The organism is Streptomyces sp. NPDC017246 (assembly GCF_044331325.1).
Classification (GTDB): domain Bacteria; phylum Actinomycetota; class Actinomycetes; order Streptomycetales; family Streptomycetaceae; genus Streptomyces.
On the sequence record NZ_JBIRMW010000008.1, the window covers coordinates 1 to 55,780 of the forward strand.

The window sequence follows — 55,780 nt, forward strand, 5'->3', positions numbered from 1 at the left end:
ACCGCCGCGGCGAACGGCACGATCTTCGCCTCCGCCAGCGCACGAACCGACTCCCGGAGCATGTCGTGCTCCTCGGAGGGCCGATACAGGTCGAAATCAGCAGAACCCGACACGCTCATTCACTCCCACGCTTGCTAACTACCGTTAAGTAACCCAAATGGTAGGGCGTGCCCGGGCCCCGGACCAGGGCACGACTATGCTCGGGCAGGCATTCCGCCCGACGTTCACTGGAGACCCGCATGGCCCTCAAGATCACCGTGATCGGCACCGGCTACCTCGGCGCCACCCACGCCGCGGCCATGGCGGAGCTGGGCTTCGAGGTCCTCGGCCTCGATGTCGTCCCCGAGAAGATCGAGCTGCTGTCCTCCGGCCGGGTCCCCATGTACGAGCCGGGCCTCGAGGAACTCCTGTCGAAGCACGTGGCCGGCATCGAGGGTTCGAGCGGGCGGCTGCGCTTCACCACCTCCTGGGAGGAGGTGGGCGCCTTCGGCGACGTGCACTTCGTCTGTGTGAACACCCCGCAGAAGCACGGCGAGTACGCCTGCGACATGAGCTACGTGGACGCCGCCTTCGCCTCCCTCGCCCGGGTCGTACGCGAAGGAGCCCTGGTCGTCGGCAAGTCGACCGTGCCCGTCGGCTCGGCCGAGCGGCTCGCGGACGTGCTCCCGCGGGGCGTGGAGCTGGCCTGGAACCCGGAGTTCCTCCGCGAGGGCTTCGCCGTGCGGGACACCCTGCACCCGGACCGGATCGTCGTCGGTGTGCAGGGCGAGCGGGGCGAGAAGCTGCTGCGCGAGGTGTACGCCGGGCCGATCGGCGACGGTTCGCCGTTCGTGGTGACCGACTTCCCGACCGCCGAGCTGGTGAAGACCTCCGCGAACTCCTTCCTCGCCACCAAGATCTCCTTCATCAACGCGATGGCCGAGCTGTGCGAGGCCGCCGGCGGCGACGTCGCCAAGCTGGCCGAGGCCCTCGGCCACGACGACCGCATCGGCCCCAAGTTCCTGCGCGCCGGCATCGGCTTCGGCGGCGGCTGCCTCCCCAAGGACATCCGGGCCTTCATGGCCCGCGCCGGCGAGCTGGGCGCCGACCAGGCGCTGACCTTCCTCCGCGAGATCGACTCGATCAACATGCGGCGGCGCGGCCAGATGGTCGAGATGGCGCGGGAGGTCCTCGGCGGGAACTCCTTCCTGGGCCGCCGGGTGGCCGTGCTCGGCGCCACCTTCAAGCCGGACTCGGACGACGTCCGCGACTCCCCCGCGCTGAACGTGGCGGGCCAGATACACCTCCAGGGCGGTCAGGTCACCGTCTACGACCCCAAGGGCATGGACAACGCGCGGCGCGTCTTCCCGACCCTCGGGTACGCGGACTCGGCGCGCGAGGCCGTGCGCGGGGCGGACGTGGTGCTGCACCTGACCGAGTGGCGCGAGTTCCGCGAGCTCGACCCGGCGGATCTCGCCGAGGTCGTCGCCTCGCCGGTGATCCTGGACGGCCGCAACGCGCTGGACTCGGAGCGCTGGCGGGCGGCCGGCTGGACGTACCGGGCGATGGGCCGTCCGCGCGCCTGAGAACGCCGGGGCAAGGGAGGAGGGGGCGCCGAAGCGGCGCCCCCTCCTCCCTTTCGTACGGTCAGGCCGCCGCGGGCCTGATGCGGTTGGTCCTCGACAGGAACTCCGTCTCCCGCAGCGCCCGGGTGACGTTGGCGTGCGCGAGTCCGACCAGGTCCTGGGCGGGCCAGCCCCGGCGGAGGAGCTCCGCGAAGAGGGGGACGTAGCCGACGGCCGGGGCGGTCGTGCGGGAGACGCCCACGCAGTGCGCTCCCGCCTCCGTACGCACCCGGTCCAGGACGTCGGCGACGGCGGCCGGGTCGTCGGTGACCGTGACCATGCAGACCGCGCCGTTCTCGCCGAGGAGGTCCAGGACGTCGTCGGGCAGGGTCTCCGGGGCCGCCGTGGTGAGCAGGGCGGGGGCGCGGGTCACCGCGAGGGTGCGGCGGACCGTGTCCTGGTCGGCGCCGGAGAGGTCCACGGCCAGGCCGATGCGGTTCATCTCCCGTACCGCGTCGCGGGCGAAGCGGTCGAAGCGGGTGAGGTTCACGGCCCGGACGCCCAGGGCGTGGTAGGCCCGCAGGGTCGCGGCGGACCCGCCGAGCGCCGTCCAGCCGACCGGGCCGAGCAGGGCGGCGACACGGCCGCAGTTGCGGGCGTGGGCCATCTCGGAGGTCGTGCAGGCGAGCCGCAGGTCCTCGGGGCAGGCGGCGACGAGCGCGCGGACGGCGTCGATGCGCCGCAGGGTCCCGACGACGCCCTCCTCGCTGTCGACGCGCAGGGACCAGAACTGGGCTCCGGCCTCGGCCGCCCGGACGGGCGGGAGGTCCTCAGGGTCGAGGGAGGCCGGCAGTTCGGTGTGTCCCTCGACGACGGGCTGGGCGGCCAGGATGGCGCGGGCGCGGGACGTCTCGTCGAGCGGCGGCGGTGGCTCGGGGGGATCGGGCTCCCCGGCGGCGGCAGGGACGGGGGAGAGAGTCTGATGATCGTCTAGCAGATCCGCCATGGTCCTACTCCAACTCGGTGATGCAGTACCGCCCCGCCGAGTTCGGCGGGGCAGTACCGTCCACCGTGCCACCGGCCCCCTGCGGGGGCGCGGCGGGCTGGGCCGACCGGGTGAGGCACGGGAGGTCCTCCGCAGGTCTCGGAAAGACCCGCGGAAGGCCTCGTACGGGCCGTCAGGCGCCCTGTGCGTCCCCGGAGTCCAGCACGTCGATCGTCGCGTTCGACGGTGCCGTACGGCTCTTCAGATCGCCCGCGACGGCTTCCGCGTCGCGGAGTACGCGGACCGCGTTGGACCAGGTCAGCTTGGCGAGGTCCGGGTGCGACCAGCCGCGGTGCAGAAGCTCCGCGACCAGGTTCGGGTAGCCGGCGACGTCGTCGAGACCGGCCGGGGTGAAGGCCGTCCCGTCGTAGTCGCCGCCGATGCCGATGTGGTCGACGCCGGCGGCCTCGCGCATGTGGTCGAGGTGGTCGGCGACCGTCGCGGCGGTGGCGACCGGGCGCGGGTTCGCCTCCTCGAAGGCACGGTGCAGCTTCATCGCGTCGGCGGTGGTGTCGAGGTGGTCGAAGCCGTGCGCCCGGAGGTTCTCGTCGGCCCGCGCGGTCCACTCGACGGCCGCGGGGAGGATGAACTTGGGCACGAACGTGGCCATCGCGACGCCGCCGTTGGCGGGCAGCCGCTCCAGGACGTCGGTCGGGATGTTCCTCGGGTGGTCGCAGACCGCCAGGGCCGAGGAGTGCGAGAAGATCACCGGCGCCGCGGAGGCGTCGAGCGCGTCCCGCATGGTGGTGGCGGCGACGTGCGAGAGGTCGACGAGCATGCCCGATCGGTTCATTTCGCGGACGACCTGCCGGCCGAAGGCGGAGAGCCCGCCGACACCGGGCTCGTCGGTCGCCGAGTCCGCCCAGTCGTTGTTGTCGTTGTGGGTGAGCGTCATGTAGCGCACGCCGAGGGTGTGCAGGGCGCGCAGGGTGGCGAGGGAGTTGTTGATCGAGTGGCCGCCCTCGGCGCCCTTCAGTGAGGCGATACGGCCCTCCTCGCGGGCCGCCTCCATGTCGTCCGCCGTCAGGGCCGGGGCGAGGTCGCCCGCGTACCGCTCCAGGAGCTGGTCGACGATGTCGATCTGCTCCAGGGTCGCGCTGACCGCGTCGTCCCCGGCGAGCCGACAGGGCACGTACACCGACCAGAACTGGGCGCCGACGCCACCGGCCCGCAGCCGCTTGAGGTCGGTGTGGAGCGCGCCCGTCTGGTCCGCGCCGATGTCCATGCGGTCCAGGTCGTAGCGGACGTGCTCGCGCAGCGCCCACGGCAGGTCGTTGTGGCCGTCCACGACCGGGTGGGCGGCGAGCAGGTCCCGGGCCTCCGCGAGGCGTTCGGCGGCGGTCACTTGTTGAAGCCGAACGACTCCGCGCCCTCGACCTTGGCCCGCAGCCGCTTGCCCTTCTCGGTGGCCTGGTCGTTGAGCTCCTGCAGGAACTCGGTCATCCGGGTGCGCAGCTCCGGGTCGTGCGCGGCGAGGATCCGGGCCGCGAGCAGGCCCGCGTTGCGGGCACCGGCGACGGAGACCGTGGCGACGGGGATGCCGGCCGGCATCTGCACGATGGAGAGCAGCGAGTCCATGCCGTCGAGGTACTTCAGCGGGACCGGCACGCCGATCACGGGGAGCGTGGTGACGGAGGCGAGCATGCCCGGGAGGTGGGCGGCGCCGCCCGCGCCCGCGATGATCGCCTTGATGCCGCGGTCGGCGGCCTCCTCGCCGTACGCGATCATCTCGCGGGGCATCCGGTGCGCGGAGAGGACGTTGACCTCGTACGGGATCTCGAACTCGTCGAGGGCCTGCGCGGCGGCCTCCATGACGGACCAGTCGGAGTCGGATCCCATGGCGATGCCGACGACGGGGGCGGTGCTGATGCTGCTCACTCGGTGATCGTTCCTCGCAGATAGCCGGCGGCGTGACGCGCGCGCTCCAGCACGTCGTCCAGGTCGTCGCCGTAGGTGTTGACGTGCCCCACCTTGCGGCCGGGCTTCACGTCCTTGCCGTACATGTGGATCTTGAGCTGCGGGTCCCTGGCCATGCAGTGCAGGTACGCGGAGTACATGTCCGGGTAGTCGCCGCCCAGGACATTGCACATCACGGTCCACGTCGCACGCGGGCGCGGATCGCCGAGCGGGAGGTCGAGAACCGCGCGGACGTGGTTGGCGAACTGCGAGGTGATCGCGCCGTCCTGGGTCCAGTGGCCGGAGTTGTGCGGGCGCATCGCCAGTTCGTTGACGAGGATGCGGCCGTCCCTGGTCTGGAACAGCTCGACGGCGAGGTGGCCGACGACGCCCAGTTCCTTGGCGATGCGGAGGGCGAGCTCCTGGGCCTGGCCCGCGAGCTCGCCGTCGAGGTCCGGCGCCGGGGCGATCACCGTGTCGCAGACGCCGTCGACCTGACGGGACTCGACGACCGGGTAGGCGACGGCCTGGCCGTGCGGGGAGCGGACGATGTTCGCGGCGAGCTCGCGCACGAAGTCGACCTTCTCCTCCGCGAGGACCGGGACGCCCGCCAGGAAGGGATCGCGGGCGTCCTCGGGCGTACGGACGAACCAGACGCCCTTGCCGTCGTAGCCGCCGCGCACGGTCTTGAGGATGATCGGGAAGCCCCCGGCCTCGGCGGCGAAGGCCGCCGCGTCCTCGGGGTCCGCCACGATGCGGTGCCGGGGGCTCGGTGCGCCGATCTCGTCGAGCTTCGCGCGCATCACCCCCTTGTCCTGGGCGTGCACCAACGCGTCGGGCCCGGGGCGGACGGGGATGCCGTCCGCCTCCAGGGCCCGCAGGTGCTCCGTGGGGACGTGCTCGTGATCGAAGGTGATCACGTCACATCCGCGCGCGAAGTCACGCAGCGTAGCCAGGTCGCGATAGTCGCCGATGACGACCTCGCTCACCACCTGCGCCGCAGAGTCCTGCGGGGTGTCACTGAGCAGCTTGAACTTGATGCCGAGGGGGATGCCCGCCTCGTGGGTCATTCGGGCGAGCTGACCGCCACCGACCATGCCGACTACCGGGAACGTCACCCTCTTAGGGTATCCGCACCATCCGCGAGCACGCGTCCGGCTGTGGTTTGGCACAAGAAAGGCGCTGGTGGAGAGCTGGTGTGCCAGGGGTTTCCGAGGTACACGGGCGGGTGACAGGAGCGCTGGTTAGCATGGTTGGGTTGACGTCGCCCGGACGTCACCGGGACCGACGGGACAGAGCCATCACCATGAGTGAACCCGGTGCGCTGCGCACGCGACTCGACCGGCTCGTCCGCGAGGTCGCCAAGTTCGGGGTGGTCGGCGGTCTCGGCGTCCTCGTGAACCTCGGCGTCTTCAACCTGGTGCGGGGCACCACGGACATTCCGATGGTGCGGGCCAGCCTGATCGCCACGGTCGTCGCGATCGTCTTCAACTACGTGGGGTTCCGCTACTTCACGTACCGCGACCGGGACAAGTCCGGGCGCACCAAGGAGATGTCGCTGTTCCTGCTGTTCAGCGTCGTCGGCATGGTCATCGAGAACGGCGTGCTCTACGCGGCGACGTACGGCTTCGGCTGGGACGGCCCGCTGGCGAGCAACTTCTTCAAGTTCTTCGGCATCGGGATCGGGACCCTGTTCCGCTTCTGGTCCTACCGCACCTGGGTGTTCCGGGCACTGCCGGCGAAGGAGGCGGTGCAGACCGCCGAATCCTTCCTCGAGCAGGCGCCCCGGCAGGCGACCCGCCGCCAGCCCGACCGCGTCTGACCCGCCTCTACCGCACGGGGCGGGCCGCCTGCTTGTCCGCGACGCTTCTGACCTCACGGCTCAGGAAGAGCGCGAAGACGGGCGGATGCTGCTGGAGCAGCTCCAGACGGCCGCCGTCCGCCTCCGCCAGGTCGCGGGCGACGGCGAGACCGATCCCCGTGGAGCTGCGGCCGCTGACGGCCCGCTCGAAGATCCGCGCGCCGAGGTCGGCCGGGACGCCCGGGCCCTCGTCCGTGACCTCGATCACCGACTGGTTGCCGGTGACCCGGGTCCGCAGGGCGACCGTGCCGCCGCCGTGCATGAGCGAGTTCTCGATCAGGGCCGCCAGGACCTGGGCGACCGCGCCCGGGGTGCCGACCGCCCGCATCCCCTGCTTGCCCGAGTGGACGATGGCCCGCCCGGCGCTGCGATAGGCCGGACGCCACTCCTCGATCTGCTGCTTGATGACCTCGTCCAGGTCGAAGGCGACGGCGGAGCCCGTCCGCGGGTCCCTGGAGTTCGTCAGGAGCCGCTCGACGACGTCGGTGAGCCGCTCGACCTGGGTGAGCGCGATCGTCGCCTCCTCCTTGACCGTGTCCAGGTCGTCGGCGAGGGCCACCTCCTCCAGGCGCATGGAGAGGGCGGTGAGGGGCGTACGGAGCTGGTGCGAGGCGTCGGCGGCGAGCCTGCGCTCGGCGGTGAGCATCCGGGCGATGCGCTCGGCGGAGGCGTCCAGGACGTCCGCGACCCGGTCCAGCTCGGGCACCCCGTACCGCTTGTGCCGGGGGCGCGGGTCGCCGGAGCCGAGGCGCTCGGCGGTCTCCGCGAGGTCGGTGAGCGGGGAGGTGAGCCTGTTGGCCTGCCGTACGGCGAGGAGGACGGCGGCGACGACGGCGAGCAGGGCCACCGCGCCGATGATCATGAGGGTGCGGCCGACCTCCGCCGTGACGGCGGAGCGGGACTCCTCGACGACCACGGTCTCGCCGCGCTCGCCCTCGGCGAGGCCGCGGGTGACGTCCCCCTCGGGACGGGTGCCGATCTCGATCGTGTCCCGGCCGGGGATGTGGATCTGGGCGTACCGCTTGGCGCCGCTCTGCTCGGAGAGGATGTCCGGATTGACCGGCTCTCCGCCGATGAGCCGGCTGTCGACGATGGAGACGATCCGCAGCGCCTCCAGGTCCACGCTCTCCTGGGCGCTGCTGGAGATCGTGCGGGTCTCGACGATGACGAGCGAGACGCCGAAGACGGCGATGACGACGAGGACCACGGCGAGCGTGGAGTTGATGAGGCGGCGGCGCACGGTTGCCCTCCGGGCGGGAACGGGAACGCTCCCGAGCGTACGGGCCGCGGCCGCCGGACCTGCCCTTCACGGGCGGTGCGGTGCGGTGCGGGCGCGGGGCCCGGGTGGACCCGCGCCCGGACGCGCGCGGGTCAGCTCTTCTCGAAGCGGAAGCCGACGCCTCTCACCGTGGCGATGTAGCGGGGGTTCGCCGCGTCGTCGCCGAGCTTCTTGCGGAGCCAGGAGATGTGCATGTCGAGGGTCTTGGTGGAGGACCACCAGGTGGTGTCCCAGACCTCGCGCATCAGCTGGTCGCGGGTGACGACCCGGCCGGCGTCCCGGACCAGGACCCGGAGCAGGTCGAACTCCTTCGCCGTGAGCTGGAGCTCCTCGTCGCCCATCCAGGCGCGGTGCGACTCGACGTCGATCCGCACGCCGTGGGTCGAGGGGGCGGCGACGGGCTCGGTGGAGCCGCGCCGGAGCAGGGCCCGGACGCGGGCGAGGAGTTCGGCGAGCCGGAAGGGCTTGGTGACGTAGTCGTCGGCGCCGGCGTCGAGCCCGACGACGGTGTCGACCTCGTCGGCGCGTGCGGTGAGCACCAGGATCGGGACCGTGTGGCCCTCGGCGCGCAGCCGTCGGGCGACCTCGAGACCGTCCATGCCGGGCAGTCCCAGGTCGAGCACGACGAGGTCCACCCCGCCCTGGAGTCCGGCGTCGAGGGCGCTCGGGCCGTCCTCGCGGACCTCGACCTCGTACCCCTCTCTCCGCAGGGCGCGGGCCAGCGGTTCCGAGATGGAGGCATCGTCCTCGGCGAGCAGTACACGGGTCATGGGGTGATGGTAGTCCGCACGGGTGGGAGGCCGGGGCATGATCCCGGGGGAGCAAGGGAACCCTGGGGATCTTGTGGGTATCTTGCACATGACCTTCGAAAGGCCCTTCACGGTTGCATCCTCACCTGTGATCCATCTCTCAAGTCCTTCCATATCCGGCAGTGTCGTGTCGTATGGTGGCTCGACGTCTGTAGCGGTAATCGGGGACCTTTGGCCAGCTTCACTCGCCAAGGTCCTCTTTCTGCGTGAGGTCGGCACAGCCGGACCTCGAGGACAGTGAATGACCTGTGGGCCGGGTCCCGGGGCGCGTAGACGCGTCTGCCGGGGCGTGGATCCCGGTGGAGTCCACTCCGACTCCGCCGGTGCCGGCCTCCCCCACCGGGCGCATCACGCTCACAAGGCGCGCGTCCCGACAGAGCAAGGATCGACATGGCGTCCAGCCTGACGAAGGACTCGGCCGAACCCCTCGGCTACGAGAAGACCTTCCTCGGCCACCCCCGTGGTCTGGCCACTCTCTTCATGACCGAGATGTGGGAGCGTTTCTCCTACTACGGCATGAGGGCCCTTCTCGTTCTGTACCTGGTCTCCGGTGGCGTCGACGCCGCCACGGGCAGCCAGGGCGGCGGCCTCGCGATGACCGCGGCGACCGCGACGGCGATCTACTCCGTCTACGTCTCGATGGTCTACCTGATGGCCATGCCCGGCGGCTGGTTCGGCGACCGCGTCTGGGGCGCCCGCAAGACCGTCGCGATAGCCGCCTCCGTGATCATGCTCGGTCACGTGTCGCTGGCCATCCCCGGCCAGGCGATGTTCTTCGTCGGCCTCGCGCTCGTCGCGGTCGGCTCCGGCCTCCTGAAGGCCAACATCTCGACGATGGTCGGCCACCTCTACAAGGGCGCGGACGACCCGCGCCGTGACGGTGGCTTCACGCTCTTCTACGTCGGCATCAACCTCGGCGCGTTCTTCGCCCCGCTGGTCATCGGCACCGTCGGCGAGAAGGTCAACTGGCACCTGGGCTTCGCCCTCGCCGCCGTCGGCATGGGCCTCGGCCTGGCCGTCTTCCTGCTCTTCGGCAAGACCCTGAACCCGAAGAGCAGCGAGGTCCCGAACCCGCTGTCCGCCGCGGAGCGCAAGGCCGTCATCACCAAGGCCGCCGTCATCGCCGTCGTGGTCGCCGTGTTCTACGGCGCCGTCGTCGCCCTGGGCATGTACACCCTGAACTGGGCGATGGTCCCGATCACCCTCGCGGGCCTGATCATCCCGGTCGCCGTCCTGGCCCGCATCAAGCGCGACAAGGACCTCGACTCCGGCGAGCGCTCCCGGGTGACCGGCTACATCTGGTTCTTCGTCGCGGCCGCGATCTTCTGGATGATCTACGACCAGGGCGGCTCGACGCTGTCGCTGTTCGCCGACGACAAGACCGCCGGCACGATCTTCGGTCTCGGCTTCCCCGCCACCTGGTACCAGTCGCTCAACCCGCTGTTCGTGATGGCGCTCGCCCCGGTCTTCGCCTGGATGTGGCTGTGGCTGGCCCGCAAGAACCAGGAGCCGAACACCATCGTGAAGTTCGCGATGGGTCTGGTCCTCGTCGGCGCGTCCTTCTTCGTCTTCATCGTCCCGATGAACATGGCGGGCGACGGCACCAAGGTCTCCCCGATGTGGCTGGTCACGATCTACATGATCCAGACCATCGGTGAGCTGTGCCTCTCCCCCGTCGGCCTCTCCGTCACCACGAAGATGGCGCCGAAGAAGTACGCCTCCCAGATGATGGGTGTCTGGTTCCTCGCCGTCACCGCCGGTGACTGCACCACCGGTCTGCTCTCCATCGCGGGCGTGGACCTGAACGGAACAGGGATCATCGCGACGCAGGCGGCGCTCGCCGTCGCCGCGGGATTCGCGATCTTCATGTACCGCAAGAAGGTCCAGGGCCTCATGGGCAGCGTCCACTGACGTCGCCCCACCCGCCTCGTACGAAGGCCGCCGCACCGATCGGTGCGGCGGCCTTCGCCGTGTCCGGCCTCCCGTCAGCGCCTGAGGCGCGCCCACGGGGTGAAGGTGAACACCGCGCCGCCGAGCAGGATCACCGTGCCCGCGACCAGGGCGAGGGCGCGCAGGGCGCCGTCGTTCTCGGCGCCGGTCTCGGCGAGGTTCCCGCCGTCGGAGCCGCCGGAGCCGGAGGAGGCGCCGGAGCCCGTGGCGGCCGCGCCGCCGTCGGAACCGCCCGAGGCGCCGCCGGCCTGCTTGCTCGTGTCGAGTTCGAGGGAGGCCTTGACGGCTCCCTTGACCTGGCACGGGATCTGCATCTGCGAGCTGCCGAGGGTGACCGTGATGGTGAGGGTGCCGGGGCCGAGCGTGGACTTACCGGTCGCTCCGGGCTTGTACGTGCCCTTCATGTCCGGCAGGTTCACCGGGTCGCCCAGCTTCAGATCGGTGGGGTTGGGCGGGCCGGCGACGTTCACCGTGCCGCTGTCCGCACCGCCGATCTTCACCGCCATGGAGGCCTTGAGGGCCCCCTTGGGGAGGGCGGCGGGGCTGTTCATGACGCCCTTCGCCGTCTTGACGGTGAGGTCGTAGGAGGCGCCGTTCTTCCTGGCGTCGATGGTCACCTTGGAGTTGATGGCGTTCGGGCCGGGTGCCTGACAGCTGAAGGCGACCGTCACCTCCTTGCCGGGGAAGGACGTCTGTCCGCCGTCGCCGCCGCCGGAGCTGGAGGATCCGCCGGAGCCGGAGCCGGAGCCCGAGGTGGAGGATCCGCCGGAGCCGCCGGAGGAGGAGCTCGCGGAGCCGCCGGTGGTGGTCGAGCCCCCACCGGTGGTGGTCGTACCGCCCGTGGTGGTGGAGCCGCCCGTGGTGGTCGTACCGCCGGACGTCGTGGAACCGCCCGAGGTCGTGGAACCGCCCGAGGTCGTGGTCGTACCGCCGGAGGTGCCGCCGTCGGCCTTGACCTTGATCGTCGCGCCGGCCGGCACCGTCTCCTTCGGCGTGCACTTGGTGTCCGTCGACAGCGGCTTGGACACGTTGATCGTGTACTTGCCGGGCGTGAGGGTGATCTCGCCCGCCTTGTCCAGCTTCAGCTTCCCCTTCATCTCGGGCAGCACCATCGGGCTGTTCTTGGGGATCGGCGGGTTCTGCCGGGGTCCCTCCATGGCGACGGTGCCGGTCGCCGCGCCGCCCACGGTGAGGACGCCGGTCGGCTTGACCGTGTCCTTGCCGAGGTCGAGCACGTCGGGATTCTTCGACGCGGCCTGGACCGTCTTCCAGACGATCTCGACCTCGTCGCCGACCTTCGCCTCCGCCGGTGCGGTGATGAGCACCTTCGTGGTGCCCTGCACGGGCGGAAGTCCGGAGATGGACGGCGGGATGCACTCCGTCTTGTACGAGACCTCGGCGGCCTGGGCGGGGCCGGCGGAAATCATGATCCCCGCGCCGCCGAGCATCAGCGCGACGCCGGCCGCGCTCATCCTCCGTTGCGTACTCACGCATGTCCCTTCGTCGTCGGGCTGCTCTCTGGGGCTGACGGTGCGGAGTCAGGACTGAACCACGGCAGGACCGCGGTCGGTTCGTCGTCCCCCGGATCCCGCCGGGCGGGGTCGGGGGTACGTGTGCGGAGGCGGACCGGGGGCCGGGGGCGGGCTCGCGGTCGTGGCGGAGCGGCGCCCGTCGCCGGGCGGACGCGGTCCACCACGGCCATCCCGATCCGGAAGAGCGCCGCCGGTACGACGACGGCGAGCAGCAGCCAGAAGAGCGTCACGCCCCAGGGCCTGCCGACCCCCCACGGCTGCTCGACCAGGACCTTGCCCGCGTACCGCACGGAGACCTGGTAGTCGCCGTGCGCGCCCGCCGTGAGTTCGACGGGGAGCCGGACGAGGGCCTTCTTGCCGGGGTCGACCGTGCCGCGCCACTGGCGTTCCTCGTACTGCGGGGCGAACACGCCGTGGCTGGAGCCGACCTGGAAGACGGGGTCCTTCACGGGGGCGGAGCCGAGGTTGCCGACGGTGAAGACGATCTCGCGGGAGGGCGGCGCCCCGAACCAGGTGAGGAGGCCGCCGGAACCGTCGAGGCGTACGGCGGCGAGGACGGCGAGCCGTCCGTCCCCGGAGGCCTCGGGGAGCGGCGCGGTGGGGTGCCCGGCGACCGTGAACTCCCGGTCGACGGCGTCCTGCCGGCCGGTGACCCCGGCGACGTGCACGACGCAGGGGCAGGGCTTGGGCGGTTCGGCGACCGGGAGTTTCGCGCTGAACGCGCCCCGGGCGTCGACGGTCGCGGCCCGGCCCTCGGTGTTGGCGCAGGAGTTGGTGCCGCCGATGACGCCCTTGCCGGGGGCGGCCTGGCCGCAGATCAGCAGCATGAGCAGCGCGCCGGGTTTCCAGCCGCTGCCGCTGACGTTGATCTCGCCGCCCTTGCCGCCCTCCGTCACCGAGAGCTCGACGACGGGGCCCGGGGCCGCCGCCGCGGGGGCGGCGGGCAGGAGGGCGAGGGCGAGCACGGTGACGAGCGCCGCCGCTGTACGGATCCACCTCATGTGTTCGCTCCCGCCGACGCTCGCTGGGTACGGGCCCTTCCGCGCCGCCGTACCGCGCAGGTCCCGCCGGCCGCCGCCGCGAGGAGCAGCCCGGCCGCCCCGGTGAGGGCCGGGCCCGAGGCGAAGGAGGCCTCGGCGCGGGCCGTGGCGGGGGCCGCGCCCGGGGCGGTGGCGGTCAGCCGGACGGTGACGGAGTCGAGGGCGGGCGGGTCGGGCCAGGGTTCGGTACGGGTGGCGCGCTCGCCGGGCCCGAGGGTGAGCGGCAGGGGGCGGCCCGGCCGGTCGAGGAGGGTGCCGAGGACGCCTTCGGCGCGCACCGCGAGGTGCGGGGCGAGGACCGTGGTGCCGCGGTTGACCAGGGTGTAGCGGAGGGCGCCGGTCGCGGTGTCGACGCGGACGTCCTCGACGGTGAGCGCGGCGATCCTCGGGCCGCTGACCCGCAGCCGCAGGTCGACACGGACCTCCCGGTCCGCCGCCGTGGCCCGTACCGTCCCGCGGTGTTCGCCGGGCGGGGTGTCCGCGGTGACGGTCACGGCGAAGGGCACGTCGGCCCGGGTCCTGGCGGGCACGGTCACGCTCCGGGCGGCGAAGGCCACCGGGGCGCCCTGCCCGCTGAGCCGTACGGTGAGCGGCCGCGCGCCCGGGTTCGTGAGCGACAGGGTGTCCTGGAGGACGCTGCCGGCGGGGCCCTCCAGATAGGCGTACGGCCGTCCGGCGGCGGGCGCCGCCGTCCAGCCCTGGGCACCGGGGGGCGCCGCCGCGACCGCGCCGAGGAGGGCGGTCGCGGCGGCCACGAGCCCGGAGCGTGCCGCCGCCCGCATCAGCGTGCCGTGCGCCGGGTGAGCCAGAGGACTCCGGCGGCGCCGGTCAGCAGGACGGTGCCGCCGAGGGTGCCGAGGGCCATGGCGGAGTCGAGCGGGCCGGTCCTGGGCAGTTCGGCGCCCGGTTCCTCCTCCTCGCCGCCGGCCGGCGGCGGGGTGTCGGAGCCGCCGGAGAGGCCGGTCACCTCCAGTGCGAGGGCGGGCGCGGGGTTGTTCTTCGGGGTGCAGACGGCGGCGTCCATCCCGAGGGCGTGCACGGTGAGCGTCCCCGCCGTGAAGGTGACCTTGCCGTTCTTCTTCGGGGTGTACGTGCCCGTCAGCGTGCCGATCTTGATGGGGGTGTCGGGCGGGATGGCGACCGTGTTCGGCGCTCCCTTGACCTTGACGGTGCCGGAGTCGGCGCCGCCGAGGACGAGGTCGGCGCGCGGGGTCATGACGCCCTTGGGCAGTTCGACCGGGCTGTCGGAGACGCCTTTCTCGAACGACATGGTGATCGTGTACGCGCTGCCGTTCTTGACGGCCTTGATGTCGACGGGCGAGACGGCGCCCTTGGGTCCGATCTTCGTCTCGCAGGCGTAGTCGACGTCGACGACGGCCGCCTGGGCGGCCGGTGCGCCGGCGAGCACGGCCGCGCCCGCCACCGCGACCGCCGCCGTGAGCGCGGCGGTCGTTCTCCTCCGGTTCGGCTCCTTGGACACCCCGAGCACCCCTCACCGCAACGTAACTGACGGTCTTTCAGATTGGGCGTCAAGGTACGCCTGAGGCCTTACGGAGGGAAGAAGGAGGAAGGAAGAGAGACCGTGAAAGTCCCGGGGCGGTTTCCGGACGGGCCGGGGAGCCGGTCCCGGGTGGGCCCGCGAGCCGATGGCCGGCGGGCAGGGCGAGCCGAATCCCGGACGGGTGCGGCGGGCCGATTCCTAGACGGGCGCGGCGGGCCGATTCCTAGACGGGCGCGGCGAGTTCGGCCCAGACGGTCTTGCCGGGGGCGCCGGGGGTGCGCTCGATGCCCCAGTCGAGGCAGAGCCGCTGCACGATGAACATGCCGTGGCCGCCGGGGCGCCCGGAGCGGTGCGGGGTGCGGGGCGCGGGTGTGCCCGCGCCCCGGTCGGTGACCTCCAGGCGCAGGATCTTGGGCAGCCGCAGGACACGGAGGCGTTCGGGGCCCTCGGCGTGCAGACAGGCGTTGGTGACGAGTTCGGAGACGACGAGGAGGACGTCCTCGGCGGCGGCCCTGCGGTCGGCGGTGGCGGCCGGCAGCCAGCCCCACTCCTGGAGCGCGGTCCGCGTGAAGTCACGGGCGAGAGGAACGGTGCCGCTGGTCTCGCCGAGGGCGAGCATACGGACGTCGGAAGCTTGGTCCATCAGCGCTTCACCTCACCGATCGACGGGACAGGGGCAGGTCGTACGAGCCGTGCGCGGCGGGGACCCGTACCGGGCGGCCCCGCCGGGCGGGCTCAGTCGGGGAGGGCTGTGGCGAGTGTCTCGTGCACGGTGAAGACGGCGTCCGCTCCCGTGATGTGGAACACCCGGGCCACCGGGGGCCGCATCCCCACGAGATGGACGCCACCACCGGCGGCGTCCGCCCGGAGCCGGGCGCCGAGGAGCACGTTGAGCCCGGTCGAGTCGCAGAACTCCAGGCCCGAGCAGTCGACGACGAGCCGCGAGCGGCCCGCGTCGAGCGCGTCGTCGAGGGGGGACCGCAGTATTTCGGCGGTGTGGTGATCGAGTTCACCCACCGGCGCGAGGAGTTCGCTCGCGCCCATGGTCCGGACCTCGACCCGCAACCGCGCGGGCGGTGCGCTGCCGATGTGCTCGCGGTCCATGGCCGTGCCTCTTCTCGCTCTCGCGGATGCCGACTGACGTGCTTCGAACCCTACAAGCGGGGCACCCCTTCGCGCACGCGAGGCCTACCACATAACCGGACAAAGCGGATTGTCGACAGTTGCGACCTTCCCCGTCGAGCAGGTAGGGCTAGAGGAGAACACCCGACACGACCGGCTTCGGAGGCGCCGCAAACCGCAGCAGAAGACCCATGAAGGAGACCCATGTCACCCCGGCTCGACGCCCCGCGTACCCCCGACGCGCCGTCGGCAGCAGTCCCCCTCGACCTGCCCGACCACCGATCCGACGACCGCTTCCCCGAGCGCGCCGTCCCGCTCTCGGCACAGCTCCCCGAGCAGCTCACCGACCGGCCCCTCGACCACATCGGACCGGTCGACGCGCGCGCCCTGTCGAAGCAGCTCTTCGCCCGGCTCGCCGAGCTGGAAGAGGGCACCCACGACCACGCGTACGTCCGCAACACCCTGGTCGAACTCAACCTGGCCCTGGTCAAGTTCGCCGCCGGCCGCTTCGGTACCCGCAGCGAGCCGATGGAGGACATCGTCCAGGTCGGCACCATCGGCCTCATCAAGGCGATCGACCGCTTCGAGCTGGCCCGCGGCGTCGAGTTCCCCACCTTCGCGATGCCCACGATCATCGGCGAGATCAAGCGCTTCTTCCGCGACACCTCGTGGTCCGTGCACGTGCCCCGCAGACTCCAGGAGCTGCGGCTCGACCTCGCCAAGGCCGGTGACGCGCTCGCCCAGCGCCTTGACCGCGCCCCGACCGTCGCCGAGCTCGCCGAGGAACTCGGCATCGCGCCCGAGGAGGTCGTCGAGGGCATGGCCGCGAGCAACGCGTACACCGCGAGCTCGCTCGACGCGCAGCCCGACGAGGAGGAGGGCGGCGGCGCCGAGGCCACGCTCGCCGACCGGCTGGGCTACGAGGACCACGGGCTCACCGGGATCGAGTACATCGCCTCCCTCAAGCCGATGATCGCCTCGCTGCCCGCCCGCGAGCGGCACATCCTCTCCCTCCGCTTCGTCTCGGGCATGACCCAGTCGGAGATCGGCACGGAGCTCGGCATCTCGCAGATGCACGTCTCCCGGCTGCTCGCCCGCACCCTCGCACGGCTGCGCCGGGGCCTCACTCTGGAGGAATGACCTCCAGCGCCTCCGCCCGCGCGCCAAGATGGCTGCGGAAAGGGCCCGTTCACGGTCTTCCGACCCGTGACGGGCCCTTCCGCGCCTCCGGAGGGCCTTGTTGACTCGCCGTCCGGATTGGGCCACATTGAGCCCGGGGGTTCAGGGGGGAATCACATGGTTTCTGCGTACGCGGAACTGGAAGAACGCATGCGCGACCGGCTCGGGGGCAGAGAGTGCCTCTACGTGCCGTCGTGCCGCTTCGGTCTCTATCTCGCACTGCGGCACTGGTGCGCACCCGGCGGCCGGGTGCTGATGTCCCCGGTCAACGACGACGTCATCTTCTTCGTCGTCCTCGCGGCCGGACTCCGCCCGGTGCAGGCGCCGCTCGACCCCCGTGACGGGTCGATCGACACCGCCGCCGTGCCCGAGTCCGTCTGGGGCGGGCTCTCGGCCGTCCTCACGACCAATCTGTACGGGAACCCCGACCCGGCACCGGAGCTGCGGGAACGCTGCGACCGGCTCGGCATCCCGCTGATCGAGGACGCGGCGCACGCGATCGGCTCCACCGTCGGCGGGCGCCCGGTCGGCACGTACGGCGAGGCGTCCGTCTTCAGCCTCTCCAAGCACACCGCCGCCAAGACCGGAGGCTTCCTCGCCCTCGCCGACCCGGCGCTGCGGCCGGAACTCGCCGCCGCCCGCGACGCGTTGCTGCACCCGACCCGCGCCGGTGCCGAACTCGCCCACCTGGTACGGCCGTACGCCGAGGCGACCCTGCGCGGACTGCGCCTGGTCGGCGCCGCGCGCGCCGCCGCGCGCCTGCTCGGTCTGGAGGAGCGGGAGGAGATACGGATGCCGCTCCGCGCCGACGCGCTGCGCGAGGCCCTCCCGGCGGCACCCGCGCTGGAATCCTTCCACTCCTGGGTCCGTGTCGACATGCACGACTACCGCCTCCGGCCCGGCCCCGGCAGGCTCCGCCGCACCACCCGCAGGTTCGCCCGGCTCGACGAGGTCCTCGACGCCCACCGGACGGGCACCGTCCGGCTCCGGGCGAGCGAGTACGGGACACCGGGCGGCGAGACGCAGCCGCTGTACCGGGTGCCGCTGCTCGTCGAGGACCGGGACGCGGCCGTCGCCGCCCTGGCCCGGCACCGGATCACCACCGGCTACCTCTACGACCCGCCGCTCGACAGCTACGCGGGCGAGCGGTTCACCGAACTCTCCCCCGCGCCGGAACCGGCCGCCTGGTTCGCCCGGCACGCCCTGCCCGCGGACCCGCGCCGCGCGGACCGGATCCTCGCCGTGCTGCGGGACGCCGGGGTCCGCCCGGCACAGCCCTCGATGGCGCCCGGCGGCGCCCGGTGACGGAGACGGTACCGCTGCGGGGACCGGACACGGCCGGGGCGGAGGTCCACGAGCCGCCGCGGACCGAGGCGAAGGGCGACGGCGGCGAGAACTCCATGTTCCGCAACGCCTACGCCCTGATGCTGTCCACCGGCGTCTCGGCAGCCCTCGGGCTCGGCTTCTGGCTGATCGCCGCCCGCTACTACACGGAGGAGGCCGTCGGGCAGGGCTCCGCCGCCATCGCCGCGCAGCGGATGCTCGCCTCCATCACGGCGACCACCCTGTCCGGCGCGGTCGTCCGGTACGTGCCCCGCGCCGGCCGGGCCACCGGCCCGCTGGTCGTACGCCTGTACCTGGTCAGCACGGTCGTCGTCACCGTCGCCTGCGGTGTCTTCCTGCTCACCCTCGACCTGTGGGGGCCCTCCTACGCCCCGCTCGGCAGCGTCTCCGCCGGGATCTTCTTCACGGCCTCCGCCGTCGGCTGGGCCCTGCTCACCCTCCAGGACGGGGTGCTCACCGGCCTGAGACGGGCGATCTGGGTCCCCGTCGGCAACGCGGTCTTCTCGCTCGGCAAGCTCGTCCTGCTCGTGCTGCTCGCGGCCGCCGTGCCGGTGCTGGGCGTCTTCGTCTCCTGGGCGGCGGCGATCGTGCTCTCCGTCCTGCCGCTCGGCTGGCTCGTCTTCCGGCGGCTCATCCCCCAGCAGGCCCGCGCCGACCGGGACCGCGAGCCGCCCGGCATGCGGGAGATCGGCCGGTTCATCGCCGGGGACTCCGTCGGCGCGTTCTTCAGCCTCGTCATGATCAGCCTGCTGCCGGTGATGGTCGCCGTCCGCTTCGACGCCGCCCACAACGCCTTCTTCTACACGGCGTACACCGTCGGCGGCACGATGGAGTTCATGGCCATCAACATGGCCTCCTCGCTCACCGCGCACGCCTCGCACAGCCCCGAGTCGCTCGCCGAGGGGGTGCGGGGCGCGCTGCGCCGCATGGTCCTGCTGCTCGTCCCGGTCGTCCTCGTCCTCGTCGTCTTCGCCCCGCTGATCCTCTCGCCCTTCGGCCAGGGCTACACGGACAACGGCTCCACCGTGCTGCGGCTCCTCGCCGCCGCCGCGCTCCCCCGGGTCGCCGTCGAGCTCTACATCGGCGTCCTGCGGGTCCAGGGCCGTACGGGCATGCTCGCCCTCCTCCAGGGCGCCATGTGTGTCCTGGTGCTCGGCAGCGCGTCCGTACTGCTCGGTCCGTACGGGATCAGCGGGGCCGGAATCGCCGTCCTCGGCTCGATGACCCTGATGGCGGTGGCCTCGGTACCGGGTCTGCGGGCCACTCTGAAGGGGCAGGCCCCGGCCGAGCGGCCCCGGGCGGCGGCACGGGTCAAGGAGCGCGCGGAGGACGGATTCGGCACCGACTGGGCCCGCGAGAGCGCCTATCTGCGCGGGGCGCACGAATCGGTGACGCCGGCCTTCGGCATCCCCGTCTTCGTACCCCGGCAGTCCTCGGACGAGGCTCCGGAGCGGACCGCGCCACCGGCCGGCGCGAGGGCGCCGGACCCGCGGGCGGAGGCGACGGACGGCTCGGACCGGACGGTGACCTGGCTGTGGCTGCTGCTCGGCCTGGCGGCCGGGCTCTTCTGGTTCCCGCTGGCCCGGTCCGGCGAGCTGGACGTGCCGGCGCTCTCCGGGACCGGCCTGCTCGCCGCGCTGCCCCCGGTGACGCTCGCCGCCGGGCTGGTCCTGGTCGCCCTGCAGGGCGCCGCCGTCGGGCTCCGGGTCTTCCGGCCCTCGTTCGCCGGAACGGTCCTGCTGGCCACCTTCCTCGCCCTGCACACCGCGCCGCCGCTGCTCGGCCTGTGGCCGGCCGAGGCGGACGGTCCCGGCGCCACGCTCCTGGGCGACGGGGTGCCGCGGGCGGCGGCGCCCATCGTGCTCCAGGCCCTGAGCCTGATGCTGACGGCCGTGCTGCTGCGGGTCGTCGGAGTGGGCGCGCGGGTCACGGCCGGGGTGGTGTGGGTGCTGGTCTGGGCGGGCTGGGCGGGGCAGCAGGCCTTCGCCACCGCCCCGCTCCCGCTCTTCCTCGGCCTGGCCGGGGGCACCATGGCGGTCTGCGCCTTCCGGGGGCTGACCTCGGGCCGTCGTCTCTGAGTCCCGTGCGGCGGGTCAGCGGTTCGGTACGTCCTGGCGGAAGTACGGGTCCTGGCCGGCGGTCCGGTAACCCTCCAGTCCCGGGCCCGAGTCGATCGTGAGGTCGCAGCCGGGTCCGGGGACGGCGCGGTTCCAGTGCACGTACGCGCGGGCCTTCGGCAGGGTCGGCGCCACCTTCGGGATCGCGGTGTACCAGTCGCGCTGCCGCCCGGGCCGCTCCGGGTCGGGGGCGGTGGAGAACTCGGAGAGCATGATCGGCTTGTCGGCGGAGATGTTCTTCCGGAACCAGTCGTAGCTGGGGCGCTGGCTCTTGTCGAAGTCGAGCCAGTCCGGCGACTTGTGGCAGAGGTAGTAGTTGTACTGGTCCATGCCGATCCAGTCGACGTAGTCGTCGCCGGGGTAGAGCCGCTTCATCATGTCGGCGTTGCCGAGATAGCCGGAGACGGTCCACACCCACACCACGTTGGTGACGCCGAGCTTCTCGAAGCGGTCGTGGAGGTGGCGGTAGGCGGCGACGTACTCCTCGGGGGTCCCGGCGCCCTCGGGGACGCGGAAGTCGGCCTCCTGGTCGAAGGAGAAGAAGACCCGCTTGCCGTACTCCTTGATCCGCAGGGCCTGCCGGTCGATGACGGAGGTGTCGTACCTCCCGGAGGCGATGTTCTTCCAGCCGAGCTGCTTCTCGGTCCAGTTGGCGTGGTGCTTCTCGGTCCACACCGTGGACTCCCAGGCCAGCATGAGCAGTCGCTCGCGGCCGAGTTCACGCTCGTCGGGGGTGAGCAGTTCGCCGTCGGCCTCGCTCCCCGACATGTCGTGGTACGTGTAGACGAGGTCGAGCCTGCGGCCGATCTTCTTCTCGAAGGCGTACACGGGCCGGGTGAGCGAGCTGTCCTCGTCGTGGGGGATGTACGCGCCCCACCAGGCCCCGCAGGGGGTGACGAGGCGGGCGTCGGGGGTGCAGCGGTCCTCGTCCTCCGTGAGGGTCGACCACACTCCGGTGCCGACGGTCAGCGCGCCGACGGCGGCGAGCGCGATCGCGAGGCGGGTCCAGGGGTCGCCCTTGCCGTGGCGGCCGGTCACCCGCCCCCACCGGTCCCTCGTCTACGGAACCGGGGCGTGCGGAACCGGGGTGTCCGGGCGCCGTCGCGTTCGACGGCCCCTCGGGTCGCGGCCGGGAGCGGCACTCCGGGCAGGGTGGCGGCGACGCTCACGAAGAGGGCGAGGACGACCAGGAAGACGGTGAGCGAGAAGGCCTTCGTCAGGAACAGGGTGGTGGCGACGAGGGTGGCCACGGAGAGGCTGACGGGCGCGGCGAGCGCCAGGGCCTCCAGGCGGGCGCCGGGGCGCAGTCCGAGCGGCTGCGGGAGCAGCAGCGCGAGGCCCGGAGCGAGGACGACGAAGGCGAGGACGGGGATCCAGCGCAGCGGGGAGCCGCCGGGGAGCGCGGTCGCCGCGAGGGCGACCCATCCGGAGGCCGCGAGGGCGGCTCTGCGCCGGACTCGCGGGGTCAGGCGTGGGTGGGCCATGGCGTACCTACTCCTCGTGCTTCTCGGGGTGCTGCGGTGTCCGGAGGGGGCTGCGGTCAGCCGCCGGTGGTGGGCCGGTAGCGGAGGACGACGCCGTAGGTGTTCTCCTCGACGACCTGGAAGAGCGGGGAGCTCTTGAGAGCCCCGCGGAGGACGTCGAAGCCGCCCTCCGGGAGGTAGCCCTCGCCGATGACCGCCTCGCCCTGGGTGCGGGTGAGGATCACGTACGCGGGGCGGTCCGCCGGGATGCCGCCGGCGAGGTATCCCGCCGGGTCCTTCAGCATCCGCAGGTTCTCGTCCACCTCCTGCTCGGTGAAGAACCAGCGCTCGTAGTGGTCGTAGCGGTAGTAGGCGTCGGGGAAGGCTCCCGTCGCGGCGAGGATCAGGGCGCCCTCCGGCGCCCGGTCGAAGGCGCGGCGGGTGAGGGCGGTCTCGCCGGGCGGCGCGTAGTGCATGCCCTCCTTGCCGTAGTACGAGGGCAGGAAGCCGGCCAGCATGGCGACGAGGGTGACGGGCAGGGCGACGGCGGTCGCGCGGCGGGCGATCACGGCGCCGCGGCTCACGGCCCCGGCGGCGGGGACGAGTGCGGCGGCGGCGAAGAAGGCCGAGCCGGGCAGGCCGAAGAGATAGACCCGGAAGATCATCTCGCCGCCGTAGTCGTTGACGGCGAACATCGGGAGGGGCGCCGCGGCGGCGAGGGCCAGCGGCAGCGCGCTGCGGACGAGCTTGCGGCGCAGGAGCACGGCGGCGACGGCGAGGCCGCCGAGGGCGAGCACCATCAGCACATTGGCGCTGCCGACGAGTTCGGGGCCGGGACCCGTGGGGTCGCCCGCGAAACCGGGGCGGGAGTTGCCGAGCAGGTCGCCGGCCTTCTCGCGCAGGGTGCCGAGGGTCGCCAGGAACAGCTCCCGGCCCATGGTGAGGTTCCAGACCAGCATGACGAGGCCGGTGGTGACGAGGAGCCCGATGTTGCGGTAGCGGCGGGTGAGGCAGAGCGCGAAGAGCGTCGCGCACAGCATCACGGGGGTGAGCTGATGGCTGGCGTTGATGGTCACGACGACCGGCAGCAGGATGAGGACGGCGACGGCCCGCTGCCGGGTCGTCGTGGGCGGCGGGACGGCCGCGGCGGCCGGGTCGAGCGTCCCCCGGTCGCGCAGCGTCCCCGCCGAACCGGGCAGCACGAAGTGCCGGACGACGACGGCGAAGACGGTGAGGTAGAGCAGGTAGGAGAAGCCCTGCGGGGACAGGTAGTCCTGGCCCACCCAGTTCGCCAGCTGGAAGATCCACACGCCGGTCCACACGAGGCGCCAGTCGTCGCTGAAGGTGCGGTAGACCAGGATCAGGACGGGGACGGTGAGCAGACCGAGCGCGACCGGCGCCCAGTTGATGAACGAGGCGGCGGCGTCCACACCGAAGGCGCGGACCAGGGCGGCGTCGAGCGAGAAGAAGCCGGGCCACTGGTCGTAGGCGCCCATTCCGCCGGAGAGCTCCCGACCGGGGTGGACGGTGCCCTCGTGGAGCAGCCTGCTGATGATCGCGTCGTGCTTGGACGCCCAGGCGTAGCGGACGGTGTCGTAGAGGATCGCGGGCGGTGCCTTGAGGGCGACCAGCATGGCCGCGCAGTAGGTGGCGGGCCAGAGCGGCGCGGTCCCCGCCCGGCGCAGAGTGAGGACGAATCCGCAGGTCAGGACGGCGAGAGCGGCGTAGAACGTGAGCGGGAAACGGTCGAGGAGACCGAACTCCGCGATGTCCCGGAAGTCGATCCCGGGCAGCGCCCAGAGCCAGAGGGCGGCGGCGAGGAGGAGGGGCGCGAGGTTGAGCGCGTCGGGGGAACGGAGGGCGGTGGCCAGACGGCCCCGGCGGGCGGGCCGGGGTATCGGGCCCGCGGGTGCCGGCTCCTCGGCCTCCGGCCCCGCCGGGCCGGACTGCCCCGCCGCCCGGCTCTCCTCCGTCCGCTCGCCTTCCACCTGAGTGCCTTCCGCCCGCTTCCCCTCCGCCTCCCGGTCCGTGGTGGAGGGCTGTGGCGGCACGCCGCTCCCGGTCACCGGTGCGGGCCCCTGACGCTGCACGGCCTCTCCCCCCACGAACTGTCCCTTTCGGCGAAGTACAGGAAGGTACTTCGGTTTTGTTCTGCCTTTCAACTCCCGGACGGATCGCCGGAGTTGTCGATCTTCGGGCGGTCCGCCGTCAGCCGGCGAACTCGGGTCCCCTCAGCAGGGCGCGGGCCCTGCGGTACATCCGCCAGCCGATCGTGGGCAGCGAGTCCGGGTACGGTGCCGCCTTCGCGCCCCGCCCCTCCATCCACCGCTCGATGTCGGCGACGGTGTGGCCGCGCCGCAGGATGAGCCGGGCGATGCGGTAGATCTCGTCGGTCCCGGAGCTGAGCGCGTGCCGGACGGCGACGGCCGAGGTGTACCCGGCCGCCTCGGCGGCCCGCCGCACGGCCGGACTGTTGTAGCCGTGCGGGTAGGCGAGATGCAGCACCTCGTGCCCGAGGACGTCCTCCAGGACCGCCTTCGACTCGCGCAGTTCGCACCGCAGGGCCCGCGGCGCGAGGGTGTCGAGCTGCGGATGGGTGACGGTGTGGCCGCCGACCTCCATTCCGTACTGCTCCAGGAGCGGCGCCTGCGCGAGGGTCATCATCGGCGCGGGCGGCAGCAGACAGGGCCGGCCGGGGGTGATGGCGCCCGTGGTGAGGTACGCGGTGGCGGGCAGGCCCCGGGAGGCGAGGGCCTCGGCGGTCGGCCCGACGAGATCGGCGAAGCCGTCGTCGAAGGTGAGGACGACGGGGCGGGGCGGCAGCGGGGTGCCGTCGGCGAAGTGCGCGGCGAGGGTGCCGACGGTGATCGCGGTACGGCCGCTGGCGACGATCGCGTCCAGCTGGGAGGCGAACTCCCGGGGCGAGACGGTGAATTCGGCGATCCAGTCCGGGGGGTCCTCCATCACGGCGTGGTAGAGGAGGACGGGTATCCGGGTGGGGACGGGTGCGTTCGTCATCGGGCCGGGGCTCCCTTCCCCCGCGGGGCCTGTCCGAGCGCCGCGGAGCGGGCTGCGGAGCGGGCTGCGGAGCGGGCCGTGGCGCGGGCCTTGGCGTATCCGATCGGGCCGTAGAGCATGCCGCGTCGCTCCAGTCGGGAGAGGCTTCGGGGCCAGGGGTGGTGCTGGGCGCCGTGCTCGCCGGGGACGCCGTCCCCGCCCTCGTCCCCGCGCCGGGCGGTCATGGTCCGGGCGTACGCCAGACCGCGCGGCAGCCGGGCGAGCAGGGCGGGCAGCAGCCGGGGGCTGCGGACCAGGGTCGCGGTGAGGTAGGCGGTGAGACCGGCGCCGTAGCCGTACGCCTGGTTCCGCAGGTCCTGCCAGGTGTCGCGGTGGTGGTGCCAGACGAGCGCCTGCGAGGTGTAGCGGAGACGGAAGCCGGCGGAGAGGACGGCGACGAAGGCGTACAGGTCGTCGCCGCCCTTCGCCGCGGTCCCGGTGCCGGTCGCCGGGTCGAAGCCGCCGGCCCGCCGGAGGGCCCCGGCCCGGAAGGCCATGTTGGCGCCGGAGCCGAAGCTGCCGGCGGTGAAGGGGAAGAGCGGCTCGTCGGCGGGCGGGTGCGCCGGGTCGTAGACCCGGGGGGCGAAGCCCTTGGCGAAGCCGCCGTGCGACTCCAGCAGGATCTGGGCGGGGGTGCGGAGCCGGGCGGGCAGGATCAGCCCGGTGACACAGCCGAGGCCCGGGTCGGCGGCGAAGGGCTCGGTGAGGGCGGTCAGCCAGTGCGGGTCGGCGATCACGTCGTCGTCGGTGAACGCGACGACGGCGCCCTCGGCGGCGGCGAGACCGGTGTTGTGCGCGGTGGCGAGACCGGGGGTGTCCTCGCGGACGTACCGGACGCGGTCGGTGTACGCGCGGGTGACGAGCTCATGGGTGGCGGAGGTGCGGGGCGCGTTGTCGACGACGATCAGCTCGAAGTCCGGGTGGTCCTGGGCGAGGAGCGAGTCGAGGGCGCGGGCGAGCTGCTCGGGCCGCTCACGGGTGGCGACGACGACGGAGGCCCGGGGAAGGGTGGGCGTCCCGGTCTTCGCACGGTCCTCCGGGCGGGCGGAGGCGAGGTGTTCGGCCCGGCGTTCGGCGTCGGTGCGGGGCGCCGCGGCGGTGTCCGAGAGGCGCCGCCGGGCGAGGGCTGCGAGCACGTCGGCGGGGTCCTCGCCCGCGGCGACGGTACCGACGACGGTGGCCGCGGGCCGGCCCCTGAGCCGGACGAGCGCGTAGACGTCGCCGGGCACGACGGCCGGGCCGCCGGGCGCGGGCCGGAAGCCGAGGACGGGCCCGTCGGGGGTGTCGAGATCGAGCTCGGCGACGGAGAGGGGCCGTGGGGCGGGGGTGCTGCTCATCGGGGGTCTCCCCAGAGACGTACGAGGGCGGGTACGGCGGATACGGCGGGCCCCCGCGGGACGGGTGCGGACCCGGCGGCAGGCGGCCCGACCGGGTCACCGGTCCGGACCGGCGGCACGGGCACCCGCCCCGGTGACTCGGACTCGGACTCGGCCACCGGCGCGGGGGACGGCGCCGCGGCATGGCTAACGGTGTCCCCGCAGGCGGGCCAGTCCGTTGAGGGCGGCGCGGCCCCTGGCCGCGAGGGCCGGGCGGGTGCGGACGAAGCGGTGCACGCGCAGCGGGGGCTCCCGCCGCAGCCAGTGCAGGGCGCCCAGCACCCCCGGACGGACGACGGCACCCTCGTGGACCGTCAGCTCCCCCGTCTTCAGGGCGTCCTTGTACTCGGCGTCGCCGCGCCCCAGGTCCAGCATCCCGATCCCGGCGGAGGCCGCGGCCTCCGCCATCCGCAGATGGAGGACGAGCCCCGGCGAGTACTTCGCGAACTCGGGGTCGTACGCGGGGAACCAGCAGGACAGCACGGTCGCCGAGCGCAGTCCGAAGTGCGCGGCGATCGGACGGTCCCCGACGTACAGCACGGACAGCACACCGGAGCAGCCGGGCGTACGGAGCTCGTGGAGGCGGCGGACCAGGGTGTTGATCCACTCCTTGGCGAAACGGTCCCCCCGCCCGGTCCTGCGGTACTGGGCGGACTTCCACTCCATGAGGGTGCGCAGGGCCGCCGGATCGCGCTCGTCGAAGACGAACCGCACCTCCCCCTCGGCCTGCCGCCCGAGCTTGCGCTCCTTGGCGAGCGTGGTCCTGAGGAACTTGGGCGACTGGACCCGCAGCAGGGCCTCGTAGGCCGCGTACCCCTCGCCGACGTCGATCACGGGCGAGGCGAAGGACTCGGCCGCCGCGCCCTCGAAGACCGGCTGCCCGTCCTCCAGGTTGTCGAACTCCCAGACCGCGAGACCGCAGGCCCGCAGCAACGCCCGCGCGCCCGGGCGCAGTCCGGACCGCAGGACGGCGCCCTGGCTGTCGGAGACCCCGAGGCCGACGGCCCCGCCCCGGCCGAACAGACCCTTCTCGTACGGGAAGAAGCCGACCGGCTCGTCGCCCTCCCACCACACGGCGACCCGCGAGCGCGGGCGCACCTCGGCCACCGCGCGCGCGAACTCCGGTTCCATGAAGGGATTCGCGGGCCTGCCGGACTTCACGCGCAGTTCTCGCCAGGCCTCGATCTCGCGCTCGCTCAGGCCCCCCGGCCTCACGATCCGCACACGGAAAGCGCTCACCCTTGCCGACCCCCCGGTCATTCCCTGAGTGCTGCAGAACAGGACGGTACCGGTCCGTGGTCGTCAGCGGCAGGGACAACGGGTCTTTCCGTGACCAACCCGTGAAGGAGGGGACACGACGGGGCGGGCGGACGATCCTGGAGCTGTGGGTGCCGGCGGAGGAGCTGGACGAGTTCAACGCGCACATCGTGGGCGACATCCGGGTGGTCCACGAGTTCCGCTGACGGCCGGTCCGCGGTGCGCTGTTCTAGGGTGCGGGCCATGAGAGGTGGGGACGGCGGCGGGCACTTCGTACGCCCTCGTCCTCACCTCGGAGCACGAGCCCGCGAACCCCTGCCGCCGTTCGGAGCCCCCGATGACGATTCACCGCGCCGTCCCCAACCTCCACACCGCGTCCCCGGAGCAGAACCGGGACTTCTACGCGCTGCTCGGCTTCGAGGAGGTCATGAACCACGGCTGGATCGCGACCCTCGCCTCTCCGTCGGCCCCGACGGCCCAGATCAGCCTGATGACCCACGACCTGACGGCGCCGGTCCCGCCGGATCTGAGCGTGGAGGTCGACGACGTGGACGCGGCGTACGCGGCGGTCCTCGCCTCGGGCGCGGAGATCGTCCACCCCCTGACCGACGAGCCCTGGGGGGTGCGCCGCTTCTTCACCCGTGACCCGGACGGCCGCGTGATCAACGTCCTGAGCCATCGCACCCGGCCCCCGGCCGGCCCCTGAGGCACCGCATCCGGGACCGGTCCGCCAGGAGCGCTTCCTCGGCCGGCCCGGCCCCGCGGGACCGCCTCCGACGCCGCGTCACACGGTCAGACCACCCGCGTGCCCGCCCGCCACACCTCCGTCACCAGCGGGACCCCCGGGCGGTACGCCAGGTGGACGTGGGACGGGGCGTCGAGGAACGTGAGGTCCGCGCGCGCGCCGGCCGTCAGACGGCCGACGTCCGCGCGGCGCAGGGCCGCCGCGCCGCCCGCCGTGGCCGACCAGACCGCCTCGTCGGGGGTCATGCCCATGTCCCGTACCGCGAGCGCGATGCAGAACGGGACGGAGGAGGTGAAGGAGGAGCCCGGGTTGCAGTCGGTGGAGAGGGCCACCGTCACGCCCGCGTCCAGGAGACGGCGGGCGTCCGGCCACTGCGCGCGGGTGGAGAACTCCGCCCCCGGGAGGAGGGTCGCGACCGTCGAGCCGTTCGCCAGGGCGTCCACGTCCGCGTCCGTGAGGTGTGTGCAGTGGTCCGCGCTCGCCGCGTCCAGTTCCACCGCCAGCTGGACGCCGGGGCCGTAGGTGAGCTGGTTGGCGTGCACCCGGGGGTGGAGGCCCCTGGCCTTGCCCGCGGTGAGGATCGCGCGGGCCTGGTCGCCGTCGAAGGCGCCCTTCTCGCAGAAGACGTCGACCCAACGGGCGTACGGGGCGCAGGCGTCGAGCATCTCGCCGGTCACCAGGTCCACGTACGCCGCCGGGTCGTCGGCGTAGTCCGGGGAGACGATGTGCGCGCCGAGGTACGTGACCTCGTCGGTGTGCTCGGCAGCGATGCGGAGGGCCCGGGCCTCGTCCTCGACCGTGAGGCCGTAGCCGGACTTGGTCTCGAAGGTGGTGGTGCCCTGGCGGAGTGCCTCGCGGAGGTAGCGGGCGACGTTCGCCGAGAGTTCCTCGTCGGTCGCCGCCCGCGTCGCCGCGACCGTGGTGCGGATGCCGCCCGCCTTGTACGCCTGGCCCGACATGCGGGCGTTGAACTCGGCGGTGCGGTCGCCCGCGAAGACGAGGTGCGAGTGGGAGTCCACGAAGCCGGGGATCACGGCCCGGCCGCCGGCGTCGACCCGGTTGTCAGTGGCGGGTGCTTTGCTGGCTTCACCGACCCAGACCACGCGGTCGCCGTCGACGACGACGGCCGCGTCCTGGATCAGGCCGAGAGGGGTTCCATCACCGAGAGAGGGGTCGTTGGTGACGAGACTGGCGATGTTGACGATGGCGGTGGCGGCCGTCGCCACGGCGCTGTTCGCGCTCGTGGGGGCGGAGGTCGCCACCGGGTTGTTCGTCGCCGCGGGGCCCGTGTTCATGGTGAGAGGTGTCTCCTTCAGCCGCGCAGGGCGGCGATCGAGTCCGCGAGGGCACGGGGCACGTCCCGCACGGTCTGGTGGACTCCGTCGCGTACGACGTGACGCCCGCCCACGACCGTGTGCCGCACGTCCGCGGCCGACGCCGCGAATACCGCCGTCTCGGCTGCCAGACGCGGTACCGGTCCCGCTGTCCTGACCGAGTCCAGCGCGATCGTCGTGAAGTCGGCGAGCGCACCGGCCTCCAGGGTGCCCGCGTCGGCCCAGCCGAGGGCCGCGTGGCCGTCGGCCGTCGCCGCGCGGAGCAGCGCCGCCGCCGTCCAGTGGCCGCGGGTGCGGGTGCGCAGGCGCTCGTCGAGCTCCATGGCCCGCGCCTCTTCGAGGAGGTCGATGACGGCGTGGCTGTCGCTGCCGAGGGAGAGCGGGGAGCCGGCGCGCTGGAGGGCCACGGCCGGGCCGATGCCGTCCGCGAGGTCCCGTTCGGTGGTGGGGCACATGCAGGTGCCGGTGGCCGTCGAGCCGATCAGCGCGATGTCGGTGTCGGTCATGTGGGTGTTGTGGACGCCCGTGGTCCGGGCGCCGAGCACGCCGTGGTCGGCGAGGAGCTGGGTGGGCGTGCGGCCGTGGGCGGCGAGGCAGGCGTCGTTCTCGGCGGTCTGCTCCGACAGGTGGACATGGAGGGGGGCCTCCCTGTCCTGGGCCCACCGGGCCACCGTCGTGAGCTGGTCGGCGGGGACGGCCCGTACGGAGTGGATCGCCGCGCCGAGGCGGACGCCGTCCCGCTCCTTGAGGGCGGACACCCGCTCGGCCCACCGGTCGGCGGTGCCGTCGGTGAAGCGGAGCTGGTGGTGCTCGGGGGCGGTGCCGAAGCCGGCCGAGAGGTACGCGGTGTCGAGGAGGGTGATGCGGATGCCGGCCTCGGCGGCAGCGGCGATCAGGGCCTCGCCCATGGCGTTGGGGTCGGCGTAGGGGGTGCCGCCGGGTGCGTGGTGGAGGTAGTGGAACTCTCCGACGGCCGTGATGCCCGCGAGTGCCATCTCCGCGTAGACCGCGCGGGCCAGGGCGAAGTAGCTGTCGGGGGTGAGGCGTTGGGCGACGGTGTACATGGTCTCGCGCCAGGTCCAGAAGGTGCCGGAGCCGACCTGGACGGTGCCGCGCAGGGCGCGGTGGAAGGCGTGCGAGTGGGCGTTGGCGAGGCCGGGGACCGTCAGGCCGCGCAGGACGACGGCGCCGGGCGGCGGGGCGGCGGTCCCGGTGCGGACGGCCGCGATCCGGCCGTCGGAGGTCACGTCCAGGGCGACGCCCGGCTCGACGTGGGTGTCGAGCCAGGCGTGTTCCAGCCAGTACGTCGTCAGCGGCACGCCAGCTCCTCCAGTACGTCGGCGAGTGCGAGGACCCCGGCCACGCAGTCGTCCTCGGCCGCGGACTCGGCCGGGGAGTGCGAGACCCCGGTGGGGTTCCGTACGAACAGCATGGCGGTCGGGATCGATTCGGACAAAATACCCGCGTCGTGTCCCGCGCCCGTGCCGAGGACCGGCACCTTGCCCGACTCTCCGAGGATGCGGGAGAGCTCGTCGCGCAGGGCGTGCGAGAAGTCCACGACCGGGGTGAAGGACTCCTGGACGACCGTGAGGTCGATGCCGTGGCGCGTGGCGTAGTCGCGGGCCGCCGTCTCGACTCCGGCGACGACCGTGTCCAGGGAGCCCTGGTCGGCGGCGCGGGCGTCGAGCCAGCCGCGGACCAGGGACGGGATGGCGTTGACGCCGTTCGGCTCGACCGCGATCTTGCCGAAGGTGGCGACGGCGCCGGCGAGCTCGGCCTCGCGGCGGGCGGCGAGGACCGTCTCCGCGTAGGTGAGCATCGGGTCGCGGCGGTCGACGAGCCGGGTGGTGCCGGCGTGGTTGGCCTCGCCGGCGAAGTCGTACCGCCAGCGGCCGTGCGGCCAGATGGAGGAGGCGATGCCGACGGCGTCCCCGGAGAGGTCGAGGGCGCGGCCCTGCTCGACGTGGAGTTCGACGAAGGCGCCGATGCGGGCGAGCCGCTCGGGGTCCGGTCCGATCTCCGCGGGGTCGTACCCCGCCGCCTCCATGGCCTGCGGGAGGCTGGTCCCGGCGCCGTCGCGGAGCTCGTACGCCTGCTCCTTCGTCAGCCGGCCCGCGGTGAGGCGGGAGCCGACGCAGGCGAGGCCGAAGCGGGCGCCTTCCTCGTCGCCGAAGTTGGTGATGGCCAGGGGCCGCTTGAACTGGACGCCCCGGGAGCGCAGTTCGTCGAGGGCGGCGAAGGCGGAGACGACACCGAGGGGGCCGTCGAAGGCGCCGCCGTCCGGGACGGAGTCCAGGTGGGAGCCGGTGACGACGGCGTCTCCCGCGGTGGGGTCGCCGAGCCAGGCCCACTGGTTGCCGTTGCGGTCGGTCTCGACGTCCAGGCGGCGGGCCTCGGCCTGCATCCGGAACCAGAGCCGGCAGTCGGCGTCGGCCTCGGTCCAGGCGTAGCGCCGGTAGCCGCCGGAGGCGGCGCTGCGGCCGATGGGCCGCAGCGACCGCCACATGGCGTGGAAGCTCGCGCTCACGCCGTGGCCTCGGACGCGTCGTCGCCCTCGCGCATCGGGATCCGTACGCCCTTCTCGTCGGCGACGCGCTCCGCGATGTCGTAGCCCGCGTCGACGTGGCGGATGACGCCCATGCCGGGGTCGTTGGTCAGGACGCGGCGGATCTTCTCGCCCGCGAGGGCGGTGCCGTCGGCGACCGAGACCTGGCCGGCGTGGATGGAGCGGCCCATGCCGACGCCGCCGCCGTGGTGGATGGAGACCCAGGACGCGCCGGAGGCGACGTTCACCATGGCGTTGAGGAGCGGCCAGTCGGCGATGGCGTCGGAGCCGTCGAGCATGGCCTCGGTCTCGCGGTACGGGGAGGCCACCGAGCCGCAGTCGAGGTGGTCGCGGCCGATCGCGAGGGGGGCGGCGAGGGTGCCGTTGCCGACCATGTCGTTGAACATGTCGCCGGCCTTGTCGCGCTCGCCCTGGCCGAGCCAGCAGATGCGGGCGGGCAGGCCCTGGAAGTGGACGCGCTCGCCGGCCATCTTGATCCAGCGGTGGAGGGACTCGTTCTCCGGGAAGAGGTCGAGCAGCGCCTTGTCCGTCTTGTGGATGTCGGAGGCCTCGCCGGAGAGGGCGGCCCAGCGGAACGGGCCCTTGCCCTCGCAGAACAGCGGGCGGATGTAGGCCGGGACGAAGCCGGGGAAGGCGAACGCGCGGTCGTAGCCGGCCAGCTGGGCCTCGCCGCGGATCGAGTTGCCGTAGTCGAAGACCTCGGCGCCGGCGTCCATGAAGCCGACCATGGCCTCGACGTGCCTGGCCATCGACTCGCGGGCGCGGGTGGTGAACCCGGCCGGGTCCTTGGCGGCCGCGTCGGCCATGTCGTCGAAGGCGACGCCGACCGGGAGGTAGGCGAGCGGGTCGTGGGCGGAGGTCTGGTCCGTCACGATGTCGATGGGGGCGCCCTCGGCGAGCATCTGCGGGAGCAGCTCGGCGGCGTTGCCGAGGAGGCCGATGGAGAGCGGGCGGCGGGCGTCGCGGGCCTCGGTGGCCAGCTGGAGCGCGTGGGCGAGGTTGTCGGCCTTGACGTCCAGGTAGCGGTGCTCGATGCGGCGCTCGATGGCGCGCGGGTCGACGTCGACGCAGATCGCGACGCCGTCGTTCATGGTGACGGCGAGGGGCTGGGCGCCGCCCATGCCGCCGAGGCCGGCGGTGAGGGTGATCGTCCCGGCGAGGGTGCCGTTGAACTTCTTCGCGGCGACGGCGGCGAAGGTCTCGTAGGTGCCCTGGAGGATGCCCTGGGTGCCGATGTAGATCCAGGACCCGGCGGTCATCTGGCCGTACATGGTGAGGCCGAGGTGCTCCAGGCGGCGGAACTCCTCCCAGTTGGCCCAGTCGCCGACCAGGTTGGAGTTGGCGAGGAGGACGCGCGGGGCCCACTCGTGGGTCTGCATGACGCCGACGGGGCGGCCGGACTGGACGAGCATCGTCTCGTCCTGCTTGAGCGTCCGCAGGGTGCGGACCATCGCGTCGAAGGAGCGCCAGTCGCGGGCGGCCTTGCCGGTGCCGCCGTAGACGACGAGCTTGTCGGGGTGCTCGGCGACCTCGGGGTCGAGGTTGTTCTGGAGCATCCGGAGGGCGGCTTCCTGCTGCCATCCCAGGGCGCTCAGTTCCGTGCCGCGAGCCGCTCGTACGGGGCGGGGTCCTGACATGGGGGTGCCTCCTCGGATGTCGTTCAGATATTCACATCCTGGCGCGCTGAATAGTTGTAGTCAACAGCTGCGGGGTCGACCATCCCGGTGATGGGATGGATCCATGGCCTCCTCCCGCCGCGATCTCGCCGTCCGAGCCTCCGTCGACCAAGGACTCCTCTCCCCCGCCGAACCGGTCGTCGCCCTCCTCGACACCGCCGGCATCCGCGCCTCCGCCGCCGCTCTGACCAGCGCGTTCGCCGCCGTCACCGACGCCCCCGTGCTGCACGCCTTCGCCGTCAAGGCCGCCCCGCTCGTCCCCGTCCTGCGCCTGCTCCACGAGGCCGGGCTCGGCGTCGAGGTCGCCAGCCCCGGCGAACTGGCCCTCGCGCGCGCCGCCGGGGTCCCGCCCACCGCCACCGTGCTCGACTCCCCCGCCAAGACGCCCGCGGAGCTCCGGCAGGCCCTCGCGCTCGGCATCGCCGTCAACGCCGACAACCTCCAGGAGCTGGCCAGGCTCGACGCGCTCGTCACCTCCGCGCCCACCGCCTCGCCCCTCGGACTCCGGGTGAACCCGCAGGTCGGGGCCGGCTCCATCGGCGCCCTCTCGACCGCGACGGCCACCTCCAAGTTCGGCGTGGCACTCCGCGACGAGGGCGCCCGCAAGACCGTCGTCCAGGCCTTCCTGGAGCGCCCCTGGCTGACCCGTCTGCACACCCACACCGGCTCCCAGGGCGTCCCGCTCGCCCTGATGGCCGAAGGCGTCGGGGAGGCGTACGCGCTCGCCGAGGAGATCAACCGCACGGCCGGCCGGCAGCAGATCGACACCCTCGACATCGGCGGCGGCCTGCCGGTGAACTTCGCCTCCGACGAGGAGACGCCGACGTACGCCGAGTACGCCCGGCTGCTCGCCGACACCGTCCCCGGGCTCTTCGACGGCCGCTACCGCCTGGTGACCGAATTCGGCCGCTCGCTGCTCGCCAAGCACGGCACGGTCCTCGCCCGGGTGGAGTACACCAAGACCTCCGGCGGCCGCCCCATCGCCGTCACCCACGCGGGCGTGCAGCTGGCCACCCGTACGGTCTACGCCCCCGACGCCTGGCCGCTGCGGATCCTCGCGTACGACTCCGAGGGCCGCCCCCGCACCGGGGAGACCGCCGTCCAGGACGTCGCGGGCCCCGCCTGCTTCGCCGGGGACCTGCTCGCCACGGGCCGCGAGCTGCCGCTGCTGCACCCGGGCGACGTGGTGGCCGTCCCGGACACCGGCGCGTACTACTTCGCCCATCACTACGGGTACAACAGCCTGCCCCGGCCGGGCGTCCACGGCTTCACGGCGGGCGAGGACGGGGCGGTGACCTTCACGACCGTACGGAGCCCCCAGACGCTCGCGGAGATCGTCGCGGAGTCCGGCGGCGGCCACGCCGACGCGCTCGTCCGGCAGGGGTGACGGAGGAGCGTCCGGGTGGCGCGGCCCGGGGCCGCCGGGCGGCCCGTCCGGTAGCGCGGGCCGGGCCGCCCGGCTTCCATGAAGCCATGACTGGAACCGGTACGGACACCACATCCGTCGTCGTCGAGCGCCGGGTCGACGCCTCCCCCGGGCGGGTCTGGGAGTCGATCACCGACCTGCGGGACATACCCCGCGTCCTCTCGGGCGTCGAGAGGGTCGAGGTGCTCACCGAGGGCGGCTTCGGCGTGGGCACCCGCTGGCGCGAGACCCGGCGGATGCTCGGCAAGGAGGCCACCGAGGAGATGACGGTGACGGAGTCCGAGCCGCCCGACCGGTACGTCACGATCGCCGACTCCCACGGCATGCACTACGTCTCCGAGATCACCCTCACGCCCGACGGCACGGGGGCCACCACCCTGCGGATGACGTTCTCCGCCAGTCCCGCGCGCGGCCGCAGGCCGGGGTTCCTCGCCAAGATGATGGCCCGCTTCGGCGCGAAGGCGGTCGCCAAGGCGCTCACGAAGGACCTGACCGAGATCGCGAACGCGGTGGAGTCCAAGACCTGACACACAACCCGATCGAATGACCCCCGCGTACTGGCATGTTCCGATGGAAAATGCCAGAACGCCCTCCCTGGAGCGCTGCGTTCAGTAACGTCACCGTCACTGCCGCACGTTCGCACGCCGCATCGGGAGGGGAATCCGCGTGCCCGGAATCGACGAGTGCCTTCTGGAGGCCATGGCCCTGCCGGGCGCTCGCGGAGCCTCCCTGGTCGACTGGACCAGCGGGCTCGCCCTCGGGACGGCGGGTGAATCACCGGTCGGCGACCATGAGACGACAGCCGCCGAGACCGCCGAACTAGCCCGCTCCGCAGCGGAGTTCGACTCGTTCACCAGCGCCGGCGAAGCGGAGGGCGAGGACGGGCCGCCCGTAGAGGACCTCATCGTCACCACCCGCGCCGGCTACCACGTCCTGCGCTTCGTCGAGACCTCCTTCGACAGCAGCGTCTTCCTCCATCTCTGGCTCGACCGCGACAGCGGCAACCTCGCCCTCGCCCGGATCAGACTCCGCGACCTCGCAGAGAGACTGGTGCTGGGATGAGCGCCGTCGCCACCCCCGTCTCCCCGATGCTCGTCCGGCTCGCCGCCGAGAAGGCCACCGGGGCCCTGCTCCGCGACCACGGCACGCTCTACCTCGTCGACGGCCGGGTCGTGCACGCCGAGAGCCCCGCCGCCCCCGGCCTCGACATCCTCCTCACCACCGGCGGACGCCTGCCCCGCGAGGGCTGGGACGAGGCCGTCGACCGGGCAGGCGCCCACCGCGCCGTCGGCCGCTTCCTCGTCGACAGCGGCCGGCTCCACGACGGCGAGCTGGAGATCTGCCACCTCGGGGCCGTCTTCGACGCGGCCTTCTTCGCCCTCTCCCCCACCACCGGACCGACCCGCTTCCGGTACGGGGTGGGGCACTGGTTCGGAACGGTCCGGCCGGTCTCCGCCGAGGCGGTCGAGCGCGAGACGGTACGCCGCCGCGAACTCCTCGACGCCGTCTGGCCGTACGCCTCCGTGGACACCGCCCCGGTCGTGCCGCGACCCGCCGCCCCCGGCCAGACCATGGGGGCGCGCCAGCGTGCCCTGCTCGCCGCCGCGGACGGGGAGCGGACCCCGGCGGAGCTGGCCCGGCTGCTCGGCCGCCCCGCCTTCCACACCCTCCTCGACGTCCGGCGGCTCGCCGCCGCCGGACTGGTCGAGACCCCGCTCGAACCCGATCCCGTCCCGACGCCTCCCCCGCCTTCCCTGTTACCGGCCCTGCCGGTGGCCGATCCCGACATCGCCCTGCTGCGCCGGCTCCGTGACGCCCTGGAGGCACACCTGTGATGAGGCGTGCCCTGCGCCTGCGCGCCGAAAGGAAACAGCTCATGACGGCAGAAGCCGAGGTCCTCGGCGAGCTCAGACGGCTGCGGGCCCGGCTGCCCCAGCTGACCGGGGCGCTCGCGGCCAGCGCCGACGGACTCGTCCTGGCCCACGACACCGTGGACGGCGAGGCCGAGAGCGTGGCCGCGCTGACCGCGGCGGCGCTCGGCGTCGGCCAGCGGCTGACCGACTCCACCGGCCAGGGCCGGTTCCGGGAGCTGCTGGTCCGCGGCGAGAGCGGCTACGTCGCGACGTACGCGGCGGGCGGCGCGGCCGTCCTGACCCTGCTCGCGGAGCCCCGGATCAATGTCGGGCGGCTCCATCTGGAGGCCCGCAGGTCCAGTGTCCGGATAGGTGAACTCGTCGACGGCGCACTGGAACGCAAAGACCTCAACTGAGGCAACGCACCACGAAGAAGACACGTACACGAAAAGGAAGTGCGACACCCATGGCGAACACCGAGACCTCCCTCAAGGAAGCGGCCTCCATCGAAGGCGCCATCGGCGCGGCCCTCGTCGACTACACGAGCGGTATGGCGCTCGGCACGGTCGGCGGCGGCAAGGAGCTCGACCTGAACATGGCCGCCGCGGGCAATACCGACGTCGTGCGGGCCAAAGTCCGGACGATGGAGATGCTGGGGCTCCAGGAGGACATCGAGGACATCCTGATCACCCTCGGCAGCCAGTACCACCTGATCCGGCTGCTCAAGGGGCGCGGAACCAACGGCCTCTTCCTCTACCTGGCGCTCGACAGAAACCGCGCGAACCTGGCGATGGCCCGCCACCAGCTGAAGAAGATCGAGGCCGAGCTGGACGTCTGACCCGGCGGGCGTGCGCGCGGGCCCACTCGACGGACAGGCCCCGCGCCTACTCCACGAACAGGCCCCGCGCCGCCGCCTTCGCGTCGAACTCCTCCAGCCGCGCCTGCGCGTCCGGGAGCTCGTCCGCCATGGCCTCCAGGAGGACCCGGCCGAGCATCATCGGCGCGCACGCCGTGTCGAAGGCGAGCCCCGTGCCGACGGCGGCCGGGATGAGCAGATCGCTGTGGGCGGCGACGGGCGCGAAGGCCGACTCGGCGACGGTCACGACCGTGAGCCCGGCCGCCCGCGCGTACTCCAGGGCCTCGACGACCTCTCTCGGGTGCCGGGGCAGCGCGAAGCAGAGCAGGGCCGTGGCCCCGGCGCGTACGGCCGCGTCGACGCGGTCCGTGAGCATCGAGCCGGCCTCGTCGAGGAGCCGGACGTCGGGGTGTACCTTGGCGGCGAAGTAGGCGAAGCCGCGTGCCTGCGAGGAGGCGGCCCGCAGTCCGAGGACGGGCAGCGGGCGGGAGCGGGCGAGGAGCCGGCCGGCCCGCTCGACGGGCGCGGGGTCGGCGAGCAGTCCGGCGAGGTGCTTGAGGTTCTCGATCTCGGCGAGCACGGCCTGCTGGTACTCGTTGAGCACCTCGCCCTCCCCCTCGCCCGTACCGGGCCCGGGGGGCGCGACCTCGCGCAGATGGCGGCGGAGTGCCGGGTAGCCGTCGAAGCCGAGGGCGACGGCGAAGCGGGTGACGGAGGGCTGGCTGACCCCGGCGAGCTCGGCGAGCTCGACGCTGGACAGGAACGGCACGTCACCGGCGCGCCGCACCATGCAGTGCGCGATCCGCCGCTGCGTCGGTGTCAGCCGGTGCCCCTCGAAGAGCGCCTGCAGTCGGCCGGCCGTGCTGTCGGTCATGCCGCCGACCCCTCTCACCTATTCACCCGCGAATGACTCTGCATAAGGATATGCAGCAGGTGTTCCGGAGAGAAGGGGAAGGTCGACGGGGAACCCCGGGGAGCCCGGCGGGGGGCCCGGCAAGAGGCCCGGCGAGGGGCCCCGGCAAGAGGCCCGGCAAGCCCCCGCAAGGGCCCGGCAAGGGCCCGGCGGGAGAAGAGTGTGCGCGGGGACCGCCGCACCCCCGAAAAGGGGGGCGGGACGACGGCGGTCCCCGCGAGGGACACGGGCCCGGGTCAGGACCGGTCTCCGCGTCCGCGGCGTCGTGGGGAGTCCGGGAGCCGCTCCGGAAGTCCGTGACGCCGACAACCACCAATGTGCCTGACGCGTGTTAAGCGGGTGCTGCGGGTACGTGTCGCGCTCGTACCGATTGCGCGAACGCACCCGCCGGCACCGTCCGCGGTCCTACTTCGCGCCGCCGTTGGCCAGGAAGGCCAGCAGGTCCTGACGGCTGACGACACCGGTCGGCTTGCCCTCGACCAGGACGATCGCCGCGTCGGCGGCGTCCCCGAGCACGGTCATCAGGTCGGCGACGGGCTCGCCGGAGCCGACCTGCGGCAGCGGCGCGCTCATGTGACGCTCCAGCGGGTCCTCCAGGGAGGCCCGCTGGGTGAAGAGCGCGTCGAGGAGCTCGCGCTCGACGACCGAGCCGACGACCTCGGCGGCCATCACGTCGGGGTGGCCGGCGCCGGGCTTCACGATGGGCATCTGGGAGACGCCGTACTCGCGGAGCACCTCGATGGCCTGGCCGACGGTCTCGTCCGGGTGCATGTGGACGAGGGAGGGCAGGACACCCTCCTTGTGGCGCAGGACGTCGGCGACGGTGGCGGTGGAGGTGTCCTCCAGGAAGCCGTAGTCGGCCATCCACTCGTCGTTGAAGATCTTCGACAGGTAGCCGCGGCCGGAGTCCGGCAGCAGGACGACGACGACGTCGTCCGGGCCGAGCTCCTTGGCGACCTCCAGGGCGGCCACGACGGCCATGCCGCAGGAGCCGCCGACGAGGAGGCCCTCCTCCTTGGCGAGGCGGCGGGTCATCTGGAACGAGTCCTTGTCGGACACGGCGACGATCCGGTCCGTGACGTTCCGGTCGTACGCGGTCGGCCAGAAGTCCTCGCCGACGCCCTCGACGAGGTACGGACGCCCGGAGCCGCCCGAGTAGACGGAACCCTCCGGGTCGGCGCCGACGATCTTTACGGAGCCGCCACTGGCCTCCCTGAGGTAGTTGCCGGTGCCGGAGATGGTGCCGCCGGTGCCGACACCCGCCACGAAGTGGGTGATCTTCCCGTCCGTCTGCTCCCAGAGCTCGGGACCGGTGGTCTCGTAGTGGGAGCGCGGGTTGTTCGGGTTGGAGTACTGGTCGGGCTTCCAGGCACCGGGCGTCTCACGGACGAGGCGGTCCGAGACGTTGTAGTACGAGTCCGGGTGCTCCGGGTCGACCGCGGTCGGGCAGACGACGACCTCGGCGCCGTACGCCCGCAGCACGTTGATCTTGTCGAGGGACACCTTGTCGGGGCAGACGAAGATGCACTTGTAGCCCTTCTGCTGGGCCACGATCGCCAGGCCGACGCCGGTGTTGCCGGACGTGGGCTCGACGATGGTGCCGCCGGGCTTGAGCGCCCCGCTCTCCTCCGCCGCCTCGATCATGCGCAGGGCGATGCGGTCCTTGACCGAGCCGCCGGGGTTGAAGTACTCGACCTTGGCCAGGACGGTCGCCTGGATACCCGCCGTGACGTTGTTGAGCTTCACCAGCGGGGTGTTGCCGACGAGGCTGATCATCGAGTCGTGGAATTGCACCGTAATCTCCGGGGTCTCCGTAATGGTGTGGCCAGCGTATGCGTAGTCGGAGCGGGTTACGGGGCAGTTAGACCCTGAACGGCTTGAAGGGCCTCTACGGCTCGAAGGAGGTGACGGCCTCATGTCGAGGGCGAGGGTGGCGCGCCGGATCGCGGCGGGCGCGGCGTACGGCGGCGGGAGTATCGGGCTGCTCGGTGTGGCCGCGGTGGGCGTCCTGCTCGCCGAGATGCAGATCGCGAAGCGGACGGTGGGCGGCGGGGCGGCCCCGCTGCCACCGGGCGCGGACGGTCTGTACGGCCGCGCGTTCGGCCCGGACGAGCCGCTGTGGCTGGCCCTTCTGGGTGATTCCACGGCGGCGGGCCAGGGGGTGCGCCGCTCGGGGCAGACACCGGGCGCACTGCTCGCCTCGGGGCTCGCGGCGGTCGCGGAGCGGCCGGTGATCCTGCGGAACGTGGCGCTCTCCGGGGCGCGCTCGGACGACCTGGAGCGCCAGGTGTCGCTGCTGCTCGCCCAGCCCCTCGGACCGCCGGACGTCTGCGTGATCATGATCGGCGCGAACGACGTGACGCACCGGTTGCCGCCGACCGAGTCGGTGCGGCTCCTGGCGTCGGCGGTCCGGCGGCTGCGCACGGCCGGCGCGGAGGTGGTGGTCGGGACCTGCCCGGATCTGGGGACGATCGAGCCGGTCTACCAGCCGCTGCGCTGGCTGGCCCGGCGGGCCTCCCGCCAGCTCGCGGCCGCGCAGACGATCGTGGTGATCGAGCAGGGCGGGCGGACGGTGTCGCTCGGCGACCTGCTCGGTCCCGAGTTCGCGGCGAACCCGCGCGAGATGTTCGGGGTGGACAACTTCCATCCGTCGGCGGAGGGGTACGCGACGGCGGCGATGGCCGTCCTTCCGACGCTCTGCGCGGTGCTCGGCGTTTGGCCGGAGACCGACCGTCTCGAACCGGCCCGGCGGGAGAACATGCTGCCGGTCGCGAAGGCGGCGGCCGAGGCGGCGAAGGAGGCGGGCACGGAGGTGACGGGCGCCCGGGCGCCGTGGGCCCTGCTCAAGCACCGCCGCAGGAGGCGGCTGCCGGTCCCCGCGGAGGGGGCGGCCGAGGGCTCGGCCGGGGGGCCCGCCGGGGCCCAGGGGGAAGGGGCCGCGGAGACACCCGCCCCCACCAACTGAGCGCTCGCTTAGAAAAGAGGCCCGCATCACATGCCCTGCCCGGTGACCCCATGCGGTACGTACGGGTAACTTCCCTTTCAGTCCGCCCACTCCGCACCCTCATGGAGCCGTGATGCCCGAAGCCGTGATCGTCTCGACCGCCCGTTCGCCCATCGGCCGGGCCTTCAAGGGCTCCCTGAAGGACCTGCGTCCGGACGACCTCACCGCGACCATCGTCCAGGCCGCCCTGGCCAAGGTGCCGGAGCTCGACCCGCGCGACATCGACGACCTGATGCTGGGCTGCGGCCTGCCCGGCGGCGAGCAGGGCAACAACCTGGGCCGGATCGTCTCCGTGCGCATGGGCATGGACCACCTTCCGGGCTGCACCGTCACCCGCTACTGCTCCTCCTCGCTCCAGACCTCCCGGATGGCGCTGCACGCGATCAAGGCGGGCGAGGGCGACGTCTTCATCTCGGCCGGTGTCGAGATGGTCTCCCGCTTCGTGAAGGGCAACTCCGACTCGCTGCCCGACACGCACAACCCGTACTTCGCCGAGGCCGAGGCCCGTACCGCCGAGGTCGCCGCCTCCGAGGGCTCCACCTGGCACGACCCGCGCGAGGACGGCATCGTCCCCGACGCCTACATCGCCATGGGCCAGACCGCCGAGAACCTGGCCCGCGTGAAGGGCATCAGCCGCCAGGAGATGGACGAGTTCGGCGTACGGTCGCAGAACCTCGCCGAGCAGGCCATCAAGAACGGCTTCTGGGAGCGCGAGATCACCCCGGTGACGCTCCCGGACGGCACGGTCGTCGCCACGGACGACGGCCCGCGCGCCGGCGTCACCCTGGAGGGCGTGCAGGGCCTCAAGCCGGTCTTCCGCCCCGACGGCCTGGTCACCGCCGCCAACTGCTGCCCGCTCAACGACGGTGCCGCCGCGCTCGTGATCATGTCGGACACGAAGGCCCGCGAGCTCGGCCTGACCCCGCTCGCCCGCATCGTCTCCACCGGCGTCTCCGGCCTCTCCCCCGAGATCATGGGCCTCGGCCCGGTCGAGGCGTCGAAGCAGGCCCTCAAGCGCGCCGGCCTGACCATCGGCGACATCGACCTGGCCGAGCTCAACGAGGCCTTCGCCGCCCAGGTGATCCCGTCCTACCAGGAGCTGGGCCTGGACCTGGACAAGGTGAACGTCAACGGTGGCGCCATCGCCGTCGGCCACCCCTTCGGAATGACCGGCGCCCGGATCACCGGCACCCTCATCAACAGCCTCCAGTTCCACGACAAGCAGTTCGGCCTGGAGACCATGTGCGTCGGCGGCGGCCAGGGCATGGCCATGGTCATCGAGCGCCTCAGCTGATCGGGCGCCTGTCCTGAGGGCCCGGGGCTAACCGCTCCGCGTCCGAGCCGTGACCGAATCTCCCCCAGGATGTGACCTACGTCCCGGGGGAGTTCGTTTTCGCAGGTCAGAGCAGTTTTGGGACTAAACACCTGGCAGAAATACCTGTCCAATTCGTGACGTAATGCACTGACAGCGGGCCCCACCCCAGGACAAGCTGATGTAGGAAGTCGGGGGATCGACTCGGAATCGGGAGTACGTCAGTGAGCGCCATGCCTCTTGCCCTGCTGCTGACCACGGCCGCTGCCACGGCCGTGGGCGCTGCTGCCCTGCACGCCGTCCACGGTCTCCGCAAGCAGGTCTCCGCCCTGCGGAGCGAGCTGGCGGCCGGACACGGCGTGACGGTCCCCGCGGCCCGCGCCACGCCGGCCGCCGAGATACGGGCCGCGGTCGCGGAAGCGCTCGCCGAGGAGCGCGAGCGCGAGCTCGCCGAGGCGCGGGCCTTCTGGGCCGCGCAGGAGGCCCGGGACGCGGCCGACGCGCCGTCCCTGCTCGGCGGTCTCGGCGGCCCGGTCGACGACGGCACCTTCTTCGTCCCGCGCCAGGCCGACTTCGTGGGCCTGGAGGCGATGGCCCTGGAGGCCATGGAGGCGGAGGCCGCCTCGCTCGACGGTGCCGACCCGCTGGACGCCTTCGACGCCCTGGAGGAGTACCCGGAGGACTCGGCCGAGCTGGCCGCGGCCCGCCGCCGGCACCCCTCGCACCCGGACTTCGTGCCGGTGCAGACCCCCGTCGTCACCGACCACGAGCGGACGGTGGCCCGCCTGGAGGAGCTCGCGGACACCCGCACGGCGCTGACCGATGTGCGTCCGGGCCCGCTCGGCACGCTCGACGTGTACGTCTTCGCGGACGGCACGACGCTCTGTATGACCCCGGGACACCGCGAGACCGCGGAACGCCTCGCGGAGGCCCTGCGCTCCGGCCGTACGCCGGTGCTGCTCGGCGGCTCGGGCGTCTCGGGCGCCTTCGCCCTCACCTTCTCGTACGGCGAGTCCGACGAGGAGAACGTCTACATCCTGGCGGACCGCGTCATCGCGTCCCTGTAAGCCCGCAAGCCCGTCAGCACGCCCGGCGCTCCCGGGGCCCGCTTCTCCGCAAGCACGCCCCGGCGCTCCCCGGCCGCTCGCCCGTCGGCCCGCCGCGGCGCTCCCCGGCCCCTAGAGCCCCGAGCGCTCCGCCGCCTCACGTACCAGAACCACGGCCTCTGCCAGTTCCCCCTCGCGGGAGTCGGCCGGGGCCGTTCGCAGGATCTCGGCCAGATCGTTCCCGGCGACGACCAGCTGGTCGGCCACGGCGAAGACCCCCGCGTCCGGCATGGTCCTCGGCTCCCGCTCCGGGTCCTCGGCGCGCTGCGCGCGGAGCGCGAGCTCGCGGGCGAGGGCGAGCCCCTCGGCCGCCGCACCGCGCTGGAGGCGGCTCTGCGGGGCGGCCCGCAGCCGGTCGGCGAGGCGTTCGACGGCGGCGGTCAGTTCACTCGTATCGCGCACCCCGTGACCCTACGCGCCGTCCCCGGCCCCTTGCCAACGGGCGAAGGCTTCGGCACGGTGACGGGAAGGAGTACGAGGAGCACACGGTACGAAGCGTCCGGAGGCGCCGATGTCCCAGATTTTCTCCGAAGAGACCCACCGCAACATGCTGGCCCGGATCCCGCGCCGCACCGGTCGTGAGATCGCCGACTGGATGCGCACCGTCGAGGAGGGGCCGTCCCTCCTCCGCTTCGAGGAGCGGGTCAGCTGGCTCCGCGGGGCGCACGACCTGGCGTACGGCCACGCGAAGGCGATCCTGCACGAGTACGACCTGCGACGGGCGGCCCGGAGACTGCTCTGAGCCCCGGGCCCGCCGCGACCCGGGAACGCGGAAGGGCCCGCCCGGCGTGATGCCGGACGGGCCCCTCCCCCGAGTCGTGACGCGTCAGTCGTCGCCCTGCAGGATCGACAGCAGACGCAGCATCTCCAGGTAGATCCACACCAGGGTCATGGTGAGACCGAAGGCGGCCAGCCAGGCCTCCTCGCGGGGCGCGCCGTAGGTCACGCCGTCCTCGACCTGCTTGAAGTCGAGGGCGAGGAAGCAGGCGCCCAGGATGATGCCGATGACACCGAAGAGGATGCCGAGGCCACCGCTGCGGAAGCCGAGGCCGTCACCGCCCGCGAAGACCGCGAACAGCAGGTTGGTCACCATGAGGAGCATGAAGCCCATCGCGGCGGCCATCACGAAGCCGTAGAAGCGGCGGTTGACCCGGATCCAGCCCATCTTGTAGGCGATCAGGACGCCGGCGAAGACCGCCATCGTGCCCAGGACCGCCTGGATGACCACGCCGTCGGCGATGTACGTCGAGACGGCGGCGGAGATCACTCCGAGGAAGACACCCTCGAAGGCCGCGTAGCTCAGGATCAGCGCGGGCGAGGGCTTGCGCTTGAAGGACTGCACGAGCGACAGGACCAGGGCGACCAGGGCGGCGCCGATGGCGATGCCGTAGGACTTGCCCAGGTTCGCCGGGTCGACGGGCAGCAGGAGCCAGGCCAGGACGGCGGTGAGAACGACCGTGCCGAGCGTCATGGCCGTACGGCTCACGACGTCGTCGATGGTCATCACATTGCCGCGGGCCTGCTGCGGGGCGCCGAGCTGCGTGTCCTGCGGGGCGTACGGGTTGGTCGCGTACGGGTTCGTCGCGCTCTCGGCATACGGGTTGCCGGTGGCGTACGGGTTGCCTCCGACGGCGGGGCCCCCGGCCTGCGGCTGCTGGCCGTTGAAGCCCGCGGTGCCGTTGTCGCGGCTGAACCCCCGTCGCGAGAAGACCGGGTTACTGCTCCTCATCTCACTCCTCCATGGCGTGCCGCATGCGCGCGGCCTCGCGTCAAGAGTAATGCGTAGGCAAAAGAAACTCTCTAGTGCTCGGGGAGGATCTTTTCCCGCAAGTTCTCGATCTTCGCGCGGGGGTCCGGCGCGGAGAGGGGCTTCGCCGGGCCGCAGGCGTCACGCCTGGGGCCCGGTGGTGCCCGGAACCGGACTCGAACCGGTACGGCCCGAAGGCCAGCGAGGTTTAAGCTCGCCGTGTCTGCATTCCACCATCCGGGCGTCGCGAAGCTCCGCGTTGGCACATGAGCCTATCGGGACGCTTCCCTCGTTCAGCGGAACACCGCCCCGATGTTGTCTTATTTTATTGACGCCTGAGGGTGCGTCAGTGCAGGTGGGGGCCCTTTTCACCGAACTGTGACAGGGGTCGCAGGCGCAAAGCCGCACCCCCTGGAATGACGAAAAGTCGCCGCACTTCTGTCACGTCGGCGTGAAGCCGTCCCTCAGGGGCGCCGTCATACCTCAGGAGGAGAGTCCGGGCCCCCGGTCCGACTCGAGGCTGCCCCGGGAACGGGCATGTGGGCGGACGACCCGAGCCATAACGCTCGACACGATGGAGGGGTTCCCGCAGAAGCCCCGCAGTGACAGGAGTCCCTCGTGACCACCACCCCCACCGTGTCCCGCGCCACCGCGGTGGCCGCCCGCGCCACGGACCTCTCCAAGGTCTACGGCCACGGCGAGACCCAGGTGGTCGCCCTCGACCACGTCACCGTGGACTTCCGCCAGGGCGAGTTCACCGCGATCATGGGCCCCTCCGGCTCCGGCAAGTCGACGCTCATGCACTGCGTCGCCGGCCTCGACTCCTTCTCCTCCGGCTCGGTCCGGATCGGCGAGACGGAGCTCTCCACCCTGAAGGACAAGCAGCTCACCCAGCTCCGCCGCGACAAGATCGGCTTCATCTTCCAGGCCTTCAACCTGCTGCCGACGCTGACGGCCCTGGAGAACATCACGCTCCCGATGGACATCGCCGGCCGCAAGCCCGACAAGCAGTGGGTCCAGCAGGTCATCGACATGCTCGGGATCTCCGCCCGGCTCAGCCACCGCCCCACCGAGCTCTCCGGCGGCCAGCAGCAGCGCGTGGCCGTGGCCCGCGCCCTCGCCTCCCGCCCCGAGATCATCTTCGGTGACGAGCCGACCGGAAACCTGGACTCCCGCTCCGGCGCCGAGGTCCTCGGCTTCCTGCGCAACTCCGTGCGGGAGCTGGGCCAGACCGTCGTCATGGTCACCCACGACGCGATGGCCGCCTCCTACGCGGACCGCGTGATCTTCCTCGCCGACGGCCGGATCGTCGACGAGATGCTGCACCCGACGGCGGACGGCGTGCTCGACCGCATGAAGGCCTTCGACGCCAAGGGCCGTACGAGCTGACGCCGTAGCGCGACCTCCGACCCTCCGTCCGCCCCACCTCCTCCAGGACACACCCATGTTCCGTACCGCCCTGCGCAACGTCCTCGCGCACAAGGCGAGACTGCTGATGACCGTCCTCGCCGTGATGCTCGGCGTGGCCTTCGTCTCCGGCACCCTCGTCTTCACCGACACCCTCTCCAACGCCTTCCGCAGCCAGTCGGCGAAGAGCTACGACGACGTCGCCGTCGCCGTCGAGATGTACCCGTCCGCCGAGGAGGCCCGGAAGACCCCCGGCCTCTCCCAGCAGGTCGTCGACAAGGTCGCGAAGCTCGACGGGGTCGCCTCCGTCGCACCCCGCGTCGACGGCTTCGCCGGTGTCCCGGACAAGGACGGCAAGCTGATCGGCGTCGGCTGGTCCAACAAGGGCACCAACTTCGCCCCCGGCAAGGACGGCAAGGACCGCGCGTACACCTTCACCGCCGGCAACGGCCCGGCCTCGGCCGGGCAGATCGCCCTCGACAAGGACACCGCGGACAAGGGCGGCTACAAGGTCGGCGACACCGTCCGCGTCGCCACCAACGCCCCGGTGAAGGAGTACGAGCTCTCCGGCGTCTTCACCACCGAGGACGGCGCCGTCAACGCCGGCGGCAGCCTGGTCGTCTTCGACACCGCCGTCGCGCAGAAGCTCTACCTCAAGCCCGGGTTCTTCCAGAACCTGACCGTCACCGCCGGCCCCGGCGCCGACGCCGACAAGCTCCGCGACGAGGTCATCGGGGTCGTCCCGAAGTCCGCCACCGCGCAGACCGGCGCCGACCTCGCCGAGCAGCAGGCCAAGGACATCGAGCAGGGCCTCGGCGCGCTCAACCAGGTCCTGCTCGGCTTCGCGGGCATCGCGCTCTTCGTCGGCATCTTCCTGATCTCCAACACCTTCACCATGCTGGTCGCGCAGCGCACCAAGGAACTGGCGCTGATGCGCGCCGTCGGCGCCTCGCGCAAGCAGATCACCCGCTCCGTCCTCGCCGAGGCCGGTCTGGTCGGCCTGCTCGCCTCGGCGGTCGGCTACGTGCTCGGCATCGGCCTGGCCGTCGGACTCCGCTCGGCCATGAACGCCTTCGACCTGAAGATCCCGGCCGGCGACCTCGTCCTCGAAGGCACCCCGGTCCTCATCGCCTTCACCGTCGGCGTCCTGATCACGATGCTCGCCGCCTGGCTGCCCGGCCGCCGCGCCGCGAAGATCCCGCCCGTCGCCGCCATGAGCAGCGTCCACGCCACCCAGAGCACCAAGTCGCTCGTCGTGCGGAACTCCATCGGTGCCGCGCTCACCGCGCTCGGCGCGGTGCTCATCGTCCTCGGCGCCGGCCAGGGCGGCGACGACGGCCGGATGCTCATCGCGGGCGGCGCGTTCCTCACCCTCATCGGTGTGATCGTGCTGATCCCGTTCCTGTCCCGGCCCGTGATCGCCGTCATCCGCCCCTTCTTCGTGAAGACCTTCGGGGTCTCCGGCAAGCTCGCCGGACTGAACGCGGTCCGCAACCCGCGCCGTACCGGCGCCACCGCCTCCGCGCTCGCCATCGGTCTGACCCTGGTCACCGGCCTCTCGGTGCTCGGCGCCACGGTCGGCGCGGCCCTGGACAAGATGACGACGGACCAGATCAAGGCCGACTACATGGTCTCGATGGCCAGCGGCACCAGCCTCAGCAAGGAGGCCCTGACGGCTCTGGAGAAGGCCCCGGGCGTCACGGCGGTCTCCCCGCAGCAGTCCGGCGCCTTCGAGCTCAAGGGCTCGTACGTCTCGGCCTCCGGTGTCACCCCCGGCGACATCGAGAAGGTTCTCAAGATCACCGTCGTCGACGGCTCGATGTCCTCGCTGGGCGAGGGCAGGATCGCCGTCGACGACAAGACCGCCGCGAAGCGCGGTCTGAAGGTCGGCGACACCGTCCCCGTCGAGTGGCTCGACAAGCAGAAGGGGAAGCTGACCGTCGGCGCGGTCTACGAGGGCAGCGAGTTCGTCTCGCCGGTCCTGATCGACACGAAGCTGATCGACGCGCACGACGAGCAGGCCGGCATCCAGCAGATCTTCGTCTCGACGGAGGGCGGGCCGAGCGCGGCCCACGAGAAGGCCCTGTCGAAGGCCATGGGCGACAACCCGGCGATCACGGTGATGGACCAGAAGGACATCCGTGATCTCTTCGGCGGCCAGATCAACATGCTCCTGAACATCGTCTACGGTCTGCTCGCGATGGCCCTGGTGATCGCGGTCCTCGGTGTCGTCAACACCCTGGCGATGTCGGTCTTCGAGCGTCAGCAGGAGATCGGCATGCTGCGGGCGATCGGTCTCGACCGGCGCCGGGTGAAGCGGATGGTCCGTCTGGAGGCCGTGGTCATCTCGGTGTTCGGCGCGGTCGTCGGCATCGGCCTCGGCTCGTTCCTCGGCTGGGCGATCGGCGAGACCTTCAAGAGCAGCCTGCCGGGCTACTCCCTGGTCCTGCCCTGGGACCGGATCGGGATCTTCCTGGTCCTGGCCGCCCTGGTCGGCGTCCTCGCCTCCCTGTGGCCGGCCCGGAGCGCGGCGAAGCTGAACATGCTCGCCGCCATCAAGGCCGAGTAGTACTCCCGGCAAGCGGAAAGGGCCGGTCCCCCACCCCGGGGGACCGGCCCTTCGGCGTACGTCAGTCCGTCCGCTCGTTCCAGACGCGCGGCCGCAGCGCCGTGCCGCTCTTCCCCGACACCGGGGTCCTCACGGCGAGGAACTGGTTCACGCCGATCCGGTTGCGCTCGAAGGAGACGGCGGAGGCCGCCATGTAGAGCCGCCAGATCCTCGCCCGGCCGGGCGAGGTGAGCCGGACGGCCCGGTCCCAGTCCCGCTCCAGGTTGGCCACCCAGCGGCGCAGGGTGAGGGCGTAGTGCTCGCGGATCGCCTCGACGTCCCTGACCTCGAAGCCGGCGTCCTCCAGGGTGCTCAGCGTCCGGCCCATCGGGGCGAGTTCGCCGTCGGGGAAGACATAGGCGTCGATGAAGGGGTCGACCTCGTACGCCTCCTCGTCGGGCTCGGGCCGCCGGGAGATCTGGTGGTTGAGGAGCCGTCCGCCGGGCTTGAGGAGCCCGTACAGGATGTCGGCGTACTCCCGGTACCGGACGGCGCCGACGTGCTCGGCCATGCCGATCGAGGAGATCGCGTCGTACGGGCCGTCCGAGACGTCCCGGTAGTCCTGGACGCGGATCTCGATCAGGTCGGTCAGGCCCTCGTCGGCGATCCGCTTGCGGGCGTACGCGGCCTGCTCGCGGGAGAGGGTGATGCCGACGACCCGGGCCCCGTACTCGCGGGCCGCGTGGAGGGCCATGGAGCCCCATCCGCAGCCCACGTCGAGGAGCCGGTCGCCCTCCTTCAGGTTCAGCTTGCGGGCGATGAGGTCCAGCTTGTCGCGCTGGGCGTCCTCCAGGGTGGCGTCGGGGCCCTCGGAAGCCCAGTACGCGCACGAGTAGACCATCGACGGGCCGAGGACCAGCTCGTAGAAGTCGTTGCCCACGTCGTAGTGGTGACTGATCGCCTGCTTGTCGCGGCGCCGGGTGTGCCGGCCGCCGCTGCGGCCGCGCATCTCCTCGGCCGGCGGCTGCGGCGGCGGCAGCGGACCGGCGATCCGCAGCAGGGCGGCCGCGGCGGCGCGCAGCCTCGGGTCGCGCGCGGCGGCGAGCAGACCGCCGCTGTCCTGGTCCCGCTCCCAGAGCAGGCCCGAGATGGCGTCCAGGAGCTCGTACAGGTCTCCCTCGACATCGAGGTCCCCGGCCACCCAGGCGCGGGCCAGGCCCAGTTCGCCGGGCTTCCAGATCATCCTCCGCAGGGCGCGGCGGTCGCGGACGATCAGGACGGGGCCCGAAGGGCTCACGCCAGGGGACGCGGCCTCACTGCCGTCCCAGGCTCGCAGTCGGACCGGGAGCGGTCCGCCGAGGAGCTCCTCGGCGAGGGTCAGCAGCCGCGACGCGGCGTCGGCCATGGTGCACACCTCCGTGATCTCGTGCCCCAGAAATGCTCGTCACCAAGGGAACACCGTCCGTAGGCGTTTACAGTCCCGGCACAGCGCAATCAGTCGGCAAAACACGCGAAGGGCCGTCCGCACCACGGATGGCGGACGGCCCTTTTACGGCCTTGCGTGTACTGCGGGTACTGCGGGTACTGCGGGTACTGCGGGTACTGCTTAGGAGGCCTTGGCCTTCTCCTGCGCCGGGGCGGCCGGCGCGGGGGCGGGCTTGGCCGCCTCGTAGAACTCCTCGCGCGGCGTCTCCATGGCACCCAGGGAGACGACCTCGCGCTTGAGGAACATCGCGAGGGTCCAGTCGGCGAAGACGCGGATCTTGCGGTTCCAGGTCGGCATCGCCATGCCGTGGTAGCCACGGTGCATGTACCAGGCGAGACGGCCCTTGAGCTTGATCTTCACCTTGCCCATGACGATCATCGCGACGCCCTTGTGCAGACCGAGGCCGGCCACGGCGCCCTTGTTGGCGTGGCTGTACTCCTTCTGCGGGAAGCCGCGCATCCCGGCCACCACGTTGTCGCCGAGGACCTTGGCCTGGCGCAGCGCGTGCTGGGCGTTCGGCGGGCACCAGGCGTTCGGGTTGCCGGCCTTGCGGCCGACCATGTCCGGGACCTGGGCGTTGTCGCCCGCGGCCCAGGCGTAGTCGAGGCCGTTGATCTGGAGCTTCTCGTTGCAGTCCACGTGGCCGCGGGGGCCGAGCGGCAGACCGAAGCGGGAGAGCGCCGGGTTCGGCTTCACGCCGGCGGTCCACACGATCGTGTTGGAGTCGACCTCGAGGCCGTTCTTCAGCACGACGTGGCCGTCGACGCAGGAGTCCATGGAGGTCTCGAGGTAGATCTCGATCCCGCGGCTCTCCAGGTGCTCCTTGCCGTACTGGCCGAGCTTGGGGCCGACCTCGGGAAGGATCTTGTCGGCCGCGTCGACCAGGACGAAGCGCATGTCCTCGCGCGACACGTTCTGGTAGTACTTCGCGGCGTCGCGGGCCAGGTCCTCGACCTCGCCGATGGTCTCCGCGCCGGCGAAGCCGCCGCCCACGAAGACGAAGGTCAGCGCCTTGCGGCGGACCTCCTCGTCGGTGGTCGAGTCGGCCTTGTCGAGCTGCTCGAGGACGTGGTTGCGCAGGCCGATGGCCTCCTCGATGCCCTTCATACCGATGCCCTGCTCGGCGAGGCCGGGGATCGGGAAGGTACGGGAGACGGCGCCCATCGCGATGACCAGGTAGTCGAAGGGCAGCTCGTACGCCTCGCCGACGAGCGGCGCGATCGTGGCGACCTTGCGGTCCTGGTCGATGGTGGTGACCCGGCCGGTGAGCACCTCGGCTCCGCGGACGACGCGTCGCAGCGGGACGACGACGTGGCGCGGCGAGATGCTGCCGGCGGCGGCTTCGGGGAGGAAGGGCTGGTAGGTCATGTACGACCGCGGGTCGACGACCGTGACGGTCGCCTCCGCGTAGCGCATCTTCTTGAGGATGCGCCGAGCTGCGTACAGGCCTACGTACCCGCCGCCTACTACGAGGATCCTGGGACGCTCCGTGGTGCTCATGCCATCGAGTATCCACCCCGTCAGAGGGGGGTGCTCGTGCGCCCCTTCACAAGGTCTCCGGGCACCTCTGCTACACTCCGCCGCCCACGTGATCCATGTCATGGTGCTGCAAAGGAACCGGGATGCAAGGGCGAACGTTGTTCACCCCTTGTGAACTGGCCAGGAGAGCCCCCGTTAACGCTGAACCACGGGACCCGTTCACACGATGGAAACATCGAGCGATTCACCCCCCGCACCTGCGAAAGGGCCCCGGCGCACCCCCCGAAGGGCCTAAAGGCCCCCTTCGGGCGCCACCAGGGCCCTTTTCCTTGTGAAGAACTTCACGAACTTTCCCGGCGGCACGTCGTCAGGAGGCTCGATAGGTGCCCGCTATGCCACGGATAGGGCGATCCCATCGAGGATGTCGTGCTCGCTGACGACGACCTCGTGGGCTCCGACCCGCTCGACGATCTCGCGCAGGACGAGTGCTCCGGCGATGATCACGTCGATCCGGCCGGGGTGGATGACGGGGATCGCGGCCCGCTCGGCGTGGGTGGAGGCGAGCAGCCGGTCGGTCACCTCGGCGACCTGGGCGGCGGAGATCCGGGCGTGGTGGATCTTCTCGGAGTCGTACTCCGGGAGTCCGAGGGCGATCGCGGCGACCGTGGTGACCGAGCCGGCGAGCCCGACGAGGGTCTCGGCGGTGTCGATCGGCACGGTCTCGGCGGCCAGGTCGAGCGCGGCCCGGACGTCGGCGCGGATCGCGTCGGCCTCCTCCGCGGTCGGCGGGTCGTGCCGGACGTGCCGCTCGGTGAGCCGGACGCAGCCGATGTCGACGGAGCGGGCGGCCTCGACGTCCTTGTTGCCGGTGACGAACTCGGTGGAGCCGCCGCCGATGTCCACGACGAGATAGGTCTGCGTGCCGTGCAGCTCGCCGGTGGCGCCGGTGAAGGAGAACGCGGCCTCCTGGTCGCCGGTGATGACCTCGGGCTCGACGCCGAGGATCTCCACGACCCCGTTCACGAACTCGTCGCGGTTCTCGGCGTCGCGGGAGGCGGAGGTGGCGACGAAGCGGAGCTTCTCGGCGCCCAGCTCCTTGATGACCTCGGCGTACGCGCGGCAGGCGGCGAAGGTCCGCTCCAGGGCCTCGGGGGCGAGGCGGCCCGTCTTGTCGACGCCCTGCCCGAGCCGGACGATGGTCATCCGCCGGTCCAGTTCGACGAGCTCGCCCGTCTCGGGGTGCACGTCGGCGACGAGGAGGCGGATGGAGTTCGTACCGCAGTCGATTCCGGCGACCCGGGTCATTCCGCCGACTCCTTCTCTTCCTTGTCCGCGCAGGGGGTCACGCACGCGCCCTTCGCCCACCACTCGGGCAGCATCGCGAGCGCCTCGTCGCCGAACGGGTTCACGCCGGGGCCCGCGACCAGCGAGTGTCCGACGAGCACGTGCAGGCACTTGACCCGGTCCGGCATGCCGCCGGCGCTGGGGAAGCCCTCCAGGACGTCGATCGCGTCACGACGGGCGATGTAGTCCTCGTGCGCGGACCGGTAGGCGGCGGCGAGCTCGGGGTCCGTGGCGAGCCGGGCCTGCATCTCCTTCATGACCCCGTTGGCCTCCAGGGTTCCGATGGCCGAGGCCGCCCGGGGGCAGGTCAGGTAGTACGTGGTCGGGAACGGCGTGCCGTCGGGAAGACGGGGCGCGGTCTCGACGACGTCCGGCTGCCCGCACGGGCAGCGGTGCGCGATGGCGCGCAGGCCGCGGGGCGGCCGGCCGAGCTGCAGCTCGAAGGCGGCGATGTCCGTCGCGGTGGGCTCGGTGCGTTCGGTCTGCGGAGGGGGCGTTTCCATGTCTGCCTTGTTCGTGTGTCGCGTACGAGGGGGAGGTCAGGGGCGGTCGGCGTGGTCGACGCCGTCCCAGAGGTTGTCGTACCAGGGGCGGTCCGCCGCGCCCTGGTCGCCGCGGGGCCGTTGCTCCGCGTCGGGGTCGTTCACGGTGAAGCCGCTCTCGCCGGGCAGCAGGTAGTGGAGGTGCTCGCGGGCGAGGCGGCGGACGTAGGCCGGGTCCTGGAGGCGGGCCTTCTCGTCCTTCAGTTCCTCGACCCGGCGGGCGGCCTCGGCGGCCCTGCGTTCCTGCTCGGCGATCTCGCCCTGCTGGGAGACGTAGCTCCGCATGGGGTAGGCGAGCGCCACGACGAGGGAGCAGACGACCAGGGCGAGGAAGGCCGCGCGGCCGGTGAGCCGGGAGCGGCGCGCCTGGCGGCGGGTCTGGGAACGGTAGACACGGGCGGCGGTCTGCTCGCCGAGCAGTCTGATCCGGGTCGCGGTGGAGAACCGGTCCCGGTCCTTCGCGGCCATGTCGTGTCGCCTCCCCTGTTCACGCGGACGTCCCCGCACACGGTACGGGACCGAGTGCGGGGACGGACGGAACTACCTGGTGCGACGCTGTCAGCCCTTGAAGCGCGGGAAGGCGCTGCGGCCGGCGTAGACCGCGGCGTCGTCGAGGATCTCCTCGATGCGCAGCAGCTGGTTGTACTTGGCGACGCGGTCCGAGCGGGCCGGGGCGCCGGTCTTGATCTGACCGCAGTTCACGGCGACGGCGAGGTCGGCGATGGTGACGTCCTCGGTCTCGCCGGAGCGGTGGGACATCATGCACTTGAAGCCGTTGCGCTGGGCGAGCTCGACGGCGTCGAGGGTCTCGGTCAGCGAGCCGATCTGGTTGACCTTGACCAGGAGGGCGTTCGCGGTGCCCTCCTCGATGCCGCGGGCCAGACGCTCCGGGTTGGTGACGAAGAGGTCGTCGCCGACGATCTGGACCTTGGCGCCCAGCTTGTCGGTGAGGACCTTCCAGCCCGCCCAGTCGTCCTCGTACAGCGGGTCCTCGATGGAGACCATCGGGTACGCGGAGACGAGCTCCTCGTAGTACTCGGTCATCTCGGCGGCCGAGCGGGACT

Annotated in this window: 52 protein-coding genes, 1 tRNA gene and 1 pseudogene (1 of these 54 cut by a window edge); 20 read left to right on the plus strand and 34 right to left on the minus strand. The window is 72.2% G+C overall.

The genetic code is table 11. The annotated features are described in order from the left end of the window. A pseudogene (locus tag ACH4MY_RS19620) lies at nt 1-119 on the minus strand (acyl-CoA dehydrogenase family protein); the annotation flags it as partial. Nucleotides 120-239: 120 nt separating this feature from the next. Between ACH4MY_RS19620 and ACH4MY_RS19625 the strand changes: the two are divergent. Then, the gene (locus ACH4MY_RS19625) at nt 240-1,565 is read left to right on the plus strand and encodes a UDP-glucose dehydrogenase family protein (RefSeq protein WP_398004665.1); all 1,326 of its coding nucleotides are present in this window, start codon (nt 240-242) and stop codon (nt 1,563-1,565) included. Between the two features lie 61 nt (nt 1,566-1,626). Here ACH4MY_RS19625 and ACH4MY_RS19630 read toward each other — a convergent pair whose 3' ends face one another. From ACH4MY_RS19630 to ACH4MY_RS19645, 4 genes are all read right to left on the minus strand, one after another. Beyond that, nucleotides 1,627-2,550, minus strand: a complete 924-nt coding sequence (locus tag ACH4MY_RS19630) for a membrane dipeptidase (RefSeq protein WP_398004666.1) — start codon at nt 2,548-2,550, stop codon at nt 1,627-1,629. 172 nt (nt 2,551-2,722) lie between these two features. Further along, nucleotides 2,723-3,934, minus strand: coding sequence for a dipeptidase (locus ACH4MY_RS19635; protein ID WP_398004668.1), 1,212 nt, complete (start codon nt 3,932-3,934; stop codon nt 2,723-2,725). Beyond that, nucleotides 3,931-4,428, minus strand: a complete 498-nt coding sequence (gene purE / locus ACH4MY_RS19640) for a 5-(carboxyamino)imidazole ribonucleotide mutase (RefSeq protein WP_398005298.1) — start codon at nt 4,426-4,428, stop codon at nt 3,931-3,933. Before purE ends, ACH4MY_RS19635 begins: the two co-directional genes overlap by 4 nt. Before the next feature lie 35 nt (nt 4,429-4,463). Further along, the gene (locus ACH4MY_RS19645; protein WP_398004670.1) at nt 4,464-5,603 is read right to left on the minus strand and encodes a 5-(carboxyamino)imidazole ribonucleotide synthase; all 1,140 of its coding nucleotides are present in this window, start codon (nt 5,601-5,603) and stop codon (nt 4,464-4,466) included. A 188-nt stretch (nt 5,604-5,791) separates the two neighbouring features. Between ACH4MY_RS19645 and ACH4MY_RS19650 the strand changes: the two genes are divergently transcribed. Continuing rightward, nucleotides 5,792-6,307: a GtrA family protein gene (locus ACH4MY_RS19650; RefSeq protein ID WP_389682134.1), complete on the plus strand. Its 516-nt coding sequence runs from the start codon at nt 5,792-5,794 to the stop codon at nt 6,305-6,307. 7 nt (nt 6,308-6,314) lie between these two features. On the opposite strand, the gene ACH4MY_RS19655 is transcribed toward ACH4MY_RS19650, so the two are convergent. Beyond that, nucleotides 6,315-7,586 (minus strand): ATP-binding protein, encoded by a 1,272-nt coding sequence (locus ACH4MY_RS19655; protein ID WP_398004673.1) that lies wholly within the window; start codon nt 7,584-7,586, stop codon nt 6,315-6,317. 131 nt (nt 7,587-7,717) lie between these two features. After that, on the minus strand, nt 7,718-8,395 hold the full coding sequence (locus ACH4MY_RS19660; protein ID WP_398004675.1) for a response regulator transcription factor: 678 nt from the start codon (nt 8,393-8,395) through the stop codon (nt 7,718-7,720). 429 nt (nt 8,396-8,824) lie between these two features. Between ACH4MY_RS19660 and ACH4MY_RS19665 the strand changes: the two genes are divergently transcribed. After that, nucleotides 8,825-10,345: a peptide MFS transporter gene (locus ACH4MY_RS19665; protein WP_398004677.1), complete on the plus strand. Its 1,521-nt coding sequence runs from the start codon at nt 8,825-8,827 to the stop codon at nt 10,343-10,345. A gap of 74 nt (nt 10,346-10,419) precedes the next feature. Here the strand turns inward: ACH4MY_RS19665 and ACH4MY_RS19670 are convergent, their stop codons facing one another. The 6 genes from ACH4MY_RS19670 to ACH4MY_RS19695 all read right to left on the minus strand — a co-directional run bounded on the left by ACH4MY_RS19670 (nt 10,420) and on the right by ACH4MY_RS19695 (nt 15,561). After that, nucleotides 10,420-11,856, minus strand: a complete 1,437-nt coding sequence (locus ACH4MY_RS19670; RefSeq protein WP_398004679.1) for a hypothetical protein — start codon at nt 11,854-11,856, stop codon at nt 10,420-10,422. 14 nt (nt 11,857-11,870) lie between these two features. Continuing rightward, nucleotides 11,871-12,917 (minus strand): hypothetical protein, encoded by a 1,047-nt coding sequence (locus ACH4MY_RS19675; RefSeq protein WP_398004681.1) that lies wholly within the window; start codon nt 12,915-12,917, stop codon nt 11,871-11,873. Next, nucleotides 12,914-13,711: a hypothetical protein gene (locus tag ACH4MY_RS19680; protein WP_398004683.1), complete on the minus strand. Its 798-nt coding sequence runs from the start codon at nt 13,709-13,711 to the stop codon at nt 12,914-12,916. The genes ACH4MY_RS19675 and ACH4MY_RS19680 overlap by 4 nt, the downstream gene beginning before the upstream one ends. Nucleotides 13,712-13,737: 26 nt before the next feature. After that, nucleotides 13,738-14,436, minus strand: coding sequence for a peptidase (locus ACH4MY_RS19685; RefSeq protein WP_398004685.1), 699 nt, complete (start codon nt 14,434-14,436; stop codon nt 13,738-13,740). Nucleotides 14,437-14,680: 244 nt separating this feature from the next. Continuing rightward, complete coding sequence (locus tag ACH4MY_RS19690) at nt 14,681-15,100, minus strand: ATP-binding protein (protein WP_398004687.1); 420 nt, start codon at nt 15,098-15,100, stop codon at nt 14,681-14,683. A 92-nt stretch (nt 15,101-15,192) separates the two neighbouring features. Next, a complete protein-coding gene (locus ACH4MY_RS19695) occupies nt 15,193-15,561 on the minus strand; it encodes an STAS domain-containing protein (RefSeq protein WP_398004689.1) in 369 nt (122 codons plus the stop codon). Between the two features lie 222 nt (nt 15,562-15,783). Here ACH4MY_RS19695 and ACH4MY_RS19700 point away from each other — a divergent pair, with 222 nt between their 5' ends. The 3 genes from ACH4MY_RS19700 to ACH4MY_RS19710 all read left to right on the plus strand — a co-directional run bounded on the left by ACH4MY_RS19700 (nt 15,784) and on the right by ACH4MY_RS19710 (nt 20,180). Further along, nucleotides 15,784-16,719: an RNA polymerase sigma factor SigF gene (locus ACH4MY_RS19700; RefSeq protein ID WP_398004691.1), complete on the plus strand. Its 936-nt coding sequence runs from the start codon at nt 15,784-15,786 to the stop codon at nt 16,717-16,719. A 156-nt stretch (nt 16,720-16,875) separates the two neighbouring features. Further along, on the plus strand, nt 16,876-18,063 hold the full coding sequence (locus tag ACH4MY_RS19705) for a DegT/DnrJ/EryC1/StrS family aminotransferase (RefSeq protein WP_398004693.1): 1,188 nt from the start codon (nt 16,876-16,878) through the stop codon (nt 18,061-18,063). Then, nucleotides 18,060-20,180 (plus strand): lipopolysaccharide biosynthesis protein, encoded by a 2,121-nt coding sequence (locus ACH4MY_RS19710; protein ID WP_398004695.1) that lies wholly within the window; start codon nt 18,060-18,062, stop codon nt 20,178-20,180. Before ACH4MY_RS19705 ends, ACH4MY_RS19710 begins: the two co-directional genes overlap by 4 nt. Nucleotides 20,181-20,195: 15 nt before the next feature. Here the strand turns inward: ACH4MY_RS19710 and ACH4MY_RS19715 are convergent, their stop codons facing one another. The 6 genes from ACH4MY_RS19715 to ACH4MY_RS19740 all read right to left on the minus strand — a co-directional run bounded on the left by ACH4MY_RS19715 (nt 20,196) and on the right by ACH4MY_RS19740 (nt 27,375). Continuing rightward, complete coding sequence (locus ACH4MY_RS19715) at nt 20,196-21,257, minus strand: glycosyl hydrolase (RefSeq protein WP_398004697.1); 1,062 nt, start codon at nt 21,255-21,257, stop codon at nt 20,196-20,198. Next, nucleotides 21,254-21,703: a hypothetical protein gene (locus tag ACH4MY_RS19720; RefSeq protein ID WP_398004699.1), complete on the minus strand. Its 450-nt coding sequence runs from the start codon at nt 21,701-21,703 to the stop codon at nt 21,254-21,256. Before ACH4MY_RS19720 ends, ACH4MY_RS19715 begins: the two co-directional genes overlap by 4 nt. A gap of 56 nt (nt 21,704-21,759) precedes the next feature. Further along, a complete protein-coding gene (locus ACH4MY_RS19725; protein ID WP_398004700.1) occupies nt 21,760-23,772 on the minus strand; it encodes a hypothetical protein in 2,013 nt (670 codons plus the stop codon). Between the two features lie 118 nt (nt 23,773-23,890). Next, nucleotides 23,891-24,700: a polysaccharide deacetylase family protein gene (locus ACH4MY_RS19730; RefSeq protein WP_398004702.1), complete on the minus strand. Its 810-nt coding sequence runs from the start codon at nt 24,698-24,700 to the stop codon at nt 23,891-23,893. Further along, nucleotides 24,697-26,076, minus strand: coding sequence for a glycosyltransferase (locus tag ACH4MY_RS19735; RefSeq protein WP_398004704.1), 1,380 nt, complete (start codon nt 26,074-26,076; stop codon nt 24,697-24,699). The genes ACH4MY_RS19730 and ACH4MY_RS19735 overlap by 4 nt, the downstream gene beginning before the upstream one ends. Before the next feature lie 186 nt (nt 26,077-26,262). After that, nucleotides 26,263-27,375, minus strand: coding sequence for a GNAT family N-acetyltransferase (locus ACH4MY_RS19740; RefSeq protein WP_398004706.1), 1,113 nt, complete (start codon nt 27,373-27,375; stop codon nt 26,263-26,265). Between the two features lie 80 nt (nt 27,376-27,455). On the opposite strand from ACH4MY_RS19740, the gene ACH4MY_RS19745 reads away from it, so the two are divergent. Together ACH4MY_RS19745 and ACH4MY_RS19750 are read left to right on the plus strand one after the other, a co-directional pair. After that, on the plus strand, nt 27,456-27,578 hold the full coding sequence (locus tag ACH4MY_RS19745) for a hypothetical protein (protein ID WP_398005313.1): 123 nt from the start codon (nt 27,456-27,458) through the stop codon (nt 27,576-27,578). A gap of 131 nt (nt 27,579-27,709) precedes the next feature. After that, nucleotides 27,710-28,078, plus strand: a complete 369-nt coding sequence (locus tag ACH4MY_RS19750; RefSeq protein ID WP_398004708.1) for a VOC family protein — start codon at nt 27,710-27,712, stop codon at nt 28,076-28,078. 86 nt (nt 28,079-28,164) lie between these two features. On the opposite strand, the gene hutI is transcribed toward ACH4MY_RS19750, so the two are convergent. From hutI to hutU, 4 genes are read right to left on the minus strand one after another with little or no spacing between them, the layout of a single operon-like run. After that, a complete protein-coding gene (gene hutI / locus ACH4MY_RS19755) occupies nt 28,165-29,412 on the minus strand; it encodes an imidazolonepropionase (RefSeq protein ID WP_398004710.1) in 1,248 nt (415 codons plus the stop codon). 17 nt (nt 29,413-29,429) lie between these two features. Then, complete coding sequence (locus tag ACH4MY_RS19760; RefSeq protein WP_398004712.1) at nt 29,430-30,770, minus strand: formimidoylglutamate deiminase; 1,341 nt, start codon at nt 30,768-30,770, stop codon at nt 29,430-29,432. After that, complete coding sequence (locus tag ACH4MY_RS19765; protein ID WP_398004714.1) at nt 30,761-31,978, minus strand: allantoate amidohydrolase; 1,218 nt, start codon at nt 31,976-31,978, stop codon at nt 30,761-30,763. Before ACH4MY_RS19765 ends, ACH4MY_RS19760 begins: the two co-directional genes overlap by 10 nt. Next, the gene (hutU, locus tag ACH4MY_RS19770) at nt 31,975-33,654 is read right to left on the minus strand and encodes a urocanate hydratase (protein WP_398004716.1); all 1,680 of its coding nucleotides are present in this window, start codon (nt 33,652-33,654) and stop codon (nt 31,975-31,977) included. Before hutU ends, ACH4MY_RS19765 begins: the two co-directional genes overlap by 4 nt. Before the next feature lie 103 nt (nt 33,655-33,757). On the opposite strand from hutU, the gene ACH4MY_RS19775 reads away from it, so the two are divergent. From ACH4MY_RS19775 to ACH4MY_RS19800, 6 genes are all read left to right on the plus strand, one after another. Then, nucleotides 33,758-35,080, plus strand: coding sequence for a diaminopimelate decarboxylase (locus ACH4MY_RS19775; protein WP_398004718.1), 1,323 nt, complete (start codon nt 33,758-33,760; stop codon nt 35,078-35,080). A gap of 86 nt (nt 35,081-35,166) precedes the next feature. Beyond that, entirely contained in the window at nt 35,167-35,646 is a 480-nt protein-coding gene (locus tag ACH4MY_RS19780; RefSeq protein ID WP_398004720.1) for an SRPBCC family protein, read from the plus strand. 139 nt (nt 35,647-35,785) lie between these two features. Next, the gene (locus ACH4MY_RS19785) at nt 35,786-36,181 is read left to right on the plus strand and encodes a hypothetical protein (RefSeq protein WP_398004722.1); all 396 of its coding nucleotides are present in this window, start codon (nt 35,786-35,788) and stop codon (nt 36,179-36,181) included. Continuing rightward, nucleotides 36,178-36,954, plus strand: a complete 777-nt coding sequence (locus ACH4MY_RS19790; RefSeq protein ID WP_398004724.1) for a transcriptional regulator — start codon at nt 36,178-36,180, stop codon at nt 36,952-36,954. The genes ACH4MY_RS19785 and ACH4MY_RS19790 overlap by 4 nt, the downstream gene beginning before the upstream one ends. 41 nt (nt 36,955-36,995) lie before the next feature. Further along, entirely contained in the window at nt 36,996-37,388 is a 393-nt protein-coding gene (locus ACH4MY_RS19795; protein ID WP_398004726.1) for a roadblock/LC7 domain-containing protein, read from the plus strand. Nucleotides 37,389-37,438: 50 nt separating this feature from the next. Beyond that, nucleotides 37,439-37,810: a hypothetical protein gene (locus tag ACH4MY_RS19800; protein ID WP_398004728.1), complete on the plus strand. Its 372-nt coding sequence runs from the start codon at nt 37,439-37,441 to the stop codon at nt 37,808-37,810. Between the two features lie 46 nt (nt 37,811-37,856). Here ACH4MY_RS19800 and ACH4MY_RS19805 read toward each other — a convergent pair whose 3' ends face one another. Beyond that, a complete protein-coding gene (locus ACH4MY_RS19805; RefSeq protein WP_398004730.1) occupies nt 37,857-38,702 on the minus strand; it encodes a MurR/RpiR family transcriptional regulator in 846 nt (281 codons plus the stop codon). 444 nt (nt 38,703-39,146) lie between these two features. Continuing rightward, nucleotides 39,147-40,535 (minus strand): cystathionine beta-synthase, encoded by a 1,389-nt coding sequence (locus ACH4MY_RS19810; protein WP_398004732.1) that lies wholly within the window; start codon nt 40,533-40,535, stop codon nt 39,147-39,149. Nucleotides 40,536-40,656: 121 nt separating this feature from the next. On the opposite strand from ACH4MY_RS19810, the gene ACH4MY_RS19815 reads away from it, so the two are divergent. From ACH4MY_RS19815 to ACH4MY_RS19825, 3 genes are all read left to right on the plus strand, one after another. Next, nucleotides 40,657-41,706: an SGNH/GDSL hydrolase family protein gene (locus ACH4MY_RS19815; protein WP_398004734.1), complete on the plus strand. Its 1,050-nt coding sequence runs from the start codon at nt 40,657-40,659 to the stop codon at nt 41,704-41,706. A gap of 112 nt (nt 41,707-41,818) precedes the next feature. Continuing rightward, complete coding sequence (locus ACH4MY_RS19820) at nt 41,819-43,039, plus strand: acetyl-CoA C-acetyltransferase (protein WP_398004736.1); 1,221 nt, start codon at nt 41,819-41,821, stop codon at nt 43,037-43,039. A 251-nt stretch (nt 43,040-43,290) separates the two neighbouring features. Then, on the plus strand, nt 43,291-44,124 hold the full coding sequence (locus ACH4MY_RS19825; protein ID WP_398005299.1) for a hypothetical protein: 834 nt from the start codon (nt 43,291-43,293) through the stop codon (nt 44,122-44,124). Nucleotides 44,125-44,235: 111 nt separating this feature from the next. Here ACH4MY_RS19825 and ACH4MY_RS19830 read toward each other — a convergent pair whose 3' ends face one another. After that, nucleotides 44,236-44,565, minus strand: a complete 330-nt coding sequence (locus ACH4MY_RS19830; protein WP_398004738.1) for a hypothetical protein — start codon at nt 44,563-44,565, stop codon at nt 44,236-44,238. A 109-nt stretch (nt 44,566-44,674) separates the two neighbouring features. On the opposite strand from ACH4MY_RS19830, the gene ACH4MY_RS19835 reads away from it, so the two are divergent. Next, nucleotides 44,675-44,905 carry a DUF4287 domain-containing protein gene (locus tag ACH4MY_RS19835; RefSeq protein ID WP_189835136.1) on the plus strand — a complete coding sequence of 77 codons (231 nt, stop codon included), beginning with the start codon at nt 44,675-44,677 and terminating at the stop codon, nt 44,903-44,905. Nucleotides 44,906-44,989: 84 nt separating this feature from the next. Here the strand turns inward: ACH4MY_RS19835 and ACH4MY_RS19840 are convergent, their stop codons facing one another. Beyond that, nucleotides 44,990-45,892: a Bax inhibitor-1/YccA family protein gene (locus ACH4MY_RS19840; protein WP_398004741.1), complete on the minus strand. Its 903-nt coding sequence runs from the start codon at nt 45,890-45,892 to the stop codon at nt 44,990-44,992. A 176-nt stretch (nt 45,893-46,068) separates the two neighbouring features. Then, a tRNA-Leu gene (locus ACH4MY_RS19845) sits at nt 46,069-46,153 on the minus strand. A 375-nt stretch (nt 46,154-46,528) separates the two neighbouring features. On the opposite strand from ACH4MY_RS19845, the gene ACH4MY_RS19850 reads away from it, so the two are divergent. Both ACH4MY_RS19850 and ACH4MY_RS19855 read left to right on the plus strand, forming a co-directional pair. Further along, a complete protein-coding gene (locus ACH4MY_RS19850; RefSeq protein WP_398004743.1) occupies nt 46,529-47,299 on the plus strand; it encodes an ABC transporter ATP-binding protein in 771 nt (256 codons plus the stop codon). 55 nt (nt 47,300-47,354) lie between these two features. Continuing rightward, a complete protein-coding gene (locus ACH4MY_RS19855) occupies nt 47,355-49,886 on the plus strand; it encodes an ABC transporter permease (protein ID WP_398004745.1) in 2,532 nt (843 codons plus the stop codon). Between the two features lie 61 nt (nt 49,887-49,947). On the opposite strand, the gene ACH4MY_RS19860 is transcribed toward ACH4MY_RS19855, so the two are convergent. The 6 genes from ACH4MY_RS19860 to eno form a co-directional block, all read right to left on the minus strand. Beyond that, a complete protein-coding gene (locus tag ACH4MY_RS19860; protein WP_398004747.1) occupies nt 49,948-51,270 on the minus strand; it encodes a class I SAM-dependent methyltransferase in 1,323 nt (440 codons plus the stop codon). 201 nt (nt 51,271-51,471) lie between these two features. Then, a complete protein-coding gene (locus ACH4MY_RS19865) occupies nt 51,472-52,851 on the minus strand; it encodes an NAD(P)/FAD-dependent oxidoreductase (protein WP_030315263.1) in 1,380 nt (459 codons plus the stop codon). 369 nt (nt 52,852-53,220) lie between these two features. Then, complete coding sequence (locus ACH4MY_RS19870; RefSeq protein WP_398004750.1) at nt 53,221-54,135, minus strand: exopolyphosphatase; 915 nt, start codon at nt 54,133-54,135, stop codon at nt 53,221-53,223. Further along, complete coding sequence (locus tag ACH4MY_RS19875; protein ID WP_398004752.1) at nt 54,132-54,677, minus strand: DUF501 domain-containing protein; 546 nt, start codon at nt 54,675-54,677, stop codon at nt 54,132-54,134. Before ACH4MY_RS19875 ends, ACH4MY_RS19870 begins: the two co-directional genes overlap by 4 nt. A 36-nt stretch (nt 54,678-54,713) precedes the next feature. Next, the gene (locus ACH4MY_RS19880) at nt 54,714-55,184 is read right to left on the minus strand and encodes a septum formation initiator family protein (RefSeq protein WP_398004754.1); all 471 of its coding nucleotides are present in this window, start codon (nt 55,182-55,184) and stop codon (nt 54,714-54,716) included. Nucleotides 55,185-55,274: 90 nt separating this feature from the next. Next, nucleotides 55,275-55,780, minus strand: partial view of a phosphopyruvate hydratase gene (gene eno, locus ACH4MY_RS19885; protein WP_398004756.1) — the end only. Its footprint extends 781 nt past the window's final position; the window shows 506 of its 1,287 coding nt (coding positions 782-1,287); the start codon falls outside the window, past its right edge; its stop codon occupies nt 55,275-55,277.

Excerpts from the sequence above, each read along its gene's own strand:
- ACH4MY_RS19625 (WP_398004665.1), top strand. The coding sequence starts at position 240 with ATGGCCCTCAAGATCACCGTGATCGGCACCGGCTACCTCGGCGCCACC.
- purE (WP_398005298.1), bottom strand. The coding sequence starts at position 4,428 with ATGGGATCCGACTCCGACTGGTCCGTCATGGAGGCCGCCGCGCAGGCC.
- ACH4MY_RS19650 (WP_389682134.1), top strand. The coding sequence starts at position 5,792 with ATGAGTGAACCCGGTGCGCTGCGCACGCGACTCGACCGGCTCGTCCGC.
- ACH4MY_RS19860 (WP_398004747.1), bottom strand. The coding sequence starts at position 51,270 with ATGGCCGACGCCGCGTCGCGGCTGCTGACCCTCGCCGAGGAGCTCCTC.
- ACH4MY_RS19750 (WP_398004708.1), top strand. The coding sequence starts at position 27,710 with ATGACGATTCACCGCGCCGTCCCCAACCTCCACACCGCGTCCCCGGAG.
- ACH4MY_RS19835 (WP_189835136.1), top strand. The coding sequence starts at position 44,675 with ATGTCCCAGATTTTCTCCGAAGAGACCCACCGCAACATGCTGGCCCGG.
- ACH4MY_RS19675 (WP_398004681.1), bottom strand. The coding sequence starts at position 12,917 with ATGAGGTGGATCCGTACAGCGGCGGCGCTCGTCACCGTGCTCGCCCTC.
- ACH4MY_RS19735 (WP_398004704.1), bottom strand. The coding sequence starts at position 26,076 with ATGAGCAGCACCCCCGCCCCACGGCCCCTCTCCGTCGCCGAGCTCGAT.
- ACH4MY_RS19805 (WP_398004730.1), bottom strand. The coding sequence starts at position 38,702 with ATGACCGACAGCACGGCCGGCCGACTGCAGGCGCTCTTCGAGGGGCAC.
- ACH4MY_RS19880 (WP_398004754.1), bottom strand. The coding sequence starts at position 55,184 with ATGGCCGCGAAGGACCGGGACCGGTTCTCCACCGCGACCCGGATCAGA.
- hutI (WP_398004710.1), bottom strand. The coding sequence starts at position 29,412 with ATGAACACGGGCCCCGCGGCGACGAACAACCCGGTGGCGACCTCCGCC.
- ACH4MY_RS19670 (WP_398004679.1), bottom strand. The coding sequence starts at position 11,856 with ATGAGCGCGGCCGGCGTCGCGCTGATGCTCGGCGGCGCGGGGATCATG.
- ACH4MY_RS19690 (WP_398004687.1), bottom strand. The coding sequence starts at position 15,100 with ATGGACCAAGCTTCCGACGTCCGTATGCTCGCCCTCGGCGAGACCAGC.
- ACH4MY_RS19790 (WP_398004724.1), top strand. The coding sequence starts at position 36,178 with ATGAGCGCCGTCGCCACCCCCGTCTCCCCGATGCTCGTCCGGCTCGCC.
- ACH4MY_RS19795 (WP_398004726.1), top strand. The coding sequence starts at position 36,996 with ATGACGGCAGAAGCCGAGGTCCTCGGCGAGCTCAGACGGCTGCGGGCC.
- ACH4MY_RS19730 (WP_398004702.1), bottom strand. The coding sequence starts at position 24,700 with ATGACGAACGCACCCGTCCCCACCCGGATACCCGTCCTCCTCTACCAC.
- ACH4MY_RS19695 (WP_398004689.1), bottom strand. The coding sequence starts at position 15,561 with ATGGACCGCGAGCACATCGGCAGCGCACCGCCCGCGCGGTTGCGGGTC.
- ACH4MY_RS19855 (WP_398004745.1), top strand. The coding sequence starts at position 47,355 with ATGTTCCGTACCGCCCTGCGCAACGTCCTCGCGCACAAGGCGAGACTG.
- ACH4MY_RS19875 (WP_398004752.1), bottom strand. The coding sequence starts at position 54,677 with ATGGAAACGCCCCCTCCGCAGACCGAACGCACCGAGCCCACCGCGACG.
- ACH4MY_RS19720 (WP_398004699.1), bottom strand. The coding sequence starts at position 21,703 with ATGGCCCACCCACGCCTGACCCCGCGAGTCCGGCGCAGAGCCGCCCTC.
- ACH4MY_RS19630 (WP_398004666.1), bottom strand. The coding sequence starts at position 2,550 with ATGGCGGATCTGCTAGACGATCATCAGACTCTCTCCCCCGTCCCTGCC.
- ACH4MY_RS19815 (WP_398004734.1), top strand. The coding sequence starts at position 40,657 with ATGTCGAGGGCGAGGGTGGCGCGCCGGATCGCGGCGGGCGCGGCGTAC.
- ACH4MY_RS19865 (WP_030315263.1), bottom strand. The coding sequence starts at position 52,851 with ATGAGCACCACGGAGCGTCCCAGGATCCTCGTAGTAGGCGGCGGGTAC.
- ACH4MY_RS19870 (WP_398004750.1), bottom strand. The coding sequence starts at position 54,135 with ATGACCCGGGTCGCCGGAATCGACTGCGGTACGAACTCCATCCGCCTC.
- ACH4MY_RS19840 (WP_398004741.1), bottom strand. The coding sequence starts at position 45,892 with ATGAGGAGCAGTAACCCGGTCTTCTCGCGACGGGGGTTCAGCCGCGAC.
- ACH4MY_RS19705 (WP_398004693.1), top strand. The coding sequence starts at position 16,876 with ATGGTTTCTGCGTACGCGGAACTGGAAGAACGCATGCGCGACCGGCTC.
- ACH4MY_RS19800 (WP_398004728.1), top strand. The coding sequence starts at position 37,439 with ATGGCGAACACCGAGACCTCCCTCAAGGAAGCGGCCTCCATCGAAGGC.
- ACH4MY_RS19820 (WP_398004736.1), top strand. The coding sequence starts at position 41,819 with ATGCCCGAAGCCGTGATCGTCTCGACCGCCCGTTCGCCCATCGGCCGG.
- hutU (WP_398004716.1), bottom strand. The coding sequence starts at position 33,654 with ATGTCAGGACCCCGCCCCGTACGAGCGGCTCGCGGCACGGAACTGAGC.
- ACH4MY_RS19665 (WP_398004677.1), top strand. The coding sequence starts at position 8,825 with ATGGCGTCCAGCCTGACGAAGGACTCGGCCGAACCCCTCGGCTACGAG.
- ACH4MY_RS19780 (WP_398004720.1), top strand. The coding sequence starts at position 35,167 with ATGACTGGAACCGGTACGGACACCACATCCGTCGTCGTCGAGCGCCGG.
- ACH4MY_RS19775 (WP_398004718.1), top strand. The coding sequence starts at position 33,758 with ATGGCCTCCTCCCGCCGCGATCTCGCCGTCCGAGCCTCCGTCGACCAA.
- ACH4MY_RS19825 (WP_398005299.1), top strand. The coding sequence starts at position 43,291 with ATGCCTCTTGCCCTGCTGCTGACCACGGCCGCTGCCACGGCCGTGGGC.
- ACH4MY_RS19700 (WP_398004691.1), top strand. The coding sequence starts at position 15,784 with ATGTCACCCCGGCTCGACGCCCCGCGTACCCCCGACGCGCCGTCGGCA.
- ACH4MY_RS19740 (WP_398004706.1), bottom strand. The coding sequence starts at position 27,375 with ATGACCGGGGGGTCGGCAAGGGTGAGCGCTTTCCGTGTGCGGATCGTG.
- ACH4MY_RS19660 (WP_398004675.1), bottom strand. The coding sequence starts at position 8,395 with ATGACCCGTGTACTGCTCGCCGAGGACGATGCCTCCATCTCGGAACCG.